Origin of the sequence: Streptomyces sp. NPDC050121 (assembly GCF_044460385.1) — a bacterium.
In the GTDB taxonomy this organism is placed as follows: domain Bacteria; phylum Actinomycetota; class Actinomycetes; order Streptomycetales; family Streptomycetaceae; genus Streptomyces; species Streptomyces soliscabiei.
In genome coordinates, this window is record NZ_JBITJV010000007.1 from 173,015 (window position 1) to 230,685 (window position 57,671).

Annotated in this window: 46 protein-coding genes and 1 pseudogene (1 of these 47 cut by a window edge); 24 read left to right on the plus strand and 23 right to left on the minus strand. The window is 69.6% G+C overall.

Annotated features, from left to right (window positions below):
* The 10 genes from ACIBTS_RS13535 to ACIBTS_RS13580 form a co-directional block, all read right to left on the minus strand.
* Positions 1 to 798: the 5' portion of an acyl-CoA dehydrogenase family protein gene (locus ACIBTS_RS13535; protein WP_399319096.1), read on the minus strand. The gene continues 393 nt to the left of window position 1, outside the view; 798 of the gene's 1,191 nt are visible here — the first part of the coding sequence; the start codon lies at positions 796 to 798; its stop codon lies off the left edge, out of view.
* 28 nt (positions 799 to 826) lie between these two features.
* Positions 827 to 1,939, minus strand: coding sequence for an alcohol dehydrogenase catalytic domain-containing protein (locus ACIBTS_RS13540; protein ID WP_399319098.1), 1,113 nt, complete (start codon positions 1,937 to 1,939; stop codon positions 827 to 829).
* 110 nt (positions 1,940 to 2,049) lie between these two features.
* Positions 2,050 to 3,507, minus strand: a complete 1,458-nt coding sequence (locus ACIBTS_RS13545) for a class I adenylate-forming enzyme family protein (RefSeq protein WP_399319100.1) — start codon at positions 3,505 to 3,507, stop codon at positions 2,050 to 2,052.
* Positions 3,504 to 4,757 carry an NAD(P)/FAD-dependent oxidoreductase gene (locus tag ACIBTS_RS13550; protein ID WP_399319102.1) on the minus strand — a complete coding sequence of 418 codons (1,254 nt, stop codon included), beginning with the start codon at positions 4,755 to 4,757 and terminating at the stop codon, positions 3,504 to 3,506. Before ACIBTS_RS13550 ends, ACIBTS_RS13545 begins: the two co-directional genes overlap by 4 nt.
* Complete coding sequence (locus ACIBTS_RS13555) at positions 4,754 to 5,077, minus strand: 2Fe-2S iron-sulfur cluster-binding protein (RefSeq protein WP_266392679.1); 324 nt, start codon at positions 5,075 to 5,077, stop codon at positions 4,754 to 4,756. Before ACIBTS_RS13555 ends, ACIBTS_RS13550 begins: the two co-directional genes overlap by 4 nt.
* A 23-nt stretch (positions 5,078 to 5,100) precedes the next feature.
* Complete coding sequence (locus ACIBTS_RS13560; protein WP_399319103.1) at positions 5,101 to 6,300, minus strand: cytochrome P450; 1,200 nt, start codon at positions 6,298 to 6,300, stop codon at positions 5,101 to 5,103.
* Positions 6,297 to 6,827, minus strand: coding sequence for a cupin domain-containing protein (locus tag ACIBTS_RS13565; RefSeq protein ID WP_399319105.1), 531 nt, complete (start codon positions 6,825 to 6,827; stop codon positions 6,297 to 6,299). The genes ACIBTS_RS13560 and ACIBTS_RS13565 overlap by 4 nt, the downstream gene beginning before the upstream one ends.
* 145 nt (positions 6,828 to 6,972) lie before the next feature.
* Positions 6,973 to 7,515 (minus strand): MarR family winged helix-turn-helix transcriptional regulator, encoded by a 543-nt coding sequence (locus ACIBTS_RS13570; protein WP_399319107.1) that lies wholly within the window; start codon positions 7,513 to 7,515, stop codon positions 6,973 to 6,975.
* 34 nt (positions 7,516 to 7,549) lie between these two features.
* Entirely contained in the window at positions 7,550 to 8,398 is an 849-nt protein-coding gene (locus ACIBTS_RS13575; protein ID WP_399319109.1) for a fumarylacetoacetate hydrolase family protein, read from the minus strand.
* Entirely contained in the window at positions 8,395 to 9,000 is a 606-nt protein-coding gene (locus tag ACIBTS_RS13580) for a carboxymuconolactone decarboxylase family protein (protein WP_399319111.1), read from the minus strand. Before ACIBTS_RS13580 ends, ACIBTS_RS13575 begins: the two co-directional genes overlap by 4 nt.
* Positions 9,001 to 9,082: 82 nt before the next feature.
* Between ACIBTS_RS13580 and ACIBTS_RS13585 the strand changes: the two genes are divergently transcribed.
* From ACIBTS_RS13585 to ACIBTS_RS13595, 3 genes are all read left to right on the plus strand, one after another.
* Positions 9,083 to 9,967 carry a VOC family protein gene (locus ACIBTS_RS13585; protein ID WP_399319113.1) on the plus strand — a complete coding sequence of 295 codons (885 nt, stop codon included), beginning with the start codon at positions 9,083 to 9,085 and terminating at the stop codon, positions 9,965 to 9,967.
* A 49-nt stretch (positions 9,968 to 10,016) separates the two neighbouring features.
* A complete protein-coding gene (gene paaZ, locus ACIBTS_RS13590; protein WP_399319115.1) occupies positions 10,017 to 11,597 on the plus strand; it encodes a phenylacetic acid degradation bifunctional protein PaaZ in 1,581 nt (526 codons plus the stop codon).
* Between the two features lie 309 nt (positions 11,598 to 11,906).
* Entirely contained in the window at positions 11,907 to 13,505 is a 1,599-nt protein-coding gene (locus tag ACIBTS_RS13595; protein WP_399319117.1) for a bifunctional 3-(3-hydroxy-phenyl)propionate/3-hydroxycinnamic acid hydroxylase, read from the plus strand.
* Positions 13,506 to 13,810: 305 nt separating this feature from the next.
* On the opposite strand, the gene ACIBTS_RS13600 is transcribed toward ACIBTS_RS13595, so the two are convergent.
* The 7 genes from ACIBTS_RS13600 to ACIBTS_RS13630 are packed head-to-tail and all read right to left on the minus strand — an operon-like array spanning position 13,811 to position 23,071.
* Positions 13,811 to 14,677, minus strand: a complete 867-nt coding sequence (locus tag ACIBTS_RS13600; RefSeq protein WP_399319119.1) for an HAD-IIA family hydrolase — start codon at positions 14,675 to 14,677, stop codon at positions 13,811 to 13,813.
* Positions 14,658 to 16,133, minus strand: coding sequence for a biotin carboxyl carrier protein (locus tag ACIBTS_RS13605; protein ID WP_399319121.1), 1,476 nt, complete (start codon positions 16,131 to 16,133; stop codon positions 14,658 to 14,660). The genes ACIBTS_RS13600 and ACIBTS_RS13605 overlap by 20 nt, the downstream gene beginning before the upstream one ends.
* Entirely contained in the window at positions 16,126 to 17,526 is a 1,401-nt protein-coding gene (locus ACIBTS_RS13610) for an acetyl/propionyl/methylcrotonyl-CoA carboxylase subunit alpha (RefSeq protein WP_399319123.1), read from the minus strand. The genes ACIBTS_RS13605 and ACIBTS_RS13610 overlap by 8 nt, the downstream gene beginning before the upstream one ends.
* A complete protein-coding gene (locus ACIBTS_RS13615) occupies positions 17,523 to 18,026 on the minus strand; it encodes an acetyl-CoA carboxylase biotin carboxyl carrier protein (RefSeq protein ID WP_399319125.1) in 504 nt (167 codons plus the stop codon). Before ACIBTS_RS13615 ends, ACIBTS_RS13610 begins: the two co-directional genes overlap by 4 nt.
* A complete protein-coding gene (locus ACIBTS_RS13620) occupies positions 18,023 to 19,117 on the minus strand; it encodes a PEP/pyruvate-binding domain-containing protein (RefSeq protein ID WP_399319127.1) in 1,095 nt (364 codons plus the stop codon). Before ACIBTS_RS13620 ends, ACIBTS_RS13615 begins: the two co-directional genes overlap by 4 nt.
* Before the next feature lie 27 nt (positions 19,118 to 19,144).
* A complete protein-coding gene (locus ACIBTS_RS13625) occupies positions 19,145 to 20,965 on the minus strand; it encodes a PEP-utilizing enzyme (RefSeq protein WP_399319128.1) in 1,821 nt (606 codons plus the stop codon).
* Positions 20,966 to 20,986: 21 nt separating this feature from the next.
* Positions 20,987 to 23,071, minus strand: a complete 2,085-nt coding sequence (locus ACIBTS_RS13630) for an acetoacetate--CoA ligase (RefSeq protein WP_399319130.1) — start codon at positions 23,069 to 23,071, stop codon at positions 20,987 to 20,989.
* 154 nt (positions 23,072 to 23,225) lie between these two features.
* On the opposite strand from ACIBTS_RS13630, the gene ACIBTS_RS13635 reads away from it, so the two are divergent.
* Positions 23,226 to 24,005, plus strand: coding sequence for an IclR family transcriptional regulator C-terminal domain-containing protein (locus ACIBTS_RS13635; protein ID WP_399319132.1), 780 nt, complete (start codon positions 23,226 to 23,228; stop codon positions 24,003 to 24,005).
* Between the two features lie 28 nt (positions 24,006 to 24,033).
* Here the strand turns inward: ACIBTS_RS13635 and ACIBTS_RS13640 are convergent, their stop codons facing one another.
* Positions 24,034 to 24,411 (minus strand): MerR family transcriptional regulator, encoded by a 378-nt coding sequence (locus tag ACIBTS_RS13640; RefSeq protein ID WP_399319133.1) that lies wholly within the window; start codon positions 24,409 to 24,411, stop codon positions 24,034 to 24,036.
* A 120-nt stretch (positions 24,412 to 24,531) separates the two neighbouring features.
* Between ACIBTS_RS13640 and ACIBTS_RS13645 the strand changes: the two genes are divergently transcribed.
* Positions 24,532 to 25,455, plus strand: a complete 924-nt coding sequence (locus ACIBTS_RS13645) for an NADP-dependent oxidoreductase (RefSeq protein ID WP_399319135.1) — start codon at positions 24,532 to 24,534, stop codon at positions 25,453 to 25,455.
* Between the two features lie 172 nt (positions 25,456 to 25,627).
* Here ACIBTS_RS13645 and ACIBTS_RS13650 read toward each other — a convergent pair whose 3' ends face one another.
* Entirely contained in the window at positions 25,628 to 28,120 is a 2,493-nt protein-coding gene (locus tag ACIBTS_RS13650) for a family 78 glycoside hydrolase catalytic domain (protein ID WP_399319137.1), read from the minus strand.
* Between the two features lie 765 nt (positions 28,121 to 28,885).
* Between ACIBTS_RS13650 and ACIBTS_RS13655 the strand changes: the two genes are divergently transcribed.
* The 6 genes and pseudogenes from ACIBTS_RS13655 to ACIBTS_RS13680 form a co-directional block, all read left to right on the plus strand.
* Positions 28,886 to 30,442 carry an ABC transporter substrate-binding protein gene (locus tag ACIBTS_RS13655; protein WP_399319139.1) on the plus strand — a complete coding sequence of 519 codons (1,557 nt, stop codon included), beginning with the start codon at positions 28,886 to 28,888 and terminating at the stop codon, positions 30,440 to 30,442.
* Between the two features lie 48 nt (positions 30,443 to 30,490).
* Positions 30,491 to 31,432, plus strand: a complete 942-nt coding sequence (locus ACIBTS_RS13660; protein ID WP_399319140.1) for an ABC transporter permease — start codon at positions 30,491 to 30,493, stop codon at positions 31,430 to 31,432.
* Positions 31,429 to 33,180, plus strand: coding sequence for an ATP-binding cassette domain-containing protein (locus ACIBTS_RS13665; protein ID WP_399319142.1), 1,752 nt, complete (start codon positions 31,429 to 31,431; stop codon positions 33,178 to 33,180). Before ACIBTS_RS13660 ends, ACIBTS_RS13665 begins: the two co-directional genes overlap by 4 nt.
* Positions 33,177 to 34,043 (plus strand): ATP-binding cassette domain-containing protein, encoded by an 867-nt coding sequence (locus ACIBTS_RS13670; RefSeq protein ID WP_399319144.1) that lies wholly within the window; start codon positions 33,177 to 33,179, stop codon positions 34,041 to 34,043. Before ACIBTS_RS13665 ends, ACIBTS_RS13670 begins: the two co-directional genes overlap by 4 nt.
* Before the next feature lie 77 nt (positions 34,044 to 34,120).
* Positions 34,121 to 34,717, plus strand: a complete 597-nt coding sequence (locus ACIBTS_RS13675) for a TetR/AcrR family transcriptional regulator (protein WP_266392604.1) — start codon at positions 34,121 to 34,123, stop codon at positions 34,715 to 34,717.
* Positions 34,718 to 34,814: 97 nt separating this feature from the next.
* Positions 34,815 to 35,489 (plus strand): annotated as a pseudogene (locus ACIBTS_RS13680) (NADP-dependent oxidoreductase); the annotation flags it as partial.
* Between the two features lie 333 nt (positions 35,490 to 35,822).
* Here the strand turns inward: ACIBTS_RS13680 and ACIBTS_RS13685 are convergent.
* From ACIBTS_RS13685 to ACIBTS_RS13695, 3 genes are all read right to left on the minus strand, one after another.
* Entirely contained in the window at positions 35,823 to 37,388 is a 1,566-nt protein-coding gene (locus ACIBTS_RS13685; protein ID WP_399319146.1) for a LamG domain-containing protein, read from the minus strand.
* 218 nt (positions 37,389 to 37,606) lie between these two features.
* Positions 37,607 to 38,608, minus strand: a complete 1,002-nt coding sequence (locus tag ACIBTS_RS13690) for a ribosome-inactivating family protein (RefSeq protein ID WP_399319147.1) — start codon at positions 38,606 to 38,608, stop codon at positions 37,607 to 37,609.
* A 245-nt stretch (positions 38,609 to 38,853) separates the two neighbouring features.
* Entirely contained in the window at positions 38,854 to 41,112 is a 2,259-nt protein-coding gene (locus tag ACIBTS_RS13695) for an ATP-binding protein (protein WP_399319149.1), read from the minus strand.
* 593 nt (positions 41,113 to 41,705) lie between these two features.
* Between ACIBTS_RS13695 and ACIBTS_RS13700 the strand changes: the two genes are divergently transcribed.
* The 12 genes from ACIBTS_RS13700 to ACIBTS_RS13755 all read left to right on the plus strand — a co-directional run bounded on the left by ACIBTS_RS13700 (position 41,706) and on the right by ACIBTS_RS13755 (position 55,556).
* Positions 41,706 to 42,353 carry a GntR family transcriptional regulator gene (locus tag ACIBTS_RS13700; RefSeq protein WP_399319150.1) on the plus strand — a complete coding sequence of 216 codons (648 nt, stop codon included), beginning with the start codon at positions 41,706 to 41,708 and terminating at the stop codon, positions 42,351 to 42,353.
* Between the two features lie 108 nt (positions 42,354 to 42,461).
* Positions 42,462 to 43,703, plus strand: a complete 1,242-nt coding sequence (locus tag ACIBTS_RS13705; RefSeq protein ID WP_399319152.1) for a cytochrome P450 — start codon at positions 42,462 to 42,464, stop codon at positions 43,701 to 43,703.
* Complete coding sequence (locus ACIBTS_RS13710) at positions 43,700 to 44,560, plus strand: SDR family oxidoreductase (RefSeq protein ID WP_266392585.1); 861 nt, start codon at positions 43,700 to 43,702, stop codon at positions 44,558 to 44,560. The genes ACIBTS_RS13705 and ACIBTS_RS13710 overlap by 4 nt, the downstream gene beginning before the upstream one ends.
* Before the next feature lie 170 nt (positions 44,561 to 44,730).
* Complete coding sequence (locus ACIBTS_RS13715) at positions 44,731 to 45,867, plus strand: thiolase family protein (RefSeq protein WP_399319153.1); 1,137 nt, start codon at positions 44,731 to 44,733, stop codon at positions 45,865 to 45,867.
* Between the two features lie 8 nt (positions 45,868 to 45,875).
* Positions 45,876 to 46,289, plus strand: a complete 414-nt coding sequence (locus ACIBTS_RS13720; protein ID WP_398684125.1) for a Zn-ribbon domain-containing OB-fold protein — start codon at positions 45,876 to 45,878, stop codon at positions 46,287 to 46,289.
* Positions 46,286 to 47,092 (plus strand): enoyl-CoA hydratase/isomerase family protein, encoded by an 807-nt coding sequence (locus tag ACIBTS_RS13725; RefSeq protein WP_398684126.1) that lies wholly within the window; start codon positions 46,286 to 46,288, stop codon positions 47,090 to 47,092. The genes ACIBTS_RS13720 and ACIBTS_RS13725 overlap by 4 nt, the downstream gene beginning before the upstream one ends.
* Entirely contained in the window at positions 47,092 to 49,401 is a 2,310-nt protein-coding gene (locus ACIBTS_RS13730) for a CoA transferase (protein ID WP_398684127.1), read from the plus strand. Before ACIBTS_RS13725 ends, ACIBTS_RS13730 begins: the two co-directional genes overlap by 1 nt.
* A 47-nt stretch (positions 49,402 to 49,448) precedes the next feature.
* Positions 49,449 to 49,772, plus strand: coding sequence for a 2Fe-2S iron-sulfur cluster-binding protein (locus tag ACIBTS_RS13735; RefSeq protein WP_266392565.1), 324 nt, complete (start codon positions 49,449 to 49,451; stop codon positions 49,770 to 49,772).
* A gap of 18 nt (positions 49,773 to 49,790) precedes the next feature.
* Positions 49,791 to 51,035, plus strand: a complete 1,245-nt coding sequence (locus ACIBTS_RS13740; RefSeq protein WP_398684128.1) for an NAD(P)/FAD-dependent oxidoreductase — start codon at positions 49,791 to 49,793, stop codon at positions 51,033 to 51,035.
* A gap of 36 nt (positions 51,036 to 51,071) precedes the next feature.
* Positions 51,072 to 52,607 (plus strand): aldehyde dehydrogenase, encoded by a 1,536-nt coding sequence (locus ACIBTS_RS13745; protein ID WP_398684129.1) that lies wholly within the window; start codon positions 51,072 to 51,074, stop codon positions 52,605 to 52,607.
* Positions 52,608 to 52,641: 34 nt separating this feature from the next.
* Positions 52,642 to 54,093, plus strand: coding sequence for an aldehyde dehydrogenase family protein (locus ACIBTS_RS13750; protein WP_399319157.1), 1,452 nt, complete (start codon positions 52,642 to 52,644; stop codon positions 54,091 to 54,093).
* Positions 54,090 to 55,556, plus strand: a complete 1,467-nt coding sequence (locus ACIBTS_RS13755; RefSeq protein WP_266392555.1) for a CoA transferase — start codon at positions 54,090 to 54,092, stop codon at positions 55,554 to 55,556. The genes ACIBTS_RS13750 and ACIBTS_RS13755 overlap by 4 nt, the downstream gene beginning before the upstream one ends.
* A gap of 111 nt (positions 55,557 to 55,667) precedes the next feature.
* Here the strand turns inward: ACIBTS_RS13755 and ACIBTS_RS13760 are convergent, their stop codons facing one another.
* On the minus strand, positions 55,668 to 56,309 hold the full coding sequence (locus ACIBTS_RS13760) for a TetR family transcriptional regulator (protein WP_266392552.1): 642 nt from the start codon (positions 56,307 to 56,309) through the stop codon (positions 55,668 to 55,670).
* Positions 56,310 to 56,429: 120 nt separating this feature from the next.
* On the opposite strand from ACIBTS_RS13760, the gene ACIBTS_RS13765 reads away from it, so the two are divergent.
* Positions 56,430 to 57,422 carry an aldo/keto reductase gene (locus ACIBTS_RS13765; RefSeq protein ID WP_399319159.1) on the plus strand — a complete coding sequence of 331 codons (993 nt, stop codon included), beginning with the start codon at positions 56,430 to 56,432 and terminating at the stop codon, positions 57,420 to 57,422.
* Positions 57,423 to 57,671 lie beyond the last annotated feature (249 nt).

The following is a 57,671-nucleotide window of genomic DNA, read 5'->3' on the forward strand; positions in this document are numbered from 1 at the left end:
TGCGGCGCCCATCGCGCCCCAGGCGATACCGTACCGGGCCTCGCTCAGGCAGGACAGGGGACCGCGCAGCCCCCGCACGTCCGGCAGGACGGCCGTCGCCGGCAGCCGCACGGAGTCCAGGACCAGCTCGCTGGTCACCGACGCCCGCAGCGACATCTTGTGCTTGATCGCCGGCGCCGAGAAGCCGGGGGTGTCGGTGGGGACGACGAAGCCGCGGATGCCGTCCTCCGTGCGGGCCCAGACCACGGCGACGTCGGCGACCGAACCGTTCGTGATCCACATCTTGCGGCCGTCGAGGACCCAGTCGGCGCCGTCCCGGCGGGCGGCGGTGCGCATGCTGCCCGGGTCGGAGCCGGAGTCGGGCTCGGTGAGGCCGAAGCAGCCGATGGCCGTGCCCGCCGCCATCCGCGGCAGCCACTCCTCCTTCTGCTCCTCGGAACCGAAGGCGTGGATCGCGTACATGGCCAGCGAGCCCTGCACCGAGACCAGGGAACGCAGTCCGGAGTCGGTCGCCTCCAGTTCCAGGCAGGCGAGGCCGTAGTCGACCGCGCTCATCCCCGCGCAGCCGTAGCCCTCCAGGTGCATGCCCAGCAGGCCGAGTTCGCCGAGCTCCTTGGTGAGGCCGCGGATGTCCTCGATCTCGCCCTGCTCGAACCACTCGGCGATGAACGGGTCGACGCGCCGGTCGCAGAAGGTGCGCACCGCGTCGCGTACGGCGCGCTCGTCCGGGGTGAGCAGGCTGTCGAGTTCCAGGAGGTCGAGGGGGTCGGCCGGGCGGCCGGCGTGCGGTGCGTGCATCGTCAGTCTCCTTGAGTCTTCGCCGGCGTCAGGCCGTCGGGCTGATGATGAAGTTGCTGAAGCCGCCGTTGCGTTCGGCGATGCCACCGATGGCGTCGTTGACCTGTTCCAGCGGGAACACCTGGTGCTCCAGCGGGCTCAGGTCCAGCAGGCCGGCCCCCGCCATGTCGGCCATGACCTGCCCCTCGGCGGAGGTGAACCAGGCCGAGCCGATCAGCCGCAGCTGCTGGTCCATCATCCGGTGGATGTCGATCGGCAGATCACCGGCGACGGCGCCGATGTTGACGGCGATGCCGCCGCGCGCCATCGCCCGCATGCCGGCCCGGAAGGTCTCGTGCGGGGCGCCCGGGCCGAGGGCGTCGATGTAGATGTCGACGCCGTAGCCGTCGGTCTGCTCGTGGATCCACTCGTCGACCGGGCCGTCGTCGAGGGAGTGCAGGTTCAGACGGCCGCTCGCCAGCTTGCCGACCTGGTCCAGGAGCCCCTTGTCGCGGCCGGTGCCGTACACGTGGGTGAGGCCCATGGCGGGTGCGAGGAGCGCGGCGGCGATGCCCAGGGTGCCGCTGATGCCGTTGATCAGGATCGTCTTGCCCGGCCCGGCCTCGGCCTTGCGCAGCGCCGAGTACATGGTGCCGATGTAGCCGAAGCGGGCGGCGGCCTCGAAGGAGAGCGAGTCCGGCAGCTTCACCAGGCTGTACGCCGGGGCCACCATGTACTCGGCGAGGCCGCCCTGGTAGCGGTCGAGCAGGTCGATCGCGGTCGGCGAGAAGCCGAAATAGCCGGCGAAGGCGTAGCTGGCGCAGTTGATCGAGTCGCCGCCCCGGCACGAGCGACAGGAGCCGCAGGAGCGGCCCGGGTTGACGTACACGCGGTCGCCCGGCTTGAAGGCCTGGACGCCTTCGCCGACGGCCTCGACCACGCCTGCCGGGTCCAGGCCGAAGATCGCCGGGAGGGTCGGCAGGGGGCTGTGCGGGAACCAGGTCGTCCACATGTTCAGGATGTTGGCGAGGTTCGGAACGATGTTGACGGCGTGGACGGCCACGCGGACGTCACCGGGGCCGGGCTCGGGAACGGGGAGTTCCTCGATCCTCATCGGCTCGCCGACGGCGTGCATCCGCGCGGCTCGCATGGTCGCACTCATGGCGTCTCCTCGGGGTGAGGGTAGGGATGGCGGAGACGGCACCAACGGCGGTGCGGCCTCTGGGGGTTGTGGAGCAATGAGAGGGGTCGAGCGGTCTTCCTGACGGGTAGTCAGCCGTTGAGCAGCGTCGTCAGTCGCGCGCGCTGCAGTTTTCCGGTGGCCCCGCGCGGCAGTGCGGGTACGACGCACAGCCGCCGGGGCCACTTGTGCCGGGCGAGCCGGCCGTCGAGGTGACCGCGGACGTCGTCCAGGGTCGGGGTGCCGGTGTCGGTGACGAGGAAGGCGGTCACGACCTCGCCCCAGACCGGGTCCGGCGCCCCCGACACCGCGACCTCGACGACACCGGGGAAGTCGGCGAGCGCGTTCTCGACCTCGGCGGGGTCGACGTTCTCGCCGCCGGTGATGATGGTCTCCTTGAGCCGGCCGACGACCGTGAGGCGGCCCTCGTCGTCGAACCGTCCACGGTCACCGCTGTGGAACCAGCCCTCCGCGTCGGTCACCGGCACCGGCCCGGCGGCGGTCCAGTACAGGGACGCGACCGACGGCCCGCGCACCCAGATCTCGCCGGGTGTGCCGACCGGCGCGGGAGCCCCGGTCGCGTCCACCACCGTCAGCTCGACCTCCGGGACGGGGGAGCCCGTGGAGGTCGCCGGCTCGTCGGGCCCGGAGTACGTGACGCCCGCGCTGGTCTCGGTCAGACCGTAGGAGTTGACCACGCCGATCCCGCGGGCCCGGAACTGCTCGCGGGTGGCGGTCTGGGCCGGTGAGCCACCCGACAGGATCCACCGCAGGGTGTCCAGCTCGCCGCCGGTGAAGCGGGGGTGGCGGGCCAGCAGGGCGGACATGGCGGGGACGGCGAAGGCGCAGGTGACCCGGTGGTCGCGGACCAGGTCGACGAACAGGTCCGGGTCGAAGCGCGGCGCCAGCACGACCGTCCCGCGCCGCGCCCAGGTGCACTGCGGCAGCCCGCCGAGGACGGCGACATGCGCCAGCGGGGTGGAGACCAGCGCGGTGTCGTCCTCGCCGAAGGGCAGCAGAGCCAGCGCGCCCGCCATGCTCCGGTACAGGTTGTCGTGGGTGAGTGCGACGCCCTTGGGGCGGCCGGAGGTTCCGGACGTGAACGCGATGACCGCGACGTCCGAGCCGGCCGGGGGATCGGAGAGCGGCGCCTCGGGCCCCTCGTCCTCGGGATGCAGGTCCTCCCACGTCAGCCGCAGGCCCGTGCCCGCCGGGAAGCCCTCGCCCGCGACCACGGCCGTCGGGGCGGTCTCCTCGCACACGAGGGCGAGCTCGCCGCCCGTCACCTGCGGGTGCAGCGGGACGAGGACGGCGCCCATCCGCGTCACCGCGAACAGCGTGATCAGTGCCTCGGGCCGGGCCGCGCCCTGCATCACCACCCGGTCGCCCGGGCGCACCCCGTACTTGTCGAGCCGGGCGACCGTGCGCCGGACCGCCCGGTCCAGCTCGGCGTAGGTCCAGGAGCGGTCCTCGAAGACGAGGGCGGGCCGGGAGCCCGCCTCGGCCGCACTGGTCACGAGGTGGGCGCCGAACCAGGAGGTCGTGGTCATGACGGCACCTCCGCGGCCCGTCTCGCGCGGGCGAGCCCGCCCAGCGTCGTGCCCGTCAGCTCGTCGGCCAGGACCGGCGTCGGCCGATCGAGGAGCCGACGGGCCGCGAGATGCTCCGCGGGCCAGTCCAGCGTCTCGACGGCCACCAGTCTGCCCTCGCGGAAGGCGTACGCGGCGAGTCGTCCCGGGGTGTCGCCCGCCACCAGCCGGACCTCGTCGGAGGGCGCGCGCAGCCCGGCGATCTGCAGCTTGACGGCACCCTGGTCGCTCCAGAACCACGGCAGGTTCTCGTACCGGGAGGGCTGTCCGGCGAGGCGGCGGCCGACGAGCGCGCCCTGGTCGGTGGCGTTCTGCACGGACTCCAGCCGGACCGGGCCGACCGCGTGCGGGTGGGGGTGGCGGGCGCAGTCGCCTACGGCGGAGACCCGCGGGTCGGTGACCGAGCGGAGCTGCTCGTCGACCAGCACACCGTCGTCCACGGCCAGGCCGGCGTCCCGCGCCAGCTCGTCCCTGGGGACGGCTCCGATGCCGTACACGACGAGGTCGGCGGGGAGAATCCCGGCCGAGGTCACGACCTGCCGGACCCGGTCCGTACCCTCGACGGCGTGCACGGCCGTCCCGGTCAGGACGCGGACGCCGGACTCCTCGTGCCGCTGCCGCAGGTGTTCCTGGAGCTGCGGGGAGACGGCCCGGCTCAGCAGCCGGTCGGCCAGCTCGACGACGGTCACCCGTGCGCCGCGGGTTCGGGCGACCTGGGCGAGTTCGAGCCCGATGAAGCCGCCGCCGACGACGACCACGTCACGGGCCGTCGCCAGAGCCCGGCCGACGGCCAGGGCGTCGTCGAGCGAGCGCAGGGCGTGGACGCCGGCCAGGTCGGCGCCGGGGACGGGCAGGGGCCGGTTGCGGGCGCCGGTGGCCAGCACCAGGTGGGCGTAGGGCACATGTCCGCCGGCGCGGGTGCGGACCGTGCGGGCGGCGAGGTCCAGGGCGATCACGCCGTCGCCGAGCCGTAGCTCGATGTCCCGCTCGGCGTAGAAGGACTCCGGGACCAGCGAGACCCGCAGCTCGTCCGGCTCGGTGTGGGCCTTCTTGGACAACGGCGGCCGCTGGTACGGCAGATGGGGTTCGGCGGCGAACACGGTGACCGGACCGTCGTAGCCACAGGCGCGCAGGGTCGAGGCGACGCTGAAACCGGCCTGCCCGCCGCCGACCACGACCACACCGGCGGTGTGCGTCGTACCTGTGCTCATACCTGCTCCTCGGGCACGTGGACCACCAGGCCGTCGAGGGCGTCGGAGAGCTCGACCTGACAGCTGAGCCGGCTGGTGGGCCGGCGTTCGGCGGCGGTGAAGTCCAGCATCTCGTCCTCGACGTCGTTCGGGCCTCCCACCAGCTCGGACCGGTCGGCGTCGACGTAGACGTGGCAGGTGGCGCAGGAGGCGTTGCCGCCGCACTCGGCGACGATGCCCTGGACGCCGTTGGAGACGGCCGCCTGCATGAGCACGGTCCCCGACGCGGCGGTGACCTTGCGTTCGGTCCCGTCGGGCAACTGGAAGATGACGGTGGGCATGAAGTCCTCCCGATGGGGACGGCTCAGGCTGCTTGCCAGGTGACGTTCAGCGAGGTCGGCCCGCGGAACACCCAGCCGTCCAGGCGGCTCTTTGCGCCGTCGGCGAGGCGGAGTCCCTCGAGGCGGCCGAAGACGAGGGGCCAGGCGATCGCGCTGACCTCGTGGCGCGCGACCCACGCGCCCATGCAGAAGTGCGGTCCGCCGCCGAAGGCGAGGTGCGGACGGTGCGGCCGGTCGAGGTCGAACTCGTCGGCCCGCTCGAACACCGACTCGTCCCGGTTGCCGGAGGCGATGACGAGGGCCACGCGGCTGCCGGCGGGGAGGGTCGTCCCGGCGATCTCGTGATCCTGGGTGAGCTGGCGCGGGTACATGCCGATCGGCGAGACCCAGCGGGCGGTCTCCTCGAACACCCGCTTCCAGCTCGACGGCTCCTTCAGGGCCCGCTCCAGCACCTCGGGACGGTTCAGCAGCGCCCAGGCGCCGACGCCGAAGACGTCACGCGGCTCGTTGACGCCTCCGCCGATGATGACCTTGACGTTGTTCTGGATCTCGGCGAGATCCACCGGCCCGGCCGCGTGGACCATGGAGGAGATCACCGAGCCGTCGGGCTCGCGCCGGGCGGCCTCGGCGGCCCGCGCCACCGCGTCCTCGATGGCCCGGGTGGCCCGCTCGGCGCGCAGCCAGATGCCGGGGTCGTCGGCGTAGTTGCTGTTGCCCGCCATCATCGCCCGCGACCAGTTGGCGACGTCCTCGGCGCTCGCGTCGCGCAGGCCCAGCACCAGGGCCAGGTTGGCGGCGACGAGCGGCTCGGCGAAGTCGGCTATCAGGTCGGCCTCGCCCCGGCCCGCGATCCGGTCGAGCAGCTCGTGCGCCGTGCGCTCGAAGGCGCCCGCCCACAGGTCGCGGACCTGGCGCGGACGGGTCGGCGGCTCCGCGGCGGACCGCAGGCGCCGGTGGTCCGGGTCGTCCTCGCGGAGCATGTTCCGGCCGACCGTACGCAGCAGCAGCGAGCCCTCCTCGCGCGAACTGAACACCTCGGGGAGCTTCTCCGCCAGGACGATGTCCTCGTACCGGGTGAGCAGGTGCCGGCCGACCGAGGGGACCCAGGCGAGCGGGGCGGTGCGGCGCAGCTCGGCGTAGGCGGGGTAGGGGTCGCGGCGCAGCTCGGCCAGGTCGAGATCGACGACCGGAGCGCCGGGCGCCGCCGTCGTCAGGGGGCTCATGAGGTGCCGCCCGCGCCGATCAGGACGAAGAACGCCGTGGCGGGCTCGGTGCCGTTGTTGCGCCAGGCGTGGCGTGTGGCGTTCTGCACGATGATGTCGCCGGGCCCCAGGACCGCGGTCTCGCCGCCGTCGAGGTCGAGGACCAGCTCGCCGGTGAGGACGACGCCGTAGTCGACGGTGGGCGTGGTGTGCATGCCCGGGTTGTCGGGCTCGAAGAGCTCGGCGAGACCGGGGCTGAACTCCAGCTGCTCCGCCGCCGCGGCGGCGGGGTCCCAGCTGGGGTCGGCGTAGACACCGGCCGGCGCGAAGGTGACGGTCAGCGCGACCGTCTCGCCCGGCGCGGGCACGAAGGACTTCAGGGATGCCGTCGGGTCGGCCGACGGGACGGCGGGAGCCGCCGTGTTCCACACGAGGGAGCGGGCGAAGCCGGGGGTGTGCACGGACTGATTGGTGCGCGGCGGCTCGCCGTCACTGACGATCACGGGCTTCCCGCTCGGGCTGACACCGGTGACGACACGACGGACCATGATTCTCTCCCTTGAGAAACCGACCTACTGTTAGATGCTTGACGGTAAAGGTTCTAACTGTTTTTCGACGGTCGTGCTGCGGCGGCTCCGAGCACGAGTCCTGTGGTGGGCCGGTTCCCCGGGCCCGGTCACTCCCCAGGCCCGGTCACTCCGCGGGCGGGGTCTCCTGGTTCACCAGCGTACGCAGCAGATGCACCAGTTCACCGAGCTGGTCGTCACGCAGGATGCCCGTCCAGGCCCGCTCGCGCTTCGTCTGGGCCTCGATGGCCAGCCGCAGCGTCTCGCGGCCCTCCGCGGTGAGCTCGACGACCAGCTGACGGCGGTCGGTCTCGACCCGCTCGCGGGTGACGAGGCCGCGGCTCTCCAGGGTCGCCAGCGCGCTGGAGATACTGGCCCGGGTGGATCCGGAGACCCGGCCGATGTCCTGCTGGCCGAGCGGTCCGTAGACCCAGAGGGCGTTCAGGATCCTAAAGCCCGCCCAGGTCAGGCCCAGCGGCCGGTGGACGTGCTTCTCGAAGTCCTTGGTCAGCCGGGCTTCGAGGCGGGTGAGGTCGGTGACCATCTCGATCGCGTCGAGGTCCCGGGGATCGGTCGTGCCCAGCTCACGATGCTGGTGGCGCAGCAGCTCCGAGAACTCCCGGGTCCGGCTCGTCCCCGAGGTCTCCGGTTCGCGCACGGTGTCCGTCACGTCTCCCACCCTTCCTTCTCCGGCCTCGCCGGTGTCAGCCGCCGACGACCGGATTGACCATAGTGCCCACACCCGTGACCTCGGTCCGCAGGACCTTGCCCTCGGTGAGGTACAGCCGCGGGGTGCGGCGGACGCCGCAGCCGGCCGGGGTGCCGGTGAAGATCAGGTCGCCGGGTTCGAACGTCACCCGCTTCGACAGCCAGGCGATCAGCTCGGGCACGCTGAAGATCAGGTCGGAGGTGCGGCCCCGCTGCACCTCCAGGTCGTCGACCCAGCCGGCCACCTCGATGTCGTCGGGGTCGGCGAACTCGTCGAGCGTCACCAGGTACGGGCCGATCGGGCTGAAGGTGTCGTACGACTTCGGCAGCGTGAACTGGTTGATCGGCTTGCGCCACTGTTCCTTGCGGTCGCTGATGTCCTGACCCGCGGTGACGCCGGCGACGTGGGACCAGGCGTCGGCCTCGGAGATGTTCTTGCCCTCCTTGCCCATGACGACCACGAGCTCCGCCTCGAAGTCGACCTTGTCGTACTGCGGCTCGACCACGATCGCGTCGTACGGGCCGACCACCGACGAGGCGAACTTGGCGAACACCGAGGGTTCGTCCGGCACGGGAAGGTTGGACTCCTCGGCGTGCGCCCGGTAGTTCAGGGCGACACCGATGGCCTTGTACGGCTTGGCGACCCGGCCCAGGTCACCCGGCGCGAACGGCTTCCAGTCCGCGTCGGCGGCCCGCTCGGCGAGAGCGCGCAGCTCGTCGTGGAGGGCGAGGTCGGACAGCACCTCCAGACGCGGCTCGATCGCTCCCTTGCTGGCGTCCGCGATGTCGAGGGCGCGGTCGTCACGGACGACGACGGGGCGCCCGGCGAGGTTGGCGAGCTTCATGCGACTTCTTCCTTCCGGGCGGCGGGCCGGTCGACAGACCGGGGGAGGGGCAGGGCGAGCTCGCCCTCCACCCGGACGCCGAGTGTGTTGATGACGGTGGCGATGGTGAGGTACTGGCCGACGGTGTAGAGGACGTCGATGACCTGCTCGACGCTCAGGTGGGCGGTCATCCGGCCCCACAGTTCGTCGTCCACGCCCTGGCGGTCCAGGAGGGAGTCGGTGGCGGTGAGCAGCACCCGGTCGAGCTCGTCCAGCCCGTCCCAGTCACCGGTCACGGCGGCCAGGATCGTGTCGTCGGCGAGCCCGGCACGGCGGGCGATGCGCACGTGCTGGTCCCACTCGTAGGCGGCCTGCGCCCGGGCCGCGATCCGGAGGATCATCAGCTCCCGGGACGGCAGCGGCAGGGTGTTCTTCCCCAGCACGTGGTTGCCGAAGACGATGAAGCGGCGCAGCGCGTCCTCGTGGTGCGCCAGGGTCGCCCAGATCGTGTAGATCCTGCCGTCCTGATCGCGGTACGGCGCCAGCGACGCCAGCGTCTTCTCGTGCAGCTCGCTCTCGTCGACGGGCTGCAGGCGGGCCTTCTCGGGCACTACTCCCGACATCGTCGGACCTCCTCGGCTCGATGGCGTCAACGTATTCGTATGGCCCTTGACCGTCAAGGGTCTAACAAATACGGTCTTGGACATGACGATCCAGAGCCTTGGGTACGTGGGCATCGGTACGCCCGACCCGACAGCATGGGCGGAGTACGCCCGCACAGTGATAGGCCTCGCGGTCGAGCCGGAGGCCGCACCCGAGCGCGGCTCTGCCGCGGGCGGACGGCCCGTGCGCTACCGCCTGCGGATGGACCAGCACCCGTTCCGCATGTGGCTGACGGAGGCGGAGGCCGGTGGCGTCACGGTCATCGGCTGGGAGGTCCGTGACGGAGCGGCGATCGACGCGATGACGCTGCGGCTCAAGGAGGCCGGCATCGACGTCACTGCGGGCACCGAAGAGGAGTGTGGGGACCGCCAGGTGGCCCGCATGGTGCACTTCGGCGGTCCCCTCGGCATCCGTACCGAGCTGTTCTGCGGCCGACGCCTGGCCCCCAGCCAGTTCGTGTCACCGCTGGGCGTCGACTTCGTGACCGGGGAGCAGGGGCTCGGGCACGTGGTGATGAAGACACCGCACGTGCAGGAGGCCGTGGACTTCTACTGCGACGTCCTGGGCTTCCGGCTCAGTGACACCGCCGACTATCCCTGGGGCACGTTCTACTTCCTCGGCTGCAACCCGCGGCACCACAGCATCGCCTTCATCCGGTCGTACAAGAACGAGGGCACCCACCACATCCTGTGCGAGGTGACCAGTCCGGAGGAGGTCGGCCGCGCGCTCGACCGCACGCGTGAGCACGACGTGAGACTCATGGCGACACTCGGCAAGCACGCGAACGACGGGATGTTCTCGTTCTACATGACCTCGCCGGCCGGATTCGGCATCGAGATCGGCGCGGGCGGCGTGCAGGTCGACGAGAGCACGTGGGTCAGCCGTACGTACACGGCTGACATCTGGGGTCACCACCCGATTTCGTAGCCCGACTTCGCGTTCCTCGACCCCTCTGAAAGAAAGCGGGCCGTTCCCCATGCTTCTCGAGAGCTATCTGCAGGACACCTGGGTGGTGCCAGCTGCCGCCGAATCAAAGGCAGTTGACGTGCACGACGCCGTCACCGGCGAGACGGTCTGCCGCGTCTCCTCCCAAGGCCTCGACCTCGCGGGCGCGTTCGACCACGCGCGCCGCGCAGGCGGCCCCACGCTGCGCGCGCTGAGCTTCCATCGGCGGGCCGACCTCCTGGACGCTGTCGCCACGGCCGTCCGCGCCCGCCGCGAAGAGCTGTACGCCCTCTCCGCCCGCGCCGGAGCCACTCTCAACGACGCCCGCTACGACGTCGACGGCGGCATCCGCGTCCTGCGCGACTACGCGGCCCGCGCCCGCACCGAACTGCCGGACGCGCCCCACCTGGTGGAAGGCCCCGCCGAACGCCTCGCCCGGGGCGACGACTTCCTGGGCGTACACCTCGTCACCCCCTCCCCGGGCCTGATGCTCCAGGTGAACGCCTTCAACTTCCCGGTGTGGGCACCGCTGGAGAAGCTCGCCCAGGCGGTGCTGGCGGGCCTGCCCAGCGTGGTGAAGCCGGCCACCCCGACCGCGTACCTCACCGAGCACCTGGTCCGGATCGTCACCGACGCCGGCGCCCTGCCGCCCGGCGCCCTGCAGATGGTCGCCGGCTCGGTGCGCCCGGCACTCGGCCTGCTCGCCGAGCAGGACGTCCTCTCCTTCACCGGCTCCGCCGCCACGGCGGCGACGCTGCGCACACACCCCGACCTGGTGGCCCGTTCCGTCCGCTTCAATGCCGAGGCCGACTCCGTCAACGCCATCGTGCTGGCCCCGGACGTCACCCCGGGTTCCCCCTTGTTCGAGGCGTTCGTGCGCGAGGTGGTGACCGAGATGACCGTGAAGGCGGGTCAGAAGTGCACCGCGATCCGCCGCGTCCTCGTCCCGCGCGAGCATGAGGACGCAGTGCTCGACGCGATCGCCTCCGAGCTCGCCGGCATCACCATAGGGAACCCCGCCGCAGAAGGCGTGCGGATGGGGCCTGTCGTCAGCCTCGCCCAGCGGGACGACGTACGACAGGCGGCACGGAAGATCGCCCGGTCCGGACGCTTCGTGCACGGCGACCCCGAGAAGGTGCGCTTGATCGACGCCGACCCCGATCGGGGGGCGTTCCTCGACACCCTCCTCGTCTCCGCCGACCCGGACGCCGCCGCACCTCACGAGGTGGAGCCGTTCGGACCGGCCGCGACCGTGCTGGCGTACCGCGACACGGCCCACGCGACCGACCTGGTGGCGCGCGGCCGGGGCAGCCTCGCCGCCTCCGTCGTCGGCGACGACCTCTCCTGGACGACCGCCTTCCTCCAGGACGTGGCCCCCTGGCATGGACGGCTCCACCTGCTGGACTCGACGAACATGGCGCAGACCACCGGCCACGGATCACCACTGCCCGCCCTGAGACACGGCGGACCCGGTCGCGCCGGCGCAGGATCGGAGATGGCGGGCACCCGCGGCGTCGTCGATCTGATGCAGCGAACGGCACTCCAGGCCTCGCCACGGCTGCTCGACACGCTGTACGCCGCACCGCCCTCTCCGGCGGTCGAATCCCTGTGATCGTCGCGATCGGCTCCCGCAGGCGTCGCTCTTCGAGAGCCTGCGGCGCTCTGCTCATTTTGTGCGACGCGCTACGCCTGACCGCAGCCGCCGGGGAATCGAGCTGGGCGAGGCTGGTTTGCGTGTATCTCGCACCGACGCTGCGGGCGCGCACACACGACGGCCCACGGGTGACTCCGACCGGCCAAACGCCGGTCCGCTTCGGGCCGTGCCATCGCGCAGGCTGGATGGGGGGAAGCGGCTCCCCGGCATGCCGACACACAGTTCAACGCCCTGCCAGAGCTGGTTTCGATCCGGAAAGGTCTGCACGTGACCGACGTACTTGACGCTGACGTGGTGATCGTGGGCCTTGGCCCTGTCGGTGCCACGGCCGCGAACCTCGCTCACGACCTTGGTCTCAGGGTCGAGGCATTCGATCGAGCCGCACACATCGAAACCCGGCCCCGTGCCATTGGATTCGATCACGAAGCCATGCGTGTCTTCGCCGGCTTCGGACTGGCCGACGCGATAGCGGATCACATCATGCCCTACCGGCCGTCCGAGTATCACAACGGCAGCGGGCAGGTCATCAAGCGCATCGGCACCGCACCACCACCTCACCCCCTCGGATGGGCACCCAACTACGTCTTCCTCCAGCCGCAACTGGAAGGCGCGCTGCGTCAGCGCCTCGATCGGTCGGACAACGTCGAGCTGCACCTCGGCACTGAGGTGACGGACGTGCAACTCGGCGACGACAGCGCCACCGTGGAGGTGGTCGACGCAACTGGGCGCCGGCGCACGCTGCGCGCGCGGTACGTGCTGGCCTGCGACGGCGGCAGCAGTCCGTTGCGAAGGCGGTTCGGCCTGAGCATGGACGACCTGGAGTTTGACCAGCCGTGGCTGGTCGTGGACCTGTTGCTGCGCCCCGGCGCGGGAGCACGGCTGCCACGGACGAACGTCCAGTACTGCGAGACAGCGCGTCCGAGCACGTTCATCGTGGGCCCGGGGAACCACCGCCGGTGGGAATTCATGATCAACCCTGATGAACGTCCCGAGGACGTGTCCCACCCGGACTTCATCCACGCTCTCCTGTCGCGATGGCTGGCTCCCGGGGACTATGACCTGTGGCGAGCGGCCACCTACCGCTTCCATGCCCTGGTCCTCGAACAGTGGCGCACACAGGGCCTGTTCTTCCTGGGCGACGCCGCACACATGACACCACCGTTCCTGGCGCAGGGCATGTGCCAAGGGATCCGCGACGCGTCCAACCTGATGTGGAAGCTGGCCCTTCACTTGCGTGGCGAAACCTCCGAACGCCTCTTGGACACGTATCAGCGTGAGCGCGCCCCGCACGTACGACACGTGACGCTCGTCGCCAAGGAGTTCGGCCATGTGATCTGCGAGCGCGACGAGGCCACCGCCGCCAAGCGCGACGCAGACCTGCTGGCAGAACTGAAGGCCACGCCGGAAGGAACCATCCGCCAGTCCCTGATCCCCGGACTGCTGGCGGGCTTCCTCGCACCGGAACGTTTCCCCGCGCGCGGCGACATCCTCCCGCAACCGACGGTGACCGACAGCCGGGGCAGGACAGGGTTGCTCGACGAGTACACCGGGAGCACCTTCAGGCTGGTGATCCGGCACGGCACGGACGCGGCCGCAGCCGAGTCGGCCGTGTGCGCGCACCGGGCAGGAGGTGGATTTCCGATTCGCGTCGTCCGTCTGGTCGCCGAGACGCCGGCCGGCCAGGACGAATACCGCGAGGAAGGACACCTCCTGGACGCGTGGATGCGTCGACACGCGTGCGAAACGGTGCTCGCTCGTCCTGACCACTACGTATTCGGTGGCGTTCATTCAACGAGCGACACCGGCCTCCTGCTCGCAGCTGCTCGTGAGCAGCTGCACGGCACCGGTCGGTCACTGTTGTCCTGACATCGGTCGATTGCGCGGTTCGCCATCCGTGCCGGACCCACAGAGCGAGGTCGGCATCTTCCCTGACCGTGTTGCCGTGATCCGGCAGGTCGGCGCGATGCCGGCCGAGCAGAACGACGCCTGCCGAGGCGCGCCGCTGGATGGGATTCGCCCCGTCGGCCAAGGCAGAGTGGCCATCGATACACCACCTCGGCGGACGTGACCGTGATCTCGATCAAGGCATACGGAACTGATACCCCCTGGCGCATATCCCATGGTCGGTTCTTGAGGCGACTCCAGGACGGTTCCGGGCTGGCGATCGGATGTCAGGTAGACCGAGGCAGGAGGCCAAGGAGCTTGCCCAACCCGTCAATGGTGAGATGCGGGCTCTGCTCCGGCGGCAGCGAGGTGTAGCGGTCCGCCGGGTGGATGCCGGTGGTCACCGCGATGGCGAGGGCGTCGGCGTTACGGGCCATCGCCATCTCCAGTTCCGGGTCGTCTCCGACGACGGCGAGTTCCTGCGGGGCGGTGCCCAGCCGTTGTGCGGCGCAGTGCAGCCCGATCAGCGATGGTTTGCCCACGACCCGTTCGGTGACGCCCGTGATGCTGCTGAGCATGGCGCAGATGGCCCGGGAGGTGCTCAGAGCCCTGCCGTCGGCGGTGGCGAAGAACACCGACTGTGAGCAGCTGTACAGGGTGGCGCCGCCGAAGACGGCATGGCAGGCCGCTTCAAGGTCGTCCATGGTGAACTCGCGATACCAACCGGCCAGTACGGCGTCGGCTTCCGGCTTCCCCTTTGGCTCGACGATCTCGATGCCGGCCTGGCGCAGCGGCTCCTTGAGGCCTTCGCCGCCCAGTACCAGGACGCTTCGGTGGCCCTTGGCCAGGAAGTGGTCGACGGCGCTGGTGGCGGGGGTGAGCATGGCGTCGTCGGACAGGTCGAAGCCGATCCCGCGCAGTGTCTGTGCGTATGCCTCGGGTGTACGGGTGGTTCCGTTGGTGAAGGTGAGCCAGGGAAGGCCGCGTGCGGTGAGCGCGGCGGTGAGCTCCAGGGCTCCGGGGAGGGGCGTGAGCCCGTGGTTGCGCCGGTCGCCCAGCACGAGGGTGCCGTCGAGATCGAACACGATGCCGCGGACGCTTTGCAGACGATCGGTCAGGGAGACGGCGCCTTCGTCAGTCGGCTCGGCGGTCACGGTGCAGCTCCAGTCGGAAGTCGGGGCGTTCCAGGATCAGTTCGGGTGTCGCCGGGCGCGTCCGCATGCCGTTGAGCAGGTCGAGCACGGGCTTCAGCCGGGGGTTGTAGTGCTGCCGGGCGGGGCCGGCGGCCACCATGGCGTCCACCTGCTCGGCGGGCATCGTGGCCCGCAGGAGCAGTTCCTCGTCGCTGATGCCGCGGGGAAACCGGCCGCGTAGCTCGGCGACGGTGGGCGGTGGAGGTTCCTCGGCGAGTTCCCTGGCGCGCGGCCGGGCCAGGATGCGGTCGGTGACGTCCGGGTCTACGGGGCCAGTCGGCCTGCCGAAGTTGCCGAGCACGTATCGGATCACCGGGTCGGAGACGTTCTCGTAGCGTTCGGCGCCGATCACGTTGTACAGCGCCTGGGTGCAGACCATCTGCGGGAAGGGGGTGACCATGATGGGGTGGCCCAGTTCGGCGCGGACCCGGGTCACCTCCTCGATGACCGCGTCGAAGCGGTCGCTGAAGCCCAGTTCGTCGAGCTGGCGGCGCAGGGTGGTCATCACGCCACCCGCCACCTGGTGGCGCATGAACGCGGCGTCGAAGTCCCGGGGACCGCCCACGGGCAGCCCCTCAGCCGCGGCCATGTGGTGGAAGTAGTCCGCCGCCACGCCGAGCAGCCGGTCGTCGACGTCCACGGTGTGGCCGAGCTCGCGCAGGTTGGCTACCACCTGCTGGGCGTTGGGCAGAGAGGTGCCGCCCGCCAGGGCTCCGCAGGCCACCTGGAGCGCCTGCACCCCCAGGTCGGCGGCCTTGAGGTAGGTCAGGCCGGGCAGTCCGACGGTGCAGTGGGAGTGCAGCTCCAACGGTTTGCCGGCGAGGTTGCGGATGACGGCCGGGATCAGCGTGGTGGCGCGTTCTGTTGTCAGTAGTCCGCCGGGGTCCTTGATGTAGACGCGGTCGATGTCCGGGCAGGCCGCCATCTGGGAGGCCAGCGAGCCGTAGTGGGCGTCGTCGTGCACGTCGCTGACGGTGTAGGTCAACGCTCCGACGATCTCCGTGGCACCGGCCGCCCGGATCATCCGCGCGGACTCGCGCACGGCGTCCATGTCGTGCATGGGGTCGAGCACGACGTACCGGGTGACGCCGTTGACCACCAGCCGGTCGTATACCAGCTGCATGAACTCGGGGTGGGCGACCTCCCAGGAGATGAAGCGCAGCCCCGTGCCGATGAACTGCAGGGGGGTGTTGGGCATGGCACGGTGGGTGAGCCGGATGCGTTCCCAGGGGTCCTCGCGGTGGGTGCGCACCGCCATGCCCATGTGGGTGCTGGAGGTGTAGTCGAGGGCCCGGAAGCCCACGCGGTCCAGAATGGGGGCGATCTGGAGGATCTTGCCGGTGTCCAGTCCGGTGGCGCTCCACAGACTCTGGTTGCCGTCGCGCAGCGACACGTCGACGAGCTGGATGTCAGCCATGACTGCCTCCTCCGGTGGCCGATCCGGCGGTGTCGGTCGATCGGGTCGCCGGGTGGTCGCGAAGGAACCGGGTGAACCAGGCGGTGTCCACCCCGCCTTCGACGAAGTCGGTTTCCTCCAGCACCGCTTGGTGCAGGGCGGTGTTGGTGCTGACCCCGTCGATCGCGCATCGGGCGAGGGCTCGGCGCAACAGGACCAGCGCCTCGTCCCGGTCCCGTCCGTGGACGATCAGCTTCGCCAGCAGGGAGTCGTAGTACGGCGGCACAGTGGCGCCTGCCTGGAGATGGGTGTCGATCCGGATGCCCTCACCGAGCGGCCAGACCGCCTCGGTGACCGTGCCGGGGCTCGGCTGGAAGTCGCGGGCCCAGTCCTCGGCGTTGATCCGGCACTCGATGGCGTGGCCGGAGAAGGAGACGTCCGCCTGACCGAAGGAGAGTGATCGGCCTTCGGCGACGGCCAGTTGCTCGGCGACGAGGTCCAGCCCGGTGATGGCCTCGGTGACCGGGTGCTCGACCTGGATTCGTGCGTTCATCTCCAGGAAGTAGAAGGTGCCCCGGTCCACGTCGACGAGGAACTCGACCGTGCCCAGGCCCCGGTACTCCAGGTGCTTGCCGAGGGCCACCGCGGCGCGGTGCATCTCCTCGCGCAGCGCCGGGTCGAGGACGGGCGCGGGTGCCTCCTCGATGAGTTTCTGGTAGCGGCGCTGCACGGAACAGTCCCGGGTGCCGAGGTGGACCACGTTCTCGCCGTCGGCGAGGAGCTGGACCTCGACGTGACGTCCGGTCGCGACAAAGCGTTCGAGGTAGACCCGGGGGTCACCGAAGGCGGCGCCCGCCTCCGCCATGGCCAGGTCGATGGTGGACGCCAGCTCAGCCGGGTCGTGCACCTGCTTCATTCCCCGGCCACCGCCACCGCCGACCGCCTTGATCAGGAGGGGAAAGCCGATCTCCGCGGCGAGTCGCGCGGAGTCCCCGGCGTTGTCGAGCGGTCCGCCGGGTACCACCGGGAGCCCGGCCGCGATGGCGTGCCGACGGGCTTCCAACTTGTCGCCGACGGCCGCGAGCTGCTCGACGGTGGGGCCGATGAACACGATGCCCGCCTCGGCGCAGGCCTGGGCCAGCCGCTGGTTCTCGGAGAGGAAGCCGTAGCCGGGGTGGATGGCGTCGGCTCCCGCGGTCTTCGCCGCCGCGAGCACGGCGTCCACATCCAGATAACTGGCCGACGGCGCGGGAGGGCCGAGGCGGACCACCCGGTCGGCCAGCCGGGCGGGTACGGAGGCGAGATCGGCGTCGGAGGCGGCGAGCACCGACTCGATGCCGAGCCGCCGGCAGGTACGCAGGATCCGCAGGGCGATCTCGCCCCGGTTGGCGATCAGCACACGTCGCAGGATCACGGCGTCGCCGCCCCTGCGGACGTCGTGTCGATGTGCATCAGCACGGCGCCCTGCTCGACGAAGTCACCGTCGGCGAGAGCGACTTCTGCCACCACGCCGGTCACCCCGGCGTACACGGAGTTCATCAACTTCATCGTCTCGACGATCCCGACCACGGTGGTCTCGGTGATCTCGTCCCCGATCTGGACGAAGGGCGGTGCGCCGGGCTTCGGCGCGCGGTAGAAGGCTCCCGGCAACGGCGTACGTACCTCGGTCAGGCCTTCGCGGGTGGACACCGCCTGCTTGTCCGGTGGGGTCCCGCCCCCGTCCGCTGGCTGCTCCCGCGCTTCACGATCGACCAGCACCGGCTCGGCAGTCGTACGGGCGGACTGTGTCCACTCGCCGTCGGTTGCACGGCGCAGCGACAGTTCGAACCGGCCGGTGCGCAGTTGGAGGCGATCGACGTCCATGTCGTCGATGATCCGCAGGATGTCCTGGACGTCCTCGCCGGTCAGGCTCACGGGGTGCCTCCGCCTTTGCCGGCTCCGCCCAGCAGTGACAGCACGTGGTCGAATGCCCTGGCCTTGGGGGCGGCTGTCGGCGCCTTCTCACGATTCGCCCATACCGTCTCGGGGCGGCTCTGGAGCAGGAAGATGTTGTGGCCGGGCACGAGGTTGCGGGAGATCGCCCACTCGATGTCCTGCGGGGTCCCGTAGTGGGATTCGACCTGTCGGCCGATCCGTACCAGTTCGTGGATCTCCGTGTCGGACAGACAGGGCTCGCTTCGCAGGTACTCCGGTACGTCCTCCTCGACGACTCCGGCCCCGCTGGGGTCCATCCGGTGCTGGCGCAGCTTCGCCGAGACCGTACGGGAGCAGATGTCCCCGGTGACCTTGCCGACGACGTACTTGTCGGGTGTCACGTCGCCACCGACGAGTGCCGATCCCAGGCCCCAGGACCCTTCGAGAGCCACGACGGATCGGTCTCCGGTGAGTGGGCTGCGGGTGAACATGACACCGGCGCAGCGCGGGTCGATCATGCGCTGGACGACGACGGCCATCGCGAGGTCCTGCTCCGGCAGAGCCAGCCGCCGCCGGTAGCTGACCGACTCCACGCTGTAGAGGCTGGCCCAGCAACGCCGGACGTGCTCCACCAGGGAGTCCTCACCACGCACCCACAGGTAGGTGTCCTGGAGCCCGGCGAAGCTGGCATCCTCCGCGTCCTCGCTGGTGGCACTGGAGCGTACGGCGACAGGGGCGGGCTCACCGGGGGTGTCGGACTCGCTGTCCAGGTCCCGGTAGTGGTCCCGGATCGCTGCCGCGACCTCCTCCGGCAGCTCGGCCGCTTCGATGCGCTCCCTGACGGGTGCGGTCGCGTGGGCGATCGCCTCGGTGTCCTCGGCCTCCAGAGCCTCGACGCGGGCGCGGATCTCGCCACCCGGGTCGAGGACGTGGAGGAAGGCCTCGAAGGCGGCGGTGGTCACGACGTATCCGGGCGGTACCGGGGCGCCGGCGAAGGTGAGTTCGCCCAGGCTGGCGCCCTTGCCGCCGACGGTAGGCCGGTCGGTGAGCCGGAGATCTCCGAACCGGCGGACGAGGAGTGAGGTGTCCATCGTGGTGCTCCCTGCGTGGTGGAGGAGTCAGTCGAGAATGGTGACGATGCCGCGGTCGCCGTCCACCCGCAGCCGCTGACCCGTGGTGATCCGCTTGGTGGCGTGTCCCGTGCCGACGACGGCGGGCAGCCCGTACTCGCGGGCCACGATCGCCGCGTGCGACATGGTGCCGCCGATGTCCGAGACAGCGGCCGCGATCTTGCCGAAGACCGGCCCCCAACTGGGCGCGGTCACCGGACAGACCAGCACCTCGCCCTCCCGCACCTGACCGATGTCGTTGGCGCTCATCAGCACCCGGGCGGTGCCCTCGACCACGCCCGGCGAGGCGGCGAACCCACGCACCTCGTGGTCGCCCGCCACCGCCGGTGTCGACCAGGCCTGGATGGTCTCCGCGGTGATGCCCCACAGCATGCGCACCGCCGGGTCGTTGAGCGCCTCGGGGACGGGGCCCAGCGCCGGCGGCGGGGACCAGCCCGCGAGGGTCTCCAGCATCCCCCTCCGCTCGGTGACCATTCTCTGGACCCTGGCCGACCCGACGGGCTTGGTTCCTGCCGCCCAGGCGAGCATCACATCGGTCAGGGCCTGGCCGACCTCGGTGTGGCTCAGCTGGAAGACGTCCTCGGTGTCGGCCAGGACACCCTGGTCGCGCAGCAGCTCACCGAACTCGCGGACCTTCCCGTAGAACTTCGTGGTGAAGTAGTGCTCGCAGTAGAAGTTGTGGTCCTCGATGAAGGGGAACACGGCTCTGGCCAGACCGAGCATCTGGTCGAAGGCCGCCTGCTCGTCCTCGCCGGACAGCAGGGAGCGGTATTCCTGGGCGATGCGTTCGCGCTCCGTCCTGAGCTGTTCCGTGGGGCGGTCGAGCAGCTCGCCGCGCCGTGCCTGGTCGACGTAGCCGGGCAACGCCGCGAACGGCACCGTGAGGTCGTCGTTCCAGCTGCGGTGGTGATGGTAGAAACCGGCGCCGGTCGACATGTTGAACCACGGCTCCCGCGCGTCGTCCATGGCCGTCAGCCACCTCCGGCCGTCGTCCCCGCGGGCTGCGAGGGCGGCCAGTACCTTGTCCGGGTCGCAGCCCTCGACGAACAGATCGTCGACGCCGTACTCGACGGCAAGCTTCGCCAGCTTCTTCAGCTCGTCGTCGGGACGATAGAGGATCACGTCGATCCCCGCGACCATCCGGGCCACGTCCTGGTCGGGGATCTCGGGGAACGACGTCTTGCAGAACTCGAAGAACACCACGTAGGCGCCGTACCCCAGCATGAGGAACTCCGTGTGGTGGTGCCACATCTTGGAGTACAGGTCCATGAGCCGGTGGTAGTTCTCGCGCAGGTAGTGGTTCTGTGCCACGCCCTTCGCCTGGAAGATCACGTCCGCGTCCTCGAACTCGGACAGCCGTGGCACCTCGATCCGCTGCACTTCGTCGATCAGACCGGTGATGCGGGTGACCCAGCCCTGGTAAAGCTCGTCCCAGTTCTCGTAGTAGTGGCCCGCCCGCTCGCTGAACAGCGCGAGCCTGCGCTGGATCTCCTCCGGGTCGGTCACCGGGTTGGCGGTGATGTAGACCCGGCCGTTGACGATGCGGTGCTCGATACCGAGCGTGGTGGGGAAGACGAACATGCGTGCCGTGTTCGCACCCAGGGCGGTGTAGGGCGTCTCCGCCGTGACGGCGTCGAACGCCGGCATCGGCTCGGGGAAGTGCATCGCGTTGTAGAACCAGAACCGCTGGTCGTCCTCGGGCTGGAACCGGGTGTAGTAGGGGTACATCGACGCCCAACTCTCGGCGCCGGCAACGTCGGTGAGTTCTGAGGGAAGCGGGAAGGAGGAGGCGGGTCTGGCATCGTTCACGGTGCTCTCCAAGGATGCGGCTCAGATGGCGGTGGTGGCGGCAGCGGTCAGGGGGTAGTCGCGCTGGGTACGGGCGTACCGGGCGAGGGCGTCGAGTGCGCGGGGGTCGGCCACCGTGCTGCGGTCGGCCGCCTGCTCGACGGGTGTGCCGAGCAGGATCCTGCGCGCCGGCACCTCGAGCTTCTTGCCGGTCAGGGTGGTCGGGACGGCCGGGACCTGGATGATCCTGTCCGGTACGTGCCGGGGGCTGTACTCCTGGCGGAGCCGGGTGCGGATCGCGTCCTCGAGACCGGGGTCGAGGGCCACGCCCTCATCGAGGGCGACGAACAGCGGCATGAAGAACTTCTCGTCCGGCAGGTCGAGACTGACGACCAAGGCCGCGGAGACCTGGTCCAGGGCTTCGACCACGCGGTAGATCTCCGCGGTGCCGATACGCACACCCTGCCGGTTGAGCGTGGCGTCGGACCGGCCCAGCACGAAGCAGCCACCGCGCGTGTTGACCTTGAAGAAGTCTCCGTGCCGCCAGACACCGGGGAAGTCCTCGAAGTACGAGCGGCGGTACCGCTCGTCCCCGTCCGGACCCCAGAACGTCACCGGCATGGACGGCATGGGCTCGGTGATGACCAACTCGCCGACCCCGTCGACGATTTCGTGTCCGCTCTCGTCGTACGCGTACGCCGCGACACCGAGGGACCGTGCCTGCATCTCACCGGCGTACACGGGGAGAGTGGGCACCCCGCCGACGAAGCCGGTGCAGCAGTCGGTGCCGCCGCTGCCCGTGGTGACCCACAGATCTTCCTTGACGTTGCGGTAGAACCAGGCGGTGCACTGCGGCGACACCGGTGAACCGGCCGGCATGACCGTGCGAAGGGCCGACAGGTCGTAGCGCTCGCCGGGCACGATGCCGGACTTGCTCATGAGGTCGACATAGGCCGGACTGGCGCCGAAGAAGGTGGTCCTGGCGTCCTGCGCGATCCGCCACAGCACGTCCGGCTCCGGATGGGCCGGGTTCCCGTCGTACAGCACCGGGCAGGCCCCGACCAGCAGGGAGCTGATCAGGAAGTTCCACATCATCCAGCCGGTGGTGGTGAAGAACAGCGGCCGGTCGCCCTCACGCAGGTCCATGTGGAAGGTCTGCAGCTTCAGTTGCTCCAGCAGGATGCCGCCGTGGCCGTGCACGATCGCTTTGGGCAGCCCTGTCGTACCGGACGAGAAGAGCACCCACAGCGGGTGGTCGAAGGGAACATGCTCGAACGTGAAGTCCTCGGCCGACACAGGCGGGTGGTCGAGAACCTCCTCCCACAGCAGGCCACCGTCGACGACCGGCCGGGTGTCCCCGTCGCCGGGTCCGGGCAGGTGGACGACGTGCTCCAGGCCCGGCAGGGCCTCGGCGATGAGGCGTGCCTCCTCCCGGCGGTCGAAGGTCTTCCCGCCGTAGCGGTAGCCGTCGACGCAGAACAGGACCTTCGGACGCAGCTGGCCGAACCGGTCGACCACACCTCGCGACCCGAAGTCCGGGGAGACGCTCGCCCAGACCGCGCCCACGGCCGTCGTCGCGAGCATCGCGATCGCGGCCTGCGGCACGTTCGGCAGATAGCCGCAGACGCGGTCGCCAGGACGTACCCCGAGCGAGCGCAGCCGGGTCGCCAGGATGCGCACCTGGCCCGCGAGATCCTCCCACGGCAACCCGGCCGGAGCAGCGCCCTCCGAGCAGAACAGCAAGGCGTCGGTCCCGGGGCGTTCGTGGCGCAGAACATGCTCGGCATAGTTCAGCCGGGCTCCGGGGAACCACTGGGCGCCCGGCATGTCCCGGCTGCCGAGCACCTCGGAGTACGGGGTCGCGGACCGGATCTCGAAGTAGTCCCACAGCGCGCCCCAGAAACCCTGTAGGTCGGTGACGGACCAGCGCCACAGTTCGTCGTAATCGTCGAACCGCTGCCCGCGCTCGCGGACCAGCCAGTCCAGGAAGCCCGTCATGTTCGCCTCGGCAAGCCGCTGCGGGCCGGGTGTCCACAGCAGCTCGCCTTCGGCCACTGTCACGGGCTCGTCGGCCGTGCCGGGCCTCGAATCAGGGACCGGTGAGCTCGCTGCTGCCTTGACGGCCATGTCGCCTCCTTGCGTCACGGGACGAACGGTCCACGACAGGCCATAGCCCAGGCAATCATCGCCTGCTAACTTTTCACCCAGTGAAATCGATATGGCATCTCCGCAGGTGAGAGCAGGTCCCATGCGGAACTACCAGGTGAAAACGATCAGCTCCTTGGAACGCGGGCTTCAGGTGCTGCGGGTCCTTCAGGAGATGCGTGCCGCGAGCCTGCACGATCTGCACCAGGCAACCGGCATCCCCAAGGCCACGCTGCTCCGGATCCTTCACACATGCAACCAGCAGGACCTGGTGTGGCAGCGGCTGGCCGACGGGGCGTTCATCGCGAGCCTCAGACCTCAGCGCGCCCCGTACGACGACGCCGAGTGGCTCGGCGAACTGGCGTCGCAGGTCCTGGAAGAGCTGTGCGAACGCGTGATGTGGCCCTCCGTACTGACCGTGCCACGCCTCGATTACATGGAGACGATCGACACGAACAGCCCGAAGGCCTACTTCGACGAGGTCGTACCCGTCGCTCCCATCGGCTTCCGCTCGCACATGCTGCTCGGGGCCTCGGGCCGGGCCTACATCGCCTTCTCTCCCGAGCGGGAGCGGGAAGCTGTCCTGCGCCGCCTCCGCGAGCACGACGCCCCCGGGAACGAGTACGCCCACGACGCTGGATGGCTGCGCCGTCTGCTGGCGACCACTCGGTCACGTGGGTACAGCGTGCGGGCACCGGAGTACGACTTCGACGGCCGCAACTCGATCGCCGTTCCGATCCGTGTGCATGGAGAGGTGCTGGGGTGCGTCAACGTGACCTGGCGCAGGACGGTCATGTCCGCACAGGAAGTGGCACGTCGTCACCTGCATGACCTGCAGGACGCGGTGCGCCGGATCGAGGAAGGGGTCGCGGCAGAGGCCCCACGACGACTGGGCGGCCCCGCCGCGGGCGCGTGAGGCCCGATGGCGCATCCGGCGCCGCAGATCAGTCGACCGCTGCCACCCGCAGCGCCTCGCGATGGGCTCGGGCAGTGGTCATCAGCGCGTCGAGGGCGTCCCGCGTACGGACGAGGTCGGCGATGTGCCGGGTCAACCGGTCGTGCTCCTGCTCCATGCGCTCCAGCGCGGCGTCGGAGTTGCTCTCACTGGGTGTGTCGACGCATGGCAGCAGTTCCGTGATCGTACGGCTGGACAGCCCGGCGGCGAACAACCGTTGGACGAATTCGACCCGCTCCACGTCGATGTCCGTGTAGTGCCGCTGCCCGCTGGCACTACGGGTGCTGGTGAGCAGACCCTGCTCCTCGTAGTAACGCAGGGAGCGCACGCTGACGCCGGAACGTGACGCCAGCTCGCCGATCCGCATGTCGCCCCCACCTTGTGACCCTCGACACGGGCCTTGCCTCTGACACCAATGTGAGGTTCTAGCGTAACGGTCGTGCCCGAGCCCCGGGCGTCATGGATCAAGAGGAATGGTGAGAGGCGTATGCGAGCGGTTGTCGCCCAGCGCTACGGCGGCCCCGAGGCCCTGGAACTGATGGAGATCGACAAGCCGGAGCCCGGTGCCGGATCGGTGCTGATACGGGTGAAGGCCGCGGGGGTCAACCCGGTCGACCGGCACGTCGTCGCCGGCCACCTCGACTCGATCCTGGAGGTGAGTCTTCCGTTGGTGCCGGGCTTCGACGTCGCGGGCGTGATCGAGGCCGTCGGCCCGGGCGTCACGGAGTTCTCCGCCGGTGACGAGGTTTTCGGCTACGTCCGGACGGAGCAGGTGCAGCACGGTACCTACGCGGAGTTCGTCGCCGCACCCGTGCACACCCTCGCGGGCAGGCCCGCGTCGCTGACCTGGCAGCAGGCGGCCGGCCTTCCGCTCGTCGGGCTCACCGCGTTGCAGTCGCTGTCCCGGGTGGGTGTCCGGTCGGGGGAGACGGTCCTGGTGCACGCGGCGGCCGGCGGTGTCGGTTCCGTGGCCGTGCAGATTGCCGTGGCCAGGGGCGCCCGGGTCATCGGTACGGCCAGCGAAGGCAACCACGAGTTCCTGCGCTCCCTGGGCGCCGAACCCGTCGTCTACGGCGATGGCCTGGCCGAGCGCGTGCGGGAGTTGGCTCCCGAGGGTGTGGACGCTGCCGTGGACTGCGTGGGTGGTGACGCCGTGGTTGTCTCCCAGGAACTGCTGAAGGACCCCTCCCGGGTCGCCTCGATCGTCGATCCCGAGGTGACTCAGCGCGGCGGGCACCAGGTATGGACGCAGCCCGTTCCCTCGGACCTCGCCGCCCTCGCGAGCCTCGCGGACGCCGGCGAGCTCACCGTCCACATCGACCGTGTGCTGCCCTTGGCGGAGGCCGCCGACGCCTTCCGCCTCAGCGAGACCGGACGCGTCCGGGGCAAGATCGTGCTTGAGATCGGCTGACCATGGGGGCGGTGCGACGAAAGGGGTGGTTCGTAAGCGCGGTCTCTTCCGCGCGGGAATCCTGGACCGGCTGACCGTCGGCAGTAACTTCACCGAGACCGGAACCGACTCGTACCGCCTTTCTCACACCTGTGCGCAGCAGGCAGCGACCAACACAGGGTGACCTGAGGTTTCACACTGTGAAGGCCAGCCGGAGGTGCCCGGCGCCGTGCCGCTGCTCCTGCCCGTCGGGCAGCACCAGTACGTACGGCAACGGGCTGTCCACCTCGATGCCCGTGGCGTCGAATGCGACCGACAGCAGGCCCACCGGAGTCGGCGCCGCACCCTCGACCCGTTCCAGCAGGCCGTAGGCGGGGGCCACACGGGCACGGCCGAATCCCGGCTCGCCGGGGGTGACGCCGAGGACGTGGGTGACCAGGTCGCGGGTGGGGGTCGAACTCCAGCCGTGGACCGGTGATCCCCAGTCCCAGCACTCACCGAAGGTGTCGTAGCCGTCGCGGAGGAAGGCGCTCCAGTCACGCATCGCACCGATCAGCTCGGCGGTTCTTCCGGCGACGGCCGCCGCGTCGTGGACCAGGTAGCTGAGGAAGGGCTGGGCCCGGACGACTTCTTCCTCGGCGTCCCAGTCGACGCGCCGGACACCGCGCAGTTCGTCCCCGATCTTCCGGTCGTCGTAGCCGCCGTCGCCACCGATCCAGGACCGGGTGACCAGACGCGTGGGGTCCATGACGCGGTCGATGATCCGCTGGTGGCGGTGTGTGGGAGCGAGACCCGAGACGACGGCGGCGGCGCCGGCCGCCTGGGAGGTCGCGGGCTGAGGTGTGCCTTGCACGATGTGGTCCAGGTAGGTTCCGCGCCGCTCGTCCCAGAACATCTCGAAGCCGTCGCGGACCCGCTCCCACAGGCCGTTCGCCCAGGCCGCGTCGCCGTGGTTGCCGAGCAGGACGCTGATGTCGGCGTATTCGCGCAGGCCCCGCGCCCACAGGGCGGTGACGACGGAACTCGCGCCGGTGGCGAACACGCTCGACCAGTCCACCAGGTTCCACTCGGGTACGTCGCTGAGTACGCCGTCGCCGGTGAAGTGGGGCAGGTACCAGGCCAGAATCCGCCGTGCGGTGGGGGCGAGTTCCGCCAGCAGGTCGCGGTCGGCGGTGTAGCGGTAGAGGTTGTGGACGCCGTGCAGCCAGTGCAGGGACCAGTCCGGGATGGTCGTACCACCGCTCTGCTCGATCTCGCCGACCACACTCATCGGCAGGATGCCGTCCGGGCGCGGTGAGTTGCCCAGTTCCACGTACCGGCGGGCGAGCCGCCAGTCGGTGGAGGTGGTCAGGTGCACCATCTGATGCACCACGCCATCCCCGACCCAGGCGCGCTGCTCGCGGGTCGGACAGTCGGTGAAGGCGTCGTGGGAGTTGAGCTCCACGGTGCGTACCCCGGCCGTGTAGAGGGCGTCCAGTTCGGGATCGCTGCTGCGGAAATACGCGTTCCCGGCGCGGGGGTAGAGGTGTTCCCGCACCTCGATCCCGTTGACGCGGACCGGGCCGTCGCCGCTGATCAGGGCGTGCAGATAGCGGAAGCCATTGACCTCCAGGGCCTCGAATCGGTCCGCGTGGCCACGGGCGGTGTATCGGGCACCGGTGTTCGGGGACGACATCGGCTCCGGCACACCGGGTCTGTGCGGTGACTCCCGGTACATCAGGTCGACCCGTGTGCCCCGAGGCGCGTCCAGGTCAACCGTCAGGAAGCCGCAGACGATCCGCCCCATGTCGACGACCAGGTGCTGGTCTTTGCCCGGGCCGGGAGCCAGTGCCACCGGGAACACGGCCGTGGTGGGAGCCGGACACGACGGATCGCCGAGGTGGGCGCGGACTCGGGCGACCGGATGAGGATGGTCCGCCGCAGCCTCGGCCGACGGGGCCGCCGCGACCATGGTCGGGGTGAGCCGGGCACCGCCGAGCGGTCCGATCGGGCGGGGGAGGAGCGGCCCGTAGGGGTCGGTGGGCGGCCGACTTCGGGCCAGGGCGCCCATGTGGAGGGCGGGGGTGATGTGCGCGGGGCGCCAAGCGGCGTCGGGCGCTCCGGTCTTCCAGTCGTGGGGGAGCATGCGCGCGTCGAGGCATTCGACGGGGAGGCCGTCGATTCCTTCGGCGGCGGCGATGTGCCAGGCGCCGGGGTCCAGCACCTGCCAGGTGTCGTCCGTCACCAGCAGCCGGTCACCGAGATCCGCTTCGAGGACGAGCACCGCGTCCCGGCCGAGGGCCGCGTTCGCGACGGCCGGCTGCCAGAAGGAGTTGGCCTGGCCGTAGTAGGTGACCAGGACGACCAGGGTGTTCTCGCCCTGCCGTGCGAGCGGCGCCAGATCCAGATCGTCGTAGTGCAGCCGCCGGGGCTGCGAACGTACGGGGCCGCGCCCGGCCTCCGCTCCGTTGAGGTGGACGACGTAGCGGGCGTCGGCGGTGATCCGGGCCGGTATGGAGTCCGGCACAGCAGTCAGGGTGAACGACGTGCGGAACAGATACCGGCCGAACGGGGCGCGGGAGACCGGGTGGCCGAAGCCCGCCAGTTCGGGTTGTTGCGCCTTCGGCCCGATCCAGTGCCCCTGCCAGGACGGGTCCCGCAGGACCACGGGGGAGGTGCGCGAGGGAGACGGGACGGCAGCGTGCATGGCGCACCTTTCAGGACAGCCTCGTCAGGACAGGTGAAGCAGGCACAGTAGAGCACACCTCCCAACTAGTTGGTAGGGGACGCGGCAGGCTTTACAGGGAGGAAGGCCGAACGGAGTCCAGACTTATGAATCGATTCACACCTGCCCGTCGGCCTGGCGGAGGGTGTGGGGGTATGCCCAGACCCCCACACCGTCGACGTGTCGACGATTGCCCTCGTGGCGCGGCTTTTGGGGGCCTGCTGCAGGCTCATGTGGCTGGAAAGCGCCTACTTTGGCGCGCTCTATTCGGTGCCTGAACGGTGGCCGCATTGCAGTCTGAGAGGTTAAAACGTTTCACGCAGAGGGCTTGCCTGTGTCCGCTGGGGCAGCTACGTTACGGCCACATCTCGCACCGGCAGGATCGGCTGAGCGCGAGCTGTCGGTGGGGTCGACAGGTCCGCGAGCGGCACGTCCGCCCGTCCGGGTCGCCCACGCTTCGCTATCGCGTTTCGCCGCATCAGGGGACCCCTCATGTTCGAACGTCAAGAAGCCTGAACCCGAACCGGCACCCTCCACGGGTTGCTGTGGAGTCCGGCCGGCAGGCCGGAGCGCCGCCCTGTCCTGCCGCCGGTCCCGCCTTTCGCTTCGGGTGTCTCCCGGCCCTTTCGCTTCGGGTGTCTCCCGGCACCCGCCGGGTGGGCCGCCGTCGGCGGTTTCGATCCGCACCCGTCCGACCCGACCTCGTCAACCTTCCTCTATACGTTTACCAATGCAAAGGATCATCTCATGGTGGGCATGGATCGCCGCTCGTTCGGCAAGGGCATGCTGGGACTCGGCTTCGGGGCCCTCGTGGCAGGATCGGCGGTCGGCTGCACCAGCGCGACCGGCGCCGCCGGCAGCGGTACCGGCGGCACCGCCGGATCGAAGACGCTGAGCCTGGCGCTCGACATGGCCTACGGCTCATTCGACCCGGCCAAGCAGCAGAGCGCCTTCTCCCTCGTCCTGCCCTGGCAGGCATGCTTCGACACGCTGCTCAGATACGAGCCCGACGGCACCGTCTCCCCGAACGCGGCCGAGAGCTACACGTTCAACGACGACAAGACGGAACTGACCCTCGTGATCCGCTCCGGGATGAGGTTCACCGACGGCACGGCAGTCGACGCGGCCGCGGTCAAGGCTTCGCTTGAGCACATGAAGAATGGTGGGGGCTCCGACGCCGGCCGTCTGGCCGACGTCACCGTCACCGTCAAGGACGCCTCGACGGTGGTGCTGACCACACCGAAGCCAAAGGGTCTGCTGCCGACGTTCCTCTGCCTGGCCCCGGGCATCATCTCCAGCCCGAAGTCGCACACCGCCAAGAACCGCGACACCACTCCCGTCGGCTCCGGCCCGTACAAGCTGGACGCGGCGGCCACCACCACGGGCTCCACCTACACCTTCGTGCGCAACGAGGACTACTGGAACAAGGCCGCGTACGCCTACGACAAGATCGTCATGCGGCAGATGACCGACATCACCGCCCGGGTCAACGCCCTCAAGTCCGGTCAGATCAATGCCGCTCCGATCAGCTCGCAGACCACGGCCGAGGTCCAGTCGTCCGGCCTGACCCTGCTGAAGAACGAGGTGAACTGGGCGGGGCTCTTCCTCGGCGACCCGGAGGGCAAGGTCATTCCCGCGCTGAAGCACGTCGAGGTGCGCCGGGCCATCAACATGGTCTTCGACCGCCAGGCCATCCTGAAGGCGCTCTTCCAGGGCCAGGGCAAGGTCACCAACCAGATCTTCCACAACGGCAGCCCGGCCTATCTGGCCGGCATGGTCGACCACTACGCGTACGACGTGGCGAAGGCCCAAGAGCTGATGAAGAAGGCCGGCTACGCGGACGGCTTCAGCTTCGAGCTCCCCGTCATCCCCGGCCTGGAGTTCGCCACGCCGCTGATCACCCAGCAGCTGGGACTGCTGGGCATCAAGGCCAAGCAGGCGAAGATAGCCGCCAACCAGGTCCTCCCCGCGCTGTTCAGCGGCAAGTACCCGATCTTCTTCACCTTCATGGAGTCGCGCACCCCGCTGTGGGACCTCGTCCAGACCGTGGCGCCCGAGGCGGTCTGGAACGTCACCCACACGGCCGACGCCCGGCTGCAGCCGCTGCTGGACAAGGCCCAGGTGCTCGACGGCGCCGCGGCCGCCGAGAACGCACAGGCGGCCAACGAGTTCCTCGTCGAGCAGGCCTGGTTCTGCCCGTGGGTGCTGCCGACCAACTTCTACGCGACGGACAAGACGACGTCCGCGCGGCCGTACCTGGGCAGCGTCGTCCCGTATCTGCGGAGCTTCAAGCCGGCCGCCTGACAGGCGGCCGGCGGAAGAACGAGGAAGTACAGCGAGGAAAGGGAAACCATGCTGAGGTTCGCGGTGCGGCAGCTGCTGTCGGGCATCGTCCTCACGATCGTCGTCACAGCTGTCACCTACGCGCTGGTGTTCAGCGACGGCGCGGGGATCGCCCGGCGCGTGCTGGGCCAGAGCGCCACCCAGGCACAAGTCACAGCCAAGGTCACGGAGCTAGGTCTCGACCAGCCTGTAGCCGCCCAGTACCTCAAATGGCTCGGGGGGCTGGTCCGGGGAGATCTGGGCGCCAGCTACTTCACCGGCGAGCCGGTGACGAACATGCTGGCCACCCGGGTCCCCGTGACGCTGGCGGTCATCGTGCCAGCGCTGTTGTTCACCATGATCCTCAGCGTGCTCGTCGGGGTCACCGCCGCCGTGCGCGGCGGCGGGCTGGACCGCTTCCTTCAGGTGGCAGGCGTCGTCGGGGCCGCGATCCCGAACTTCGTGGTCGCGATCGTGCTGGTTTTCGCCTTCGCGATCGCCCTTCGGGCCTTCCCGGCTACCGGCTACGTCTCGCCGGACGTCGATCCCGTCGGCTGGGCCCGTTCGCTGGCCCTGCCGGTGCTGGCCGTACTGATCGGTTCGGTCGCCGGGGCCGCCCAGCAGTTCCGCGGAGCCGTCATCGACGTCCTGGAACAGGACTTCGTCCGCACGCTCCGGTCCCGGGGCATCAGTGAGCGGGCCGTGATCTTCCGCCATGTGCTGCGCAACGCGGCCGGACCGGGCCTGACGATCCTCTCGCTCCAGACGGTCGCCGTGATGGGCGGCGTCGTGATCATCGAGCGGGTTTTCGCCCTGCCGGGCATGGGGCTGCTCGCCAACGATTCCGCGGTTCAGGGCGACATCCCGGCCGTCATGGGATCGGTGCTGTTCAGCATCGTCGTCGTCCTCATCGTCAACATCGCCGTCGACCTGCTGGTCGGCTGGCTCAATCCGAAGGCGCGCGTGTCATGACGGTCAAACGACTATTGCGCAATCCCCTGGGCCTGGTCGGTTCCGTGGCACTCCTGCTGATCGTGCTGTTCGGCCTCTGCTCCTCCTTCCTCGCCCCGCACGACCCGAACGAGGCACGGCTGGAGCTGACCAACGCTCCCCCCATGACCAGCGGCTTCCTGCTCGGCGGTGACCAGTCCGGACGGGACGTCCTGTCCCGGCTGATGCACGCCACGCTCGGAACCCTGACCGCCTCCTCGGTCATGTTGCTGGTGGCGCTGGTGCTCGGAGTCACCTCCGGCCTGGCCGCCGGCTACTTCGGCGGCCGTCTCGACACCGTGGCCTCCTGGGTGTCCAACACGGTCATGGCACTTCCGGGCCTGGTGCTGCTGATCGCGCTGTACTCGGTGATCGGGCCGTCGACCCTGACCGCGATGGCGGTGTTCGGTGTGCTGATCGCCCCCTCCTACCACCGGCTGGTCCGCACGCTGGTGCTCGGCGTACGGCGGGAGCTGTACGTGGACGCCGCCAAGGTGGCGGGCCTGACCGACGCACGGATCATCTTCCGGCACGTGCTCCGCGCCGTCCGGGCACCGGTCGTCGTGCAGAGCTCGTTCGTCCTGAGCGCGGGCATCGCCATCCAGGCCGGACTGGAGTTCCTGGGACTCGGCGACCCGACGGCGCCCTCTTGGGGCGGAATGCTCCAGGACGCGTTCAACAACATCTACGTGGCTCGGCTCAACGTGCTCTGGCCCGCGCTCCTGATCACCGCGACCACCCTGTGCCTGGTGCTCGTCGGCAACGCGCTGCGGGACGTCCTGCAGACCGCGCACACCCAGGCCCGGCCGCTGCACCCCAAAGCGGTCGCGCGGCTGCGTGCCGGCCACCGTCTCTCCGCCGGGAGTACCGAGTCCGAAGCCGCTGTGAGGTCCATAGCCTCCGACTCGGCGTCGACGGACGTGCTGCTGAGCGTGCGGGACATGGTTATCGGATATCCCACCACCGACGCGCGGCTGAAGACCGTCGTCCACGGCGTCAGCCTGGAGCTGCGCCGCGGCGAGGTCCTCGGCCTCGTCGGCGAGTCGGGCTCGGGCAAGTCGCAGACGGCCTTCTCCGTCCTCGGCATCCTGCCGCGCCAGGCGGTCGTCCTCGGTGGTGCCGTCACTTTCGACGGCCTCGACCTGCGCGACGGCAAGGTCCTGCGCGAGGTGCGAGGCAAACGCATCGGCTATGTGCCACAGGAGCCGATGTCGAACCTCGACCCGTCGTTCACCGTCGGCGCGCAGCTCAGCCACGGCCTGCGAGCCGTCAAGGACATCAGCAGGGCCCAGGCACGCCGGGAACTCACGGAACTGCTCGGCCGGGTCGGCATCAAGGACCCGCGACGCACCTTCGACGCCTATCCCCACCAGATCTCCGGCGGTATGGCGCAGCGCGTCCTGATCGCCGGTGCCGTGGCAACGGAACCGGACCTGATCATCGCGGACGAACCCACCACCGCCCTGGACGTCACCGTGCAGGCCGAGGTGCTCGACCTGATACGCGTCCTCCAGCAGGAACGTGGGATGGCAGTCCTCCTGGTGACGCACAACTTCGGTGTCGTCGCCGACATCTGTGACCGCGTCAGTGTGATGAGACAGGGAGCCGTCGTGGAGACCAACGACACCGAGGGCCTGTTCCGCGCGCCGCAGGAGGCGTACACGCGGACGCTGCTCGATTCGATGCTGGACGGCTCCGTCGTCCGCGAGCCCTGGACGAGGTCGGCATGAACGAGCACGGCGTGAACGCGTGCCGGATGGACGAACCCGGCATGAACGACGACGCGCTGCTGAGCGTCTCGGATCTGCGGGTCGCCTATCCGGGGCGGGGATGGCGGTCCCGGCCCGTCGAGGTGTTGAAGGGCGTCTCTCTGAACATCCGGCCCGGTGAGACCCTCGGTCTGGTGGGCGAGTCCGGCTCCGGTAAGACCACGGTTGGCAGGGCCGTTCTGGGCCTCGCGCCGGTGACCGGCGGGTCGATCAGGCTGGGCGGGGTCGAGTTGACCACACTGCGTACGAAGGAGCGCCGCCGCACCGCTCAGAACGTACAGGTCGTCTTTCAGGACCCCTACTCCTCGCTCAACCCGTCCATGACCATCGAGGAGATCCTGACCGAACCCCTGCTCCGGCAGGGCCGGGAGACGGGCCGTGACCGGGTGCGCCGACTGCTGGACCGGGTCGGGCTGCCCGCCGATGCCGGGCAGCGGCTCGCGAGGGAGTTCTCCGGCGGCCAGCGGCAGCGCATCGCCATCGCCCGGGCGCTGGCCCTCAGGCCCGGACTGATCGTCTGCGACGAACCCACCAGCGCGCTCGACCTGTCCACCCAGACGACGGTGCTGGACCTGTTCCTCGAGATCCAGCAGGACACGGCGTGCGCCTACCTCTTCATCAGCCATGACCTGGCCGTGGTGCGCCGGATGAGCCATCGGGTCGCGGTGCTGCTGCACGGCGAGATCGTCGAGGAGGGAGACGCCGACCAGGTGTGCGATCGGCCACAACACCCGTACACCCAACGCCTGCAGTTGGCCGCACCCGTGGCCGATCCCGTACGTCAACGTGAGCGCCGACTGGCCCGGCAGCCATTCCGACAGTGAGCGGCACGGCCGGGGAGCCCGGACCGGCGTGGAACCCTGCACAGCTGTGATTGATCAGGCCCATATCATGGAGCGACATGGACAGAAACGGCCGCTCCGGCGGCGGATCCGGTGCCGGGCGCGAGCGCATCCTGAAGGCGGCGCTGGACGTGTTCTCCGCGCGCGGTTTCCGTGCCGGGAGCCTCAATGACATTGCCGAGGCAGCAGGCCTGACAAGGGCCGGACTGCTCCACTACTACCCGAACAAGCAGGCCGTCCTGCTGGCTCTGCTGGAGCAGCGGGACGCCGAGCTGCACGTCGTGCAGCCTGACCTCGGCCTGACGTTGCTGGAAATCCTGGAGAACCTGGACGCGTTCACCGCTCAGGTGGTCGGCGACCGGGCGCTTGTCCAGCTCGCGCACATCCTCACGGCGGAAGCCTCGGGTGAGGAACACCCGGCCCGGGAGTGGGTGGCCAGGCGGTACGCGACCCTGCGCGGGGTACTGGCGGATGCGGTACGGCGCTCCATCGAGGCCGGCGAGCTGCGTGCGGACGTGGACCCCGAGGTTTTCGCCGCACTCGTCCTGGCTGTCGGCGAGGGAGCGGAGAATCAGTGGCTGGTGAACCCGGAGACCGTGGATCCAGTGATGGTCACCCGCCAACTGCGGCTGCTGTGCGAAGCAGCCCGACCCTGACCCCGCGCCACCGGCGCCGCGCGCCGGACAAGCCAGGCGAGCCCTGAGGAATGCGCCTGGCTTCAGAAGCCGTACCTCAACCAATCATGGAACGTGCGGGTCGAAGGTTTTCGGCTATGTCCGGACGGAGCAGGTGCAGCACGGTACCTACGCGGAGTTCGTCGCCGCACCCGTGCACACCCTCGCGGGCAGGCCCGCGTCGCTGACCTGGCAGCAGGCGGCCGGCCTTCCGCTCGTCGGGCTCACCGCGTTGCAGTCGCTGTCCCGGGTGGGTGTCCGGTCGGGGGAGACGGTCCTGGTGCACGCGGCGGCCGGCGGTGTCGGTTCCGTGGCCGTGCAGATTGCCGTGGCCAGGGGCGCCCGGGTCATCGGTACGGCCAGCGAAGGCAACCACGAGTTCCTGCGCTCCCTGGGCGCCGAACCCGTCGTCTACGGCGATGGCCTGGCCGAGCGCGTGCGGGAGTTGGCTCCCGAGGGTGTGGACGCTGCCGTGGACTGCGTGGGTGGTGACGCCGTGGTTGTCTCCCAGGAACTGCTGAAGGACCCCTCCCGGGTCGCCTCGATCGTCGATCCCGAGGTGACTCAGCGCGGCGGGCACCAGGTATGGACGCAGCCCGTTCCCTCGGACCTCGCCGCCCTCGCGAGCCTCGCGGACGCCGGCGAGCTCACCGTCCACATCGACCGTGTGCTGTCCTTGGCGGAGGCCGCCGACGCCTTCCGCCTCAGCGAGACCGGAAGGGTCCGCGGCAAGATCGTGCTTGAGATCGGCTGACCAGCGGAGGCTCCCTCCCCGGTCGCACGGAGAAGCCTTCTCGTGGACCGGGCCGTGGTCGGCGAAGTCAGTTGCTGTTGCTGTTGTTCCTGGTGGCCGCGATCGAGATGTCGTCGAGGGCGACGCGCACGCCCGCGATCCGGGACCGGCTGGACCTCTCCATTGCGCAGATGGCGCTGGTGCTGTTCGGGCTGTCGCTCGGTTCGATGCTGGGGATCCGACGACGGTGCGCTTCCAGTGGCGTGCATCAGTTCCCAGCCGTGGTCGTCACGCTCACGCGCCCTCGGGAGTAAGGGGGCCGGTGGCTCCGGCCCCCTTACTCGATGTGCGTTCCTAGTTGTCAGCGAGGGGCGGCGTGGACGGGGTGGCGATCACGACCTTGTTCGGGTATGTGGTCAGCAGCGGGCCGGTCACTGAGGCCGGGGCGTCGGTCTCGACCACCACTCGGTCGCTGGGGCCGTCGTAGTGGACGGTCACGCTGTAGTTGGTGGTGTCACTGCTCGCTCCCGCGATCTGGTTGACGGCCGAGGTCTGGATGTCCTGGATCTGGGCGACGGTGAACTGGGGGCTCTTCGCGGTCGTGGGGGCAGGCCAGTCGGCCGGAACCTGCCCGTACTGGTCGGTCCAGCCGGGCGGCTTCTGAAGGTTGTTGATGTCGCCGGTGTAGTCGGAGGGGAAGATGATGACAGGCCCGATGTTGGGGTCGTCGAAGGCGGTGAGCGCGCAGTTGTAGTCGGCCAGCGCCTGGACCTGCTTCCACTGCAGTTCCGTGGTGACATCGCCGGTACCGTCGGCCGGCGTCGCGATCGTGGCGAGCGAATTGGCCACGCTGGTCTGGTCCGGCCTGCACTTGCCCGACGGCGTGGTGTCGGACTCGATCACTAGCCGGCCGACGTATTGGGTGGCCAGCGGATCGGTGACCGACGCCGGGGCGTTGGTCCTCGCCACCACCCGGTCCTGAGTTCCGTCGTAGGTGATGTCCAGCCGGTAGGTGAGGTCACCGTTCGGCTGCACCTGGGCGGTGACCGCGTCCTCGACGGTGGCGATCTGTTCGACCGTGAACAGCGGGCTCTTCGCAGTCGTGAAGGTGGGCCAGGAAGTGGGGACGTTCCCGTAGGCGTCGGTCCAGTCGGTCGGGACCGACAGGTTGTCGATGTCGCCGGTGTAGTCCGACGGGAAGATGATGACGGGCCCGACGGTGGAGTCCTGGAAGACGTCGAGCGCGCCGTTGTACGAAGCCAGCTCCTGCGCCTGCTCCCAGTGCTCCTCGGTCTCGTTGGCGACAGATTGCACCTCGGCGGAGGACAGCGCTCGGTTGTAGACGCGGAAGTCCCGCATCCGGCCCTTGAAGTACAGATCGTTGGCGTACAGTGACCGGCCGAGGTAGTCCGCGGTCGTCGTTCCGCCGCCGATTGCGCCCGGGGTGATGGTCACGTTGGTCGTGCGTGCCTTCTCGACGCCGTTCTCGTACAGGACGCCCGTGTTGCCCGTCTGGGTGTACGTCACGTGCTTCCACATGCCGCGCGCCAGCTGGTAGGAGGTGTTCGACGGGATGGTGTCCTGCTTGGCGGTGTAGTCGGTCATCGAGATCGACGTCCGGAACGAGTTCCCGGTGGTGAACAGGTAGCCGTTGCCGTTGCTGCCGTTGGTGTTGCCGAAGCCGTAGAAGCCGTACGGCTTGCCCATGGTGGGGTCGATCCAGACGTCGAAGTCGACGGTGATCGAGCTGAGCCCGGCCATGATGTTGTCCGGGACCTTGACGTAGGTGTTTGAGCCGTTGAAACGCAGCCCGTCCGCGCCCTTCCAGTCGGCGGTGCCGTTGACCGTACCGTCGCGGCCGTTGCCGGACGAGTCGTGCGCGACCGTGCCGGAGGTCTCGTCCAGCTTGTAGCGCAGCACCAGGCCGTCAGTGACGTCGGCTTGTGCCGGGGCTGCGGTTATCAGTGCCCCTCCGGCGACCAGCGTCAGGGAGAGAGCGGCGACGAGACCGGCGGACTTCCGTCGTCGCGTCGAGGCCGGGACAGAGGCCGCTGCACGTACAGCCCCGACCGGATTCCATCTTCGCATCGTGTTCCTCTAAAAGTGTGGCGTACTGTCGGATACATGCAGGCGCGCGGTCAGCGGCCCTTCGATGTCTCGAGGACGTACTGGGCGTACTGGATCGCGGTGTAGAGAACGATCGCCACGGCCTCGTTGAAGGCTCCTCGACGCCAAGCTGTGACGGGGTGTTGGTCCCTGGTGCCCCGGGGCAGCATGTTGAGAGCGTTGAAGCGGCTGCTCAGGGTGCCCCAGTTGTTTTCCTGCGCGGCGAATTGCGCGGGGATGAACCAGGCGCCGTTTGTCCCGATCACGGCTTGTATGCTGTCGCGGATAGGACGGAAACGGGCCGCTTCCGCGATGAACTGGGTCATCCTCAGGACTCCGCGCGCCATGTTCGTGTTGTTGTCGGAGTCGTAGAGGTACCAGGCCGCCGAGCTGATGGCTGAGCGATTGATCCCCATGCCCGCGCGCCTCTCGTGGGCCCAGCTTTCGAGGCTGCCGTAGTTCTCGGCGAATTGGGTAGCTATGGTCTTGCCAGCGGGGCGCCAGACGCCGCCCTCCGCCCGCCCGCTCTCGGCGGCCGGGACTGTGCGGTTGCCCATGTAGCGGTAGTTGTTGTTCTTGTCCCACCAGCCGAGGATGTACAGGTCCGATCGGCGTATCTGCAGGCGCACGAAGTTCGAGTTGCCCCACATGTGGACGTCGACCTGAAGATACGAAGTGGTGGCCGACGGATTGGTGTGGTCCACGAGTTGGTTCGAGGCACCCGCTACCGAGTTTGACCCGCCGTCGTGGACCCTTGCGCGGATCGAGTTGATGAAGTGGAAGTAGTCGAGCCCGTCGTCATCCCCGACATGGAACGTGGGGTTGCCGTCTTCGGCGACGGCCGGCTGCACCATCCCCAGGGGACCGATCAGACTGGCGACCAGCGCCAGCACAACGGCGGCCAGGACGGAAGCGACCGTCCTGGGCCTGGTGATGATGCCGGGGACACGGCTCTTGTGCCGGCTCGGTGGCGCGGCCGTCGGTTGACCGCCTGAGGCCGGCTCAGAGACCTCGATGGTGACCGGTTCGTTCATGGTCCTTGCACTCTCCAGGTACGCGACGTGCCGGATTGTGGCTACCCGGCTGCGCGGGACATGAGGGATGGCCAGGTCAGGACGGTGGCACCGGCACTGCATGGGGCCGGTACTGCTGGCGTCTCCGGGCCGGCGGGTCTGTGGCGCTGCCGCATGCCGGGTTCCGGGGTCGCCCGCTGTGACTCTGGCGTGGCACAAGCTTCGGCCCCGGGGTGTGTTCCGGACCATGGGTGTTCTTACGGGTATTACGAAGTGGGTGGTTCCTGCCCGGCCCACCAGGCAGCCAACTGCGCCCGGCTGCCGAACCCGAGCTTGGCCCGGATGTTCTCCACGTGACCGTCTACCGTGCGCGGCGACAGCACCAGCTCGGCGGCGATCTTCCGGTTGCTCAGGCCCTTGGCGACCAGCGCCGCCACTTCCCGCTCCCTGCGGGTCAACGGGGTGGTCGGCGTGGCCGAGGCGACCGCTTGCGCCCCGGTGCCGAGGGCGTAGTCGATCGCCTCGGCCGGCGTCGCCCGGTGGACGCCACCTGCCATCGCCTTCTCGTACGCGGTCCGCCCCAGAGACCGGATGATCTCCTCTTCGCAGCGCGTATGGTGGCCGAACAGGAACGGGGCGGTCACCAGCAGCGAGCTGCCGCTGCGCTCCAGAAGGGCGTGCACCGTGCCGACCAGCCCCGCCGCCCGCTCGTGCATGCCGCGGGAGGCAGCCACACAGGCGAGCAGCTCCAGCACCAGGGCGGTCCAGGTGTAGTCGACAAGCCCTCGTCCCGCCTTCAGCGTGTCCCGGAGTAGCTCGGTGCTCGTCTCCAGGTCATGGCGCAGGAAGGCATGCAGGGCGAGGACCCACAGCGCGTGCGCCAGACCCCACCGGTCGCCGTGCCCCCGCGCGGCATCCATCGCCTGTCGGGCGATGTCCTCGGCTTCCGGATCCCCGAGAACCGTCTGGATCACGGCCAGCTCGAAGAGCCCGACGATGAGCGTGAAGTCGTCCCCCGAGGCCCTTTGCCATCTCAGCGCGTCCCGGATCAGCCGCAGGGCTCGGTCCAACCGTCCCCGGCGGAACTCCACCGCGCCGCGCATACCCTGAACGTGGCCGCGCACCACCGCGTCGTCCAGAGCTTCGCCGAGGGGTTCGGCCTGGTCGAGCCACCGTTCGACCGCCGCCAGGTCTCCCTGGAGCAGGGCCACCCAGGCGGCCACCCACAGCGCGTGGGCACGGGCCGCGGTGGGCTCGGGCACGGCCGCGAGTGCTCGTTCGAGCTGGTGGCGTCCTTCGGTGAGGAACCCTCCGACGCACCAGTGGAAACGCAAGGCGGCTGCGAGCCGCAGTCTGGTCTGCGGATCGCCGGGGCAGTCCAGGACCGCGAGCAGATTGGCATGATCGGCCCGCAGTAGGACGAGGGCTTCCTGCTGCCCTGGGCCGCACCAGCCGTCGGCGAGGGGTTCTGCCAGCGCGAGGAAGAAGTCCCGGTGCCGCCGCAGTACACGCTGTTCCTCACCCGATGCCTCGAGCCGGGCCCTGCCGTACTGGCGGACGGTCTCCAGCATCCGGTACGAGAACCGGTCCTCGCGTTCGCCAGTGAGCACGATGGACTGGACGATCAGCCGGTCGAGCAGGTCCAGCACCTCGTGCCGGGCGATGCCTTCGCCCGAGCACACCTCCTCCGCCGCTTCAAGGGTGAAGCCACCGACGAAGACCGAGAGCCGGGTCCACAGCAGCTGCTCGGCCGACGTGCACAGTTCGAAGCTCCAGTCGAGCGTCGCACGCAGTGTCCGCTGCTGCGGCCGCGCTGTCCGGCTGCTGGCGGTGAGCAGCGCGAAACGGTCCTCCAGGCGGGCCGCCACCTGCTCGGGCGTGAGGACCCGCAGCCTGGCCGCGGCCAGCTCGATCGCCAGCGGCACTCCGTCGAGGTCGGCGCACAGCCGCGCCACCGCATCCCGGTTCCTCTCGTCGATCTCGAATCCGGGCCGGACCGCGACCGCCCGCTCCCGCAGGAGTTCCACGGCCTCGTCCGGCACCGACAGCGGGACCACATTGAAGACGTACTCCCCCGGCGCGCCGAGCACATGGCGGCTGGTCGCGAGGACGCGCAAACCGTCAGCGGTCGACAGGAGCACCTGCGCCACCTGGGCGCAGGCGTCGACCAGATGCTCGCAGTTGTCCAGGACGATCAGGGCCCGGCGGGTAGAAAGGTGCTCCGAGAGCTGGTCCAGGACCGGTTTCGATCCCTGGTCCGGCAGCCGCAGCGCTGCTGCGACGGCGCCGGCCACCGCCGACGGCTGCTGGACCGGGGCGAGATCCACCAGCCACACGCCGTCGGCGAACGCCTTCCGGGACGCGGACGCCACCTCCGTCGCCAGCCGAGTCTTGCCCACACCTCCCATGCCCGTGAGCGTGACCAGCCGCGCCCTGCCCAGCAGACGACGGACCTCGGAATGTTCTTGCTGCCGACCGACGAAACTTGTCAGAGCAACAGGCAGGTTGCCCACGATCCCGGTCACGCCTGCTGCTCCTCCTGCCACGCGACCAGTCTCCGAGTTACCCGCACGTAGAGCACCTCGGCCCTCAGGCGGGCCTTGACCCGGATCTTGGACACGGGCTATGCGGCTGCGGCCAGAGTAGTTGATGTCGTATCCAGTGGCGTCTCGTAGGCGCTCGCGCGACGCGTGCCAGCAGAGCTGATCGCCGTGTGCGGGGGAAGGCATGGGGCCGGACGTACGCCGACAGGACGGCCCGCGGCACGGAGCACCGGGGTTCGAGCCTCCTGTTTGGTTCTGCGTGCGGGCGACCAAGCGTGGACTGGCGCGGCGACACACTCCAACCGCTGATGCCCCCAAAGGGCTGCCCCTCTGGCCGGTTGCACTCACGGCGTCGATCGATTGGCCGAAGGGGCGCCTGGTCTGCGGAGTCGTCGCCCGCACTTGTGCATCTGGATCTCGGCGGCGCAGCTCATTCGCTCAGTGCCGTGTACAAGAAGGTCCCCTCTGCCCCATTGACGATGGCTCCTGGTACACGGCACTCTGTATTCCGTCATACAAAGTTCATCCCTGGGAAGCAGAGGTGTGACGTGGCCGGGTCTGGACTCGATCTTCGGGTGACGCAGGACAAGCTCGTACGGGACAAGGTGGTCGACGCGCTGCGTCAGGCCATCCTGGACGGGGCCCTGCAGCCTGGTCGCAGACTCACCGAGCGCGAGTTGACCGAGCTCACCGGAGTGAGTCGCACGTCCGTGCGGGAGGCGCTGAGGCGTCTCCAGGCCGAAGGGCTGGTCGAAGAGTCGCCCAGCCGAGGACTGCGGGTGACCACTCCGACCGCGGAGGAGATCGAACAGATCTATGAGATCCGCGCCGAACTCGAACCGCTCGCGGTGCGCTTGTTCGTCGAGCGTGCGACCCAGGAGGAGGTCGACGAACTCGCCTCCGTCACCCAAGAGTTGAACCCGGGGGGCGACGCCAACAAGGACGTGCTGGACCGCTTCGACGGGATCTTGCTCGCCGGCTGCCGCAACCCCATGCTGGCGGAACTGCTCGGCGGCCTGTACAGCCGGATCCACGCCCTGCGCCGCGTCTCGGCCGCCACCCCTGGCCGTATGACCGTCACCAAGCAGGAGTACGCCGATCTCATCGAGGCGATCCGGCGCCGTTCCGCCGCCGACGCGGCGGAGGTGGCCCGTCGGCACGTTGCCGCGGCCCGAGCGTCCGCCGAGGTCGCGATGGGCCTGCTCAAGGGGGAAGCCGACTGACGCGGTCGAGGACGGCTGCCCGCGGACGGCTCACGGACCAGGAACCCGAAGACACGGAAGAAGCCGAGGAAGTCGGCAAGAACACCAAGAGCACAAGGAAGTGCGGAAATGAGTACGGACACCATCGCCCCGGCGATACCAGACCTGTCGGACCCGGCGACCTTCGCCTCCGGGGTACCCCATCAGACCTTCGATGCGGTCAGGCAGATGCCCGGGTTGTACTGGCAGCCGGCGAAGGCAGGCACGCTCAACGGCGGTTTCTGGTGCATCACCCGGCACGCCGACATCGTCGAGATCGAACGGAACCCTGAGGTCTTCAGTTCTCAGTGGGGTCCGTTCTTCCCGACCCTGCCCGCGCCGCATCCCGAGTTCAGCCACAACATCATGTACAACGACCCGCCGGTCCACAGCCGGCTGCGCCGAGCCGCTGCCCGTTCGTTCGGACCGCGGGTCATCGCGAACTTCGACACCTGGGTCCGAGAGATCGTCGTGGAGGTGCTGGAGGACATCACCGCCCGCGGCGAGGTCAACTGGGTGGGCGACGTAGCGGCCATCGTCCCGTCCCGCGTCATCGCACGGGTGATCGGCGTGCCGCACCAGGACCGCCAGCGCATCGTGGACTGGACCCTGACGATCTTCGACGCCGCGGAGCAGCCCAACGGCGGCGAGTCGATACTGGCGCTGCTTCCGGACGTCCACGCGTACCTGGAACAACTGCGAACGGACAAACTGCGAGACCCCCAGGACGACTTCGCCACCGTGCTCGCCCAGTGCGCCGAGCGCGGTGAGATCACTGATCCGGAGTACCTGCACTACCTCACCCTGCTCCTCATCGCCGGATTCGAGACGACTCACACGGTCATAGCCCAGTCGATGCGGTTGATCCTGGAGGACCCGCAGATCGCCGATGCCACCGACCGGGTCATCGCCGCCGGCAACCTGGACGGGCTGGTCGACGAGTTCCTGCGGTACGTCACCCCGGCCATGAACATGGCTCGCACGGTGACCCGTGACATCGACTTCCACGGCACGCAGATGCGCAAGGGCGACCTGGTGCAGATGTTCTTCACCGCCGCCAACCGAGACCCGGCCGTCTTCGCCGACCCGCACCGCTTCGAGCCGCTGCGGACCGCGAACGAGCACATGGCGTTCGGCAACGGTCCGCACCACTGCATCGGCAAGAACCTTGCCAAGCTCGAACTCAAGATCCTCTTTGAGGAGATGCACCGTCGCGGTGTCTCCATCGCCCTGAACGGTGAGCCCAGGCGGGGTTGGAGCACCTTCATCAACAAGCTGCTGTCGCTGCCCATCGTCGTCACCACGGCCGACCGGCGGGAGGCCCGCTCATGACCACTCTGACGGATGCCGTCGTCGTTGTGACCGGCGGCGCCACCGGCATCGGACTGGCCCTCGCCCGCGAAGCCGCAGCACGCGGCGCCCGGGTGATGATCGCCGATGTGGAGGACGCGGGCGCGGCGGTGGAGAGCCTGCGGGCCGACGGTGCCACAGCGGACTGGCTGCGGACCGACACCTCGGACTACTCGCAGGTCAAAAGGTTGACTGAGGCCACCGTCGAGCGGTTCGGCACCGTCAACGTGGTGTGCAACAACGCCGGCATCGGTGTGGCCGGTGCACTGCAGGACGTGGACCCGGGCGAGGCGAAACGTCTCTTCGACGTCAACGTGCTGGGCATGTTCCACGTCGTCCACGCCTTCGCACCGCTGCTGAAGGACGCCGCTGCGCGAGGCGGATCGGCGTACATCCTGAACACCGGTTCCGAGCACTCTCTCGGCGTGCCGCCCCACGTGATGCCCATGAGTACATACACCGCGTCGAAGTACGCCGCGCTCGGCCTCACCGACACGGCACGCCGCGACCTGAAGGACTTCGGCGTCGGCGTCTCCCTCCTCGCCCCCGGCTGGGTCCGCACCGAGAGGGTCAGCGCGCTCGTCGCCGCCGATTCGCATGCGGCCGCCGCCATCGAGCCGTTCGCCCAGGAGTCCGCCGAGGTGGCCGGCATGGCCTTCGACGGCCTGCTGAAGGGCACGGCGGTCATCGCCACCAATCCGCACAGCCGTGCCTTCGCCATGGAGCACGCGCGCGATCTCATGGCCGACATCCAGGCTCTTCCCCTCCTGGACAGTCCGGACGAACACGCTCACGACGGCACGGGCGACGCGTCCCAGTGCCCCTTCTCCCAGGGCTGAGCAGAACCCTTCGCCGTGCGCGCCACCCCACGCGTGGCAGTCGGCTCCAGGGTCACCCGCCCCCTCAGATTCTCGGCTTCACCCCTTCACCCTTCCGCGATCGGCGGCCGCGCAGCGGCCCATCGCGTTCATCCGTCATTCCCCCAATGACCACGACCCAGGACTGAACCATGCCTGAACGAAGGCAAGTTGCGATCGTCGGCGTCGGCCAGACCGACTTCGGCGCCCTCTACGCCAACAAGGACGCGCACCGCGACGCCTACGCCCTCGGCGCGCAGGCCCTGCGCCTCGCGCTCGACGACGCCGGCCTGCGCAAGGACGAGGTCGACGGTCTCCTCACCGCCAGAATCCACTACGAGCACGGCGCCCATGTGCTCGGCATCCCCAATCCCCGTGTCATCAACGCCCTCGAGGGATCCGGCCGCATGAGCGGCGTCGCAGTCCAGCACGCCGTCTCGCTGATCGAGACCGGCCAGGCCGACGTCGTGGCCTGTGTGTACGGCAACAACGGCCGTTCGGTGAAGATGACCTACGGCGGCGCCTACACCGACAGCCCCACCACCCGCTACGACGCGATGTACGGCATGACCTCCCCGGGCGCGTACGTCGGCATGATGTACCGCCGCTACGCGCACGAGTACGGCGTGCCCGACGGCGCCCTTGCCTCGATCGCGATCAACAACCGCCGCAACGCAGCCCTCAACCCGGTGGCCGTGATGCGCGAGGAGATCACCGAGGAGCAGTACCTCGGCGCCCGCTACATCGCCGACCCGCTGCGTCTGTACGACTACTGCATCATCAACGACGGCGGTGTCGCGCTGATCCTCACCACCCTGGAGAAGGCCCGCGACCTGGCCAAACGGCCGGTTCGGGTGGCGGCCACCGCCGCGCGGGCCAGCGTCAGCAACTACTACACGAGCACGGACTTCTTCTACTCCGCCTCCCAGGACGTGGCCCAGCGGGTGTACGCGGGCTCGGGCTATGGCCCGCAGGACATGGACTGCCTGCAGATCTACGACAACTTCACCCCCACCGTCCTGTTCAGCCTGGAGGGCTTCGACCACGCGCCGCGCGGCGAGGCCTGGAAGTGGGCGACCGGCGACCGCATCGCGCGCGACGGCGAGATGCCGGTGAACACCGCCGGCGGGCACACCGGCGAGAGCTACATGCAGGGCTGGGGGCACCACGTGGAGGCCGTGCGCCAGATCCGAGGCGAGGCCGGACCTCGCCAGGTGACGGACTGCAACGTCGCCCAGTACATCTGCGCCTCGCCCATCACCACTTCGCACGTCCTGGTCGGGGAGTGAGCAAGCACATGGACAACCAGAAACTCATCGAGATGCTACCGCCGGTCACGGACGCCAACCGTGACTTCTGGGAGGGCACCCTCGCCGGTGAACTCCGCCTCCAGTACGGCAACTCCGGCATCCCCCGCTTCCCCGAGTCACCGGTAGACCCAGTGACCCTCGACGCGGACTTCGCATGGCGAGCCGCCAGCGGCAGGGCCACGTTGTGGTCCTGGATCGTCATGCACCAGAAGTACTTCCCCGCCTTCGCCGACGAGGTCCCCTACCTGGTGGCCTTCGTCCAGCTGGAGGAGGGGCCGTACCTGATGACCACCCTTGTGGATCCGCCGGAGCACCTGGAGTGCGGCATGCCGCTGGAGGTCGTCTTCGAGCAGATCTCCGATGACCGGGCCATCCCGAAGTTCAAGGTGGTGTCAGGATGAGCACCATCACGACCTCCCCGGCGGAGACGGAACAGGTCGTTCTCGTCGAGCACTTGGACAACGGGATCTCCCGTATCACTTTCAACCGCCCCCGCAAGCGCAACGCCATGAACCGTGCGGCCCGGGTCGGGATCGTGCGCGCCCTCGACGAGTGCCGGGGCCGCTCCAAGGTGATCGTCATGACCGGCAACGGCTCCGCCTTCTGCGCCGGTGTCGACCTCAAGGAGGGCGACGTCAGCACCGGGGACGCGGAACTCGACCGGCGCAGCGAGTGGGCGGCCGTGCAGGAGGAGATCCGCAATCACCCCGCCGTCGTCATCGCCGCCGTCAACGGCACTGCCCTCGGCGGCGGTTCCACCCTGATCAACGTTGCCGACCTGGCCGTAGCGGCCGACGAGGCCCAGATAGGCATGCCAGAGATCGGCTTCGGCCTTTACCCGACCCTCGCGGGCCCGGCCGCCCAACTGCGGCTCAAGCCCAAGCACGCGGCGTGGCTGGTGCTCACCGCCGAGCGCATCGACGGCACCACGGCGGCCGAGTGGGGGCTGGTCAACCGCGCTGTTCCCCTGGAGGAACTCGACGCCGCGACCACCGCCCTCGCCGAACGCGTCGCCTCCTTCGACGCCACCGCGCTGGAATGGTCGAAGAAGGCACTGTGGAAGATCCCCGGCGAGATCTCCGAGTGGACCGAGGCCATCGCCTACGGCCATGAGATCGCCGATGAACTCCGCGCCCGCAGCACCGCTCTGGCCGAGGGCCTCGACCGCTTCCGGTCGGGCGCGCGCAACCCGGGGCAGGGCTGATGTCCGGGCAGCGCACCTTCCGGGTGGTCGAGGTCACCGAGTCGGTCGCGGGAGCGGCGTGCGGACGCCTGTTCGCCGCCCTCGGTCACGACGTGCTGCTGTGTGAGCCGCCCACCGGCACGCCGCTGAGGGCCAGGGAGTTCACGTTCGCGGCCCTGGGCGCAGGCAAGCGCAGCACCGTCCTCCGCCCCGAGCAACTGGCTGCCGACGAGACGAGCCCACTGGCCACGGCCGACGTCCTGATCACCGATCTAACGCCGGCCGCGGCCGCCGCCGAAGGCCTGGACCTCGACCAGCTCCGGCATCGGTTCCCCCGACTGGTCACGGTCTCGCTCACCGCGTTCGGACTGACCGGAGCGTACGCCGAGAGCGTCGGCGACAGCCTCCTGGCGGAGGCGTACGGCGGACTGGCCACCATGGTCGGTGAGCCGGACCGGCGCCCGCTGAGCCTGGGCGGCGAACAGAGTGCGCACTCGGCCGCCTTCGTCGGCCTGTACGGCGCCATGCTCGCCCTGCGCCATCGCGACCGCACGGGTTGCGGTGACCTCGTCGAGGTCGCCCTGAGCGACGTCGCCGCGTATATGGACTGGAAGAGCGACGTCCTTCACGACCTCGGCGGTGGTGTCCCGAAGCGTGCGGGCTCCTCGCAGGGTGGCTGGCGTGTGGTGCGGGCCAAGGACGGCTGGGTCGGAGTGATCTTCTCCGCACACCAGTGGCCCGCTGTCGTCGAGTTGTTCGGCGACCCGCGCCTGAATGCGCCCGGCCTCGACGACGCCGAGCAGCGTGCCCGGCGTTCGGACGAGTGGTGGGCCGTGATCGCGGAGGCGGCGGCAGGCCGTGAGGCCGTGGAGCTGTACACCGAGGCGCAGCGCCTCGGACTGCCCTTCGGCCATGCCGCCGACGCTGAGAGCCTGATGGCCGACGAACAGCTCCGCACCCGGGGCTTCGTCCTTCCGCCCGGTATGCGTCGCAGGGACGCCCCCGTGGTCGGCCCTCCGTGGACCGTGCCTGGAGCGCCGTCATCCACGGTCGCGGCACCCCGGTTGGGCGACGACGGTGGCCGTTTCACGGCCGGGCCACGACCGGCGGCGGCCCGCACGCCGCGCGTGAGCGTGGCCGCGCAGCACAGGGACGCGGCGCCCCTGGACGGTCTGGTCGTCCTCGACTTCGGCACCATCACCGCCGGGGCGGCCACCAGCAGGCTGCTCGCCGACTACGGCGCGACCGTGATCAAGATCGAGTCGCAGGGCCGCCCGGATCCCTTCCGGGCGTGGGTGATGCCGGGCAGCGCCGGCAAGGCGGACGGGGCACAGACACCGGCTTCCCCGATGTTCGCCTCCAACAACGTCGGCAAGCGCCGTCTGAGCCTCGACCTGAAGACCGACCATGGCCGGGCTATCGCCCACCGACTCATCCGCAGGGCGGATGTCCTGGTCGAGAACTTCCGGGTAGGCGTCACCGCCCGCATGGGCATCGACTACGCCACCGCCCACCGGCTCAACCCCGACCTGGTCTACCTGTCCCTGTCGAGTCAGGGCGTCTTCGGACCGGAGGCCTCGTACGGCTCCTTCGGTTCGACCCTGGACCTGCTCTCCGGCCTCGCCGCCGTCACGGGTTACCCGGGTGAGCGGCCCATGTGGTCGGGCGGCGACGTCAACTATCCGGACCAGGTGGTGTCGTTCGTCGGTGCCGCGCTGGTCGCGGACGCCGTCACCAGCGGCCGGCGCGGCATCCACCTGGACGTCTCGCAGCGGGAGGCCGTCGCCTGGACCCTGGCCGATCAGCTCGGCGAGTACGTCTGGACTGGGCGCATGCCTGCACCGGACGGCAACCACCGCACCGGCGCGGCCCCGCACGACACCTACCCCACCGCGGAGCCCGACAGCTGGCTGGCGATCGCCTGTACCAGCGCCGGGCACCGCCGGGCGCTGGCCGAGGTGATCACCGCACTGCCCGGCCACGAGCCGGAGGACTGGTGGCTGAATCATCAGGACACCGTCGACGCGACCATCTCTGAGTGGACGGCCCGACACCCCCGTGACAGGGCCGTGGCGAAACTGCGCCGCGCCGGTGTCCCGGCCGTACCCGTGAACACGGCCGCCGACCGCGCCCGGGACCCCCGTTACCGCGAGCGCCGTGCCGCACTGCGCGTCCCCGAGTGGCTGAAGGGATTCCCCATGATCCTGCACGGCCACACGCCGCCCGACCCCGCTCCCGCACCCACCCTCGGCGACAACGCCGAGCACCTGGACGAGGACGCCCTCGACGCGCTCCTCGGCGGCGCTGACCGACCGTCGTTCCTCCGCTGACCCCTCTCCCGCACCCCGTACCCGCGCAACCTGATCAGGAGACCGCCATGCCCCGTGTCGTATTCGTCCGTCCGGACGGGACCAAGCAGGAGGCCGACGCCGCCGACGGAGCCTCTGTCATGCAGGCCGCCACCGCCAATCTGGTACCCGGAATCGTCGCCGAGTGCGGTGGCGAGCTGTCCTGCGCCACCTGCCACGTCTTCGTGGACGAGCAGTGGCTCGCGGCGCTGCCCGCGCGGTCGGAGGACGAGGAGGAGATGCTGGAGGCGACCTCCGAGGAACCCACCGACGCCAGCCGGCTGTGCTGCCAGATCACGTTGGACGCCTCGCTCGACGGCATCGTCGTGCACATCCCGAAGACCCAGAAGTAGGACGGGCGGGAGCACACCATGCACATCGAACCCACTGTGACCGACCGTATCGTCGTGGTCGGCGGCGGTCAGGCCGGCGCGGACTTCGTCGCCGCCCTGCGCATGGCCGGCCACCAGGGCCCCGTGACCCTCGTCGGCGAAGAACCCGGTTACCCCTACGCCCGCCCGCCGCTGTCCAAGGCGTACCTTTCCGGCAAGGCCACGGCCGAGGACCTGCACATCCGGCCGCCCGCCATGTATGAGCAGCAGGGCATCGACCTGCGCACCGGCACCCGGGTGACCGCGATCGACCGGACCGCGCGCCACGTGGTCCTCGCGGACGGTGAGCGGCTGCCGTACGCACACCTGGTGCTCGCCACCGGCGGTCGGGCGCGCAGACTGCCTGCCCCGGGACTGGACGACGCGCCCAACGTTCACTACCTCAGGACCCTCGCTGACGTGGCCGCAATGCGGCACCGCTTCGTGCCGGGCGCCCGGCTGGTCGTCGTCGGCGGTGGCTACGTCGGGCTCGAGGTGGCCGCGGTCGCCCGGCAGCTCGGGCTGGACGTGACGGTCCTCGAGGCGCTGCCCCGTGTCCTGGCCCGGGTGACCGCGCCGCAGGTCTCCGCGTTCTACCAGCGGGTGCACACCGAGGAGGGCGTGGACATCCGCGTCGACACCGCGGTGACCGGCTTCGTCTTCGCCGCCGACGGCTCGGTGGCCGCCGTGGAGCTCAAGAGCGGCGAGCGGATCGACACCGACATCGTCCTCGTCGGCATCGGACTGGTCCCCAACACCGAGCTCGCCGAGCAGGCCGGGCTCGCCGTCGACAACGGCATCGTCGTCGACGAGTACTGCCGTACCGAGGACCCCGCCGTCCTCGCCATCGGCGACTGCACCAGCCACCCCTGCGGCGAACATGGCGGACGCCGCCGCCTGGAGTCGGTGCCCAACGCCTCCGAACAAGCGCGGGTTGCCGCGGCCACCGCGACCGGGAGCCTTCAGCCGTACACCGCCATCCCGTGGTTCTGGTCCGACCAGTACGACGTCAAGCTCCAGACCACAGGGCTGTCCACCGGCTACGACGAGGTCGTCATCCGTGGCACCACCGGGACCGGGAGGTCGTTCGCGGCCTTCTACCTCAAGGACGGCCTGGTCCGCGCCGCGGACGTGGTCAACAGCCCCCGGGACTTCACCGCCGCCAGAAAGCTGGTCGCGGCACGGGCCCGGGTCGCCCCCGAAGCACTCCAGGACCTGTCGGTCCCCCTCAAGCAACTGCTCTGAGCCACGCAGAGAACCACTCAGATGGGAAAACGAGAAATGACGGACCACACGGCGGCCCCGGCGGCCTCCTCGCGCTCGGAGCGCTTTCCGGCCGGGACGGACCGCGACTACCTGATGCTCATCGACGGCGAGTGGGTCCCCGCCTCCGACGGCGAGACCTTCTCCTGCCTCGACCCGTACGAGAACCGTTCCTGGGGCCGCGTCCCCGCCGCCACCGCGCAGGACGTCGACCGGGCCGTGCGTGCGGCCCGGCGGGCCTTCGACGAGGACGGCTGGTCCCGCACCCCCGCAGCCCTGCGCGCCGGCCTGCTGCGCAAGCTCGCCGACCTCATCGAGGAGCACGCCGAGGAACTGGCCTTCATCCAGATCCACGAGAACGGCAAGCTCATCAGCGAGATGCTGCCCGGAGCGCGGGCGATGGCGGCCCACGCCCGCTACGTGGCGGGGCTCGCGGAGAACCACCACGGCTCCACCCTCCCCGCCCACCCCGGCTTCACCGCATACACCGTGCCCGAACCGGTCGGCGTCGTCGCGGCGATCACTCCGTGGAACTCACCGCTGACCCTGCTGTCGTGGAAGCTGTTCCCCGCGCTCGCGGCCGGGTGCACGCTCGTCATCAAGCCGTCGGAGGTGACCCCCACCTCCACCCTGCGCCTGGCCGAACTCTGCGAGCAGGCCGGCTTCCCCAAGGGCGTCGTCAACGTCGTCACCGGCTTCGGACAGCCCACCGGTACCGCGCTGACGGGCCACCCCGGCATCGACAAGATCGCGTTCACCGGCTCCACAGCGGCGGGCAAGGCCATGCTCAACGCCGCCGCACCCCGCATCGGGCGGGTCACCCTGGAACTCGGCGGAAAGTCACCCAACATCGTCTTCGCCGACGCCGATCTCGACAACGCCGTGCACGGAGTCATGGGCGGCATCTTCGCGGCGACGGGTCAGACCTGCATGGCAGGCTCCCGGGTCCTGGTCGAGGACAGCGTGTACGACGAGTTCGTCGACGCCCTGTCGGCGGCCGCGGACAAGCTGGTCCTCGGCGACCCGCTCGACCCGGCGACCGACGTGGGCCCGCTCGCCTGCCGCAACCAGTTCGACAAGGTCCTCGACTACATCGACATCGGACAGTCCGAAGGGGCGCGCCTGGCCGCGGGCGGTGTCCGGGACACCTCCACCACGGAGCTGGCCCGCGGCCTCTTCGTCCGGCCCACCGTCTTCGCAGGCGTCGACAACTCCTCACGGCTCGCCCAGGAGGAGATCTTCGGGCCCGTGGCCAGTGTCGTGCGGTTCAGCGGCGAGGACGACGCGGCCCGGCTCGCCAACGACATCGACTTCGGTCTCGCCGCTGCCGTGTGGACGCGGGACATCGGCCGCGCCCACCGCATGGTCAAGCGACTGCGCGCCGGCACGGTCTGGGTCAACGCCTACCGCGTCGTCCACTACGCCGTGCCGTTCGGCGGGTTCAAGCAGAGCGGCATCGGCCGCGAACTGGGCCCCGACGCGCTCGACGACTACACCGAGACCAAGTCCGTCTGGATCGACGAGGGCAACCCGCAGATGTTCGGCCGCCACTGACATGCGCCACCACGAAGAGGGAGTTCCGGACATCGTGCTCGAACACAAGAACTTCTACATCGACGGCGCCTGGTGTCAGGCCTCCGGCGATGAGACGACCGAGGTGGTCAACCCGGCCACCGAGCAGGTCATCGCCACCGTGCCCGCCGCCTCCGCGAAGGATGTCGACGCGGCCGTCGCCGCCGCCCGCGCGGCGCTGACCGCCTGGTCCCGCACCACCCCCGCCGAACGCAAGGCCTTCCTGGACCGGCTCCACCAGGGCCTGGTGGAGCGCGCCGACGAGATCGCCGCGACCGTCACCGCGGAGATGGGCGCGCCGCGGCAGCTCTCGGCGAGGGTTCAGGCAGGGCTGCCGATCGCGGTCGCCGAGTCGTACGCCCGGCTGCTGGAGACGTACGAGTTCGAGGAGTGCATCGCCACCTCGCTCGTCGTCAAGGAGCCGGTCGGCGTGGTCGCCGCCATCACCCCGTGGAACTACCCGCTGCACCAGGTCGTCGCCAAGGTGGCGGCCGCCCTGGCCGCGGGATGCACCGTCGTGCTGAAGCCGTCCGAGGTGACCCCGCTCAACGCCTACCTTCTCGCCGAGATCGTCGACGCCATCGAACTCCCCGCCGGCGTCTTCAACCTCGTGCCGGGCATCGGGTCCGTCGCCGGTGAGGCGCTGGTCGTCCATCCGGACGTCGACATGGTTTCCTTCACCGGATCGACCCGAGCCGGAAAGCGCATCGGCGAACTCGCGGCGGCCACCGTCAAGAAGGTCGCACTCGAACTCGGCGGCAAGTCCGCCAACATCATCCTCCCCGACGCCGACCTGGACTCCGCGGTCCGCGACGGGGTGGCCAACGTCCTGAGCAACTCGGGCCAGACCTGTACGGCGTGGACCCGGATGCTCGTGCACCGCGATGCCTACGAGCGTGCGGTGGAACTGGCCAGGGAGGCGGCCGAGAGCACGGTGGTGGGCGAGCCCGCCGACGAGCGGACCCAGGTCGGCCCGGTCGCCTCGGCGGCCCAGCGCGACCGGGTGCGCGCGTACATCGTCGACGCCGTCGGCCAGGGTGCCCGGCTGGTGACCGGCGGTGTCGAGCCCCCGGCCGGCCTGCCCATCGGCTACTACGTACGCCCCACCGTCTTCGCCGATGTCACCGAGGACATGACCATCGCCCAGGAAGAGATCTTCGGCCCGGTCATCGTCCTCATGCCGTACGCGGACGAGGAGGACGCCCTGCGGATCGCGAACAACTCCCTGTACGGCCTGTCCGGCGCGGTGTTCTCGGCCAGCGAGGAACGCGCCGTCGCCTTCGCCCGCCGCCTGGACACCGGCATGGTCCACATCAACGGCGCACGGTTGAACCTGCTCGCGCCCTTCGGCGGGTACAAGCAGTCCGGCAACGGCCGTGAACTGGGCGTCCACGGGCTGGAGGAGTTCCTCCAGCCGAAGGCACTGCAGCTCCCCGCACCGGCGCCCACAGGAAGGACGGCGCCATGACCGACTCCGCTCACCCCGCCGCGCGGGGTTTCCTCTCCGAGATCTGGGACTCCCTGGGAGGGGAGAAGGAAGCACTGGACCGAGTGCGGTTCGAAGGACACGGGGCATTGCGGTCGCCGTTCGCGGTGACCGACCTGGCCGCGGCGTCGTTCGCCGCAGCAGGGCTGGCCCTCAGCGACCTCCTCGCCACGGTCGGCGGCGAGGGACCGCGGGTACGGGTGGACCGGATTCTTGCCAGCGGATGGTTCGATCTGCCGGTCGGCCCTTCTCAGCCCCTCGACCCCTCGGCGCGGCAGCCCGTCTCGCACACCTGGATGTGCGAGTTCCAGACGGCCGACGACCGATGGCTTCGCATGCAGGCGACGTTCCCGACGCTGCGTTCCCGCATCGCGCGCGCACTCGGAACGAGGGAGGACCGGGGCGAGTTCGAGTCCGAGATCCGCAGGCATCCCGCGGAGGACGCCGAGCGGCTCCTGGTGGACGCGGGCGCGGCCGTCGCGGTCAGTCGCTCGGTCGAGGAATGGCGACGACACCCTCAGGGCCGGGCCGTGGCCACGGAACCCATCGTGCACATCGAGACCGGTGAAGCGGGCGGCGACGCCTGGCAGCCGACACCGGGACGTCCGCTGGCCGGCATCCGCGTACTCGACCTCACCCGGGTCATCTCCGGACCGATGGCGACTCGGTTCCTGGCGGCCTGCGGTGCCGAGGTGCTGCGCCTCGACCGACCCGGCTCCGACGAGAGCAGCGTCTTCGGGCGGGGCAGCGACATCATGCTGGGCAAGCGGTGGGCGTTTCTCGATCTGCGGACCGAGGACGGCCGAGACCGGTTCCTTAAGCTGCTGTCCGATGCGGACGTGCTCGTCCACGGATACCGCCCCGGGGGCCTGGACAGCCTCGTCGCCCCGGAGGTCCGGGCCGCCGTACGACCCGGCCTGGTGGAAGTGGCGCTCAACGCCTACGGCTGGACGGGGCCCTGGAAGGACCGCAGAGGCTTCGACACCCTCGTCCAGTTCAGCAGCGGCCTCGCCGAGGCGACGACGGCCTGGGCCCTCGCCGACCCGGAGAACAGGACACCGATCAACGCGCTCGGCAGGCTCGTCGGCGCCGACCGGCCCCGGCACCTGCCCGTCGAGGCACTCGATTTCGCGACCGGATACCAGATCGCCGCAGCCGCGATCCGGGGGCTGACGCACCGAGTGACGACAGGCGAAGGCTCTGTCTCCCGTCTCTCGCTCGCCCGAACCGCCGCGACGCTGATCAGTGCGGGCCACGTCGCCGAGGAACCGGAGATCCGCCTGCCACTCGACGGACCGTACGAGGACCGCGTCTTCGTCAGCGGTGACGGCCGCCCGGTGAAGCGGCTCCAGTTCCCCGTCGCGATCGAGGAGACCCCGCTCTTCTGGGAACGGCCCTTCGAGGCGGCAGGCTCCTCTGCCCCGATGTGGTCCGCCTCGGGCTGACGGCGACCGGACTGGCCCCGGCCGTAGAACAAGTGCCGCGGTCAGGGCACTGCCGTCCCCGGGCGTCGTGGCGGTGAGTGCACAGCGTCGAGTAGCCGATCCCCGAAACGGTCAGCCGGGTTGTGACCGCTTCACGCGTGGGAAGAGACGTTCGACCGCGGCCACCACTGCGGCACGGCGAGCGGCGACGGACGGGTCCGCGGCCTGTTCGGCGGCGGCGCCGATCTCGGTCTGAGCCGCCCACGTCGTGGCGATCTGGTTGACCAGGGCGAGGACATCGACCGGGTCCCATGCGGGGTCGAGCTGTCCGGCCTGCTGTGCCTGCCGGAGCTGGTCGAGCTTGCGGGCGATGGCCGCCCTTGTGGGATCGGCGCCGGTGTCGACGACGGCCGAGTCGGCCAGTTCGAGGCGTCCCCAGGTGATCAGGCGGTGGTGATCGGGGCGGGCCGTGAAGTGGTCGAAGAGACGGCCCGCGTAGCCGGGCAGGTCGCCCGGATCCATTTTGGTGGCCTCCGCGAGCTCGGTCAGTTCCTTGGCTGCGATGTGGCCGTAGAGCGCCTCCTTGCCGCGGAAGTACGCGTAGACGCGTTCTTTGCTGGTCCTGGCCTGCTTGGCGATGCGGTCCACCCGGGCGCCGGCGATTCCGTGACGGGCGAACTCGTCCGTGGCGGCGGTGACGATTCGTTCACGGGTTGAGTCGGCGCCTTCCGGGGCAGCGGGCTCGGTGGTCGGGTCGGTGGTGGGACGAGGCATACGACCAGGATAAGCGGCCGAACTGTTTGGTTTGGCATTGCAGGCGACTGGCGCTTACACTCAAACCAAACAGTCTGGTTTGACGATGGCCCGGCTGACAGCTACGTATGGAGAAAACTCATGCACCACCGCAACCTGGGCTCCCAAGGCCTTCGCGTTTCCGCGCTCGGACTCGGCACCATGGGGATGACCCTCGCCTACGGCTCCTCGAACGAGGAGGAGAGCATCGCCACCATCCGTCGTGCGCACGAACTCGGGATCGACTTCTTCGACACCGCCGAGCTGTACGGCGTCGGCACGGGCAGCAATGAGATCCTGCTCGGCAAGGCTGTGAAGGACTTCCGTGACGAGGTGGTCCTGGCCACCAAGTTCGGTTACGACATGACCGCGCAGCAGATCGGTGCCGGGTTCGACAGCCGCCCGGAGAACATCCGCAAGGTCGCCGAGAACAGCCTGCGCTACCTGCAGACCGACTACATCGACCTCTTCTACCAGCACGTCTCCGACCCCGAGGTGCCGGTCGAGGAGGTCGCGGGTGTCGTCGGCGAACTGATCGCCGAGGGGAAGGTGAAGTACTTCGGCCTGAGCAACGTCGGCCCGCAGTACATCCGCCGCGCCCACGCCGTCACCCCGGTCACGGCTCTGCAGTTCGAGTACTCGATCTTCGAACGTGAGGTGGAGGAGAAGACCCTGCCGGTCCTGCGCGAGCTGGGTATCGGCCTGGTGCCCTACTCCCCGCTGGGCCGCGGCTTCCTGACCGGCGTGGTCAAGCCCGCCGCCGAGTACCCGGCGGACGACATGCGCAGCTGGGACGAGCGCTGGCAGGGCGAGAACTACACGTACAACCTGCGCGCCACCGAGCAGCTCAAGAAGCTCGCCGCCGCCAAGGGCATCACCACCGCCCAGCTCGCACTGGCCTGGCTGCTCGCCCAGGGTGACGACGTGGTTCCGATTCCCGGCACCCGCAACGCCACGCGCCTGGAGGAGAACGCTGGCGCCGTCGATGTCGAACTCACCGACGCAGACCTCGAGCACATCACGACGATCCTGCCCCAGGGTTCCGCGGGCAGCCGCTATCCGGCCGCCATGCTGGCCGCCATGTCGACCGACTGACGCTCCAGCATTCGGACTTGTCGCTGGCCCAGTACCCGCCCTGTCGGATACGCGACCAGCGACTTCCGGGCCGCCGCACTGGCTGCCGAGGTGGGCCGCCCCGGCCGGCTCGGTCACCTCATGGAGGCGGTTGGTCCGCCAAGTTCATCGGCGAGGACCTGGCCGACTTGGCCACCGGCGTCGACCGCCCGGCCTGCCACGCTTCTCGCCGCGCACCGTGATCGCCGGAGGCTTCCAATGCCTCCGCTG

Excerpts from the sequence above, each read along its gene's own strand:
- ACIBTS_RS13575 (WP_399319109.1), bottom strand. The coding sequence starts at position 8,398 with ATGAAGCTCGCCAACCTCGCCGGGCGCCCCGTCGTCGTCCGTGACGAC.
- ACIBTS_RS13725 (WP_398684126.1), top strand. The coding sequence starts at position 46,286 with ATGAGCACCATCACGACCTCCCCGGCGGAGACGGAACAGGTCGTTCTC.
- ACIBTS_RS13640 (WP_399319133.1), bottom strand. The coding sequence starts at position 24,411 with ATGCGGATCGGCGAGCTGGCGTCACGTTCCGGCGTCAGCGTGCGCTCC.
- ACIBTS_RS13605 (WP_399319121.1), bottom strand. The coding sequence starts at position 16,133 with ATGGCTGACATCCAGCTCGTCGACGTGTCGCTGCGCGACGGCAACCAG.
- ACIBTS_RS13545 (WP_399319100.1), bottom strand. The coding sequence starts at position 3,507 with ATGACCACGACCTCCTGGTTCGGCGCCCACCTCGTGACCAGTGCGGCC.
- ACIBTS_RS13720 (WP_398684125.1), top strand. The coding sequence starts at position 45,876 with ATGGACAACCAGAAACTCATCGAGATGCTACCGCCGGTCACGGACGCC.
- ACIBTS_RS13620 (WP_399319127.1), bottom strand. The coding sequence starts at position 19,117 with ATGGACACCTCACTCCTCGTCCGCCGGTTCGGAGATCTCCGGCTCACC.
- ACIBTS_RS13580 (WP_399319111.1), bottom strand. The coding sequence starts at position 9,000 with ATGTCGGGAGTAGTGCCCGAGAAGGCCCGCCTGCAGCCCGTCGACGAG.
- ACIBTS_RS13555 (WP_266392679.1), bottom strand. The coding sequence starts at position 5,077 with ATGCCCACCGTCATCTTCCAGTTGCCCGACGGGACCGAACGCAAGGTC.
- ACIBTS_RS13740 (WP_398684128.1), top strand. The coding sequence starts at position 49,791 with ATGCACATCGAACCCACTGTGACCGACCGTATCGTCGTGGTCGGCGGC.
- ACIBTS_RS13710 (WP_266392585.1), top strand. The coding sequence starts at position 43,700 with ATGACCACTCTGACGGATGCCGTCGTCGTTGTGACCGGCGGCGCCACC.
- ACIBTS_RS13705 (WP_399319152.1), top strand. The coding sequence starts at position 42,462 with ATGAGTACGGACACCATCGCCCCGGCGATACCAGACCTGTCGGACCCG.
- ACIBTS_RS13585 (WP_399319113.1), top strand. The coding sequence starts at position 9,083 with ATGACGATCCAGAGCCTTGGGTACGTGGGCATCGGTACGCCCGACCCG.
- ACIBTS_RS13745 (WP_398684129.1), top strand. The coding sequence starts at position 51,072 with ATGACGGACCACACGGCGGCCCCGGCGGCCTCCTCGCGCTCGGAGCGC.
- ACIBTS_RS13715 (WP_399319153.1), top strand. The coding sequence starts at position 44,731 with ATGCCTGAACGAAGGCAAGTTGCGATCGTCGGCGTCGGCCAGACCGAC.
- ACIBTS_RS13670 (WP_399319144.1), top strand. The coding sequence starts at position 33,177 with ATGAACGAGCACGGCGTGAACGCGTGCCGGATGGACGAACCCGGCATG.
- ACIBTS_RS13755 (WP_266392555.1), top strand. The coding sequence starts at position 54,090 with ATGACCGACTCCGCTCACCCCGCCGCGCGGGGTTTCCTCTCCGAGATC.
- ACIBTS_RS13690 (WP_399319147.1), bottom strand. The coding sequence starts at position 38,608 with ATGAACGAACCGGTCACCATCGAGGTCTCTGAGCCGGCCTCAGGCGGT.
- ACIBTS_RS13560 (WP_399319103.1), bottom strand. The coding sequence starts at position 6,300 with ATGAGCCCCCTGACGACGGCGGCGCCCGGCGCTCCGGTCGTCGATCTC.
- ACIBTS_RS13735 (WP_266392565.1), top strand. The coding sequence starts at position 49,449 with ATGCCCCGTGTCGTATTCGTCCGTCCGGACGGGACCAAGCAGGAGGCC.
- ACIBTS_RS13650 (WP_399319137.1), bottom strand. The coding sequence starts at position 28,120 with ATGCACGCTGCCGTCCCGTCTCCCTCGCGCACCTCCCCCGTGGTCCTG.
- paaZ (WP_399319115.1), top strand. The coding sequence starts at position 10,017 with ATGCTTCTCGAGAGCTATCTGCAGGACACCTGGGTGGTGCCAGCTGCC.
- ACIBTS_RS13675 (WP_266392604.1), top strand. The coding sequence starts at position 34,121 with ATGGACAGAAACGGCCGCTCCGGCGGCGGATCCGGTGCCGGGCGCGAG.
- ACIBTS_RS13565 (WP_399319105.1), bottom strand. The coding sequence starts at position 6,827 with ATGGTCCGTCGTGTCGTCACCGGTGTCAGCCCGAGCGGGAAGCCCGTG.
- ACIBTS_RS13660 (WP_399319140.1), top strand. The coding sequence starts at position 30,491 with ATGCTGAGGTTCGCGGTGCGGCAGCTGCTGTCGGGCATCGTCCTCACG.
- ACIBTS_RS13540 (WP_399319098.1), bottom strand. The coding sequence starts at position 1,939 with ATGAGTGCGACCATGCGAGCCGCGCGGATGCACGCCGTCGGCGAGCCG.
- ACIBTS_RS13730 (WP_398684127.1), top strand. The coding sequence starts at position 47,092 with ATGTCCGGGCAGCGCACCTTCCGGGTGGTCGAGGTCACCGAGTCGGTC.
- ACIBTS_RS13665 (WP_399319142.1), top strand. The coding sequence starts at position 31,429 with ATGACGGTCAAACGACTATTGCGCAATCCCCTGGGCCTGGTCGGTTCC.
- ACIBTS_RS13550 (WP_399319102.1), bottom strand. The coding sequence starts at position 4,757 with ATGAGCACAGGTACGACGCACACCGCCGGTGTGGTCGTGGTCGGCGGC.
- ACIBTS_RS13760 (WP_266392552.1), bottom strand. The coding sequence starts at position 56,309 with ATGCCTCGTCCCACCACCGACCCGACCACCGAGCCCGCTGCCCCGGAA.
- ACIBTS_RS13630 (WP_399319130.1), bottom strand. The coding sequence starts at position 23,071 with ATGGCCGTCAAGGCAGCAGCGAGCTCACCGGTCCCTGATTCGAGGCCC.
- ACIBTS_RS13765 (WP_399319159.1), top strand. The coding sequence starts at position 56,430 with ATGCACCACCGCAACCTGGGCTCCCAAGGCCTTCGCGTTTCCGCGCTC.
- ACIBTS_RS13645 (WP_399319135.1), top strand. The coding sequence starts at position 24,532 with ATGCGAGCGGTTGTCGCCCAGCGCTACGGCGGCCCCGAGGCCCTGGAA.
- ACIBTS_RS13655 (WP_399319139.1), top strand. The coding sequence starts at position 28,886 with ATGGTGGGCATGGATCGCCGCTCGTTCGGCAAGGGCATGCTGGGACTC.